Here is a 57671-nt window from a genome sequence, read left to right on the forward strand (position 1 = left end):
TGCGCCTCGTGGGTGTCGGCGGCTGTGGCCACGACGTCGTGCCACCACAGGTCCCGGCCCTCGTGCCAGTCGACGGTGTCGCCGGTGCGGCGCACCACGATGACCTTCTCCACGCTGGGACAGTGCTCGAGTGCCTCGTCCACGGCGGGCTTGAGCGGCATCGACGAGCCACGCCGGAACTGCCCATCGGTGGTGATGACCACCTTGGCCTCGGCGTCGTCGATGCGGCTGCGCAGTGCCTCTGCGGAGAAGCCGCCGAACACCACAGAGTGGGGCGCGCCGATGCGGGCGCAGGCCAGCATGGCCACGACGGCCTGCGGGATCATCGGCATGTAGATCGCCACCCGGTCGCCGGCCTCGACGCCGAGGTCGGTCAGCGCGTTCGCGGCCTGGGCCACCTGCTTGGCCAGTTGCGCGTAGGTGATCTCCTGGGCTGCACCGTTCTCCGGCTCGAAGATGATCGCGGTGCGCGAGCCGAGACCGGCGTCCACGTGCCGGTCGACGCAGTTGTACGCGACGTTGAGCCGGCCGCCCACGAACCACTTCGCGAACGGGGCGTCGGACCAGTCGAGCACCTCGTCCCACGGCTGCGTCCAGTCGAGACGCTGCGCCTGCTCGGCCCAGAAGCCGAGCCGGTCGACGGCCGCCTCGTCGTAGATGGCCGGGGTGATGGTGGACTGCGCGACGAAGTCGTCGCTGGGCGGGAAGCTGCGGGTCTCGCTGGCGAGATTCGCGAGGGTGTCGGTCATGGGTGGGGCCTTTCGTGGGTCTGCGGGATGACGGGTGATGAGGCGTCCGGGTGGCGGGGCCAACTTCACGCCACCCGGACGCCTGCTCAGGGGGAGGTCAGTGCGCGACGGTGGCCTTCTCGGCACCCGCGCCGGTCAGCGACCGGACCTCCATCTCGGCGAACTTCACCGCGTCGGACTTGGTCGGGTCGGTCACGCTGCCCAGCCAGCCGAGGAAGAAGGCCAGCGGGATGGAGATCAGCCCCGGGTTGTCCAGCGGGAACCAGTGGAAGTCCACGCCCTGAAGCATCGACGGGCTCTTCGTCGCGCCCTCCGGGATCGGCTTGCCCGACACCACCGGCGAGAAGAGGATCAGCGTGACCGAGGAGATCAAGCCGCCGTAGATGCTCCACAGGGCGCCACGCGTGGTGAAGCCCTTCCAGAACAGCGAGTAGAGGATCGTCGGCAGGTTCGCCGAAGCCGCCACTGCGAAGGCCAGGGCCACCAGGAACGCGATGTTCTGGTCCTTGGCCAGGATGCCACCGATGATCGCGAAGACCCCGATCACGACCGCCGCCCTGCGCGCCACCTTCACCTCGGCGTCGGCCGAGACCTGGCCGCGCTTGATGTAGTTGTTGTAGACATCGTGGGCGAACGACGCGCTGGCGGTGATCGTCAAGCCGGCCACCACCGCGAGGATGGTCGCGAAGGCGACCGCGGAGATGAAGCCCAGCAGCAGCGTGCCGCCGAGTTCGTAGGCCAGCAGCGGCGCCGCGGAGTTCGCCCCGCCCGGCGCGGCCTTGATGACGTCGGAGCCGACCAGAGCGGCGGCACCGAAGCCCAGCACCAGGCTGAACAGGTAGAACAGGCCGATCAGGCTGATCGCCCACACCACGGACTTGCGGGCCTCCTTGGAGGTCGGGACCGTGTAGAAGCGCATCAGCACGTGCGGCAGGCCCGCGGTGCCCAGCACCAGGGCCATCGACAGCGAGATGAAGTCGATCTTGCTCAGCGTGTTGACGCCGTACTTCGCGCCGGGCTCCAGGAGCTTCTCACCCAGCGGGCTGTTGCCGGCGGCCGCACCCATGACGTCGGAGAGGCTGAAGCCGTACTTGCTGAACACCCAGAACGTCATCAGGGCGGCACCGGCGATGAGCAGCACGGCCTTGATGATCTGCACCCAGGTGGTGCCCTTCATCCCGCCGACGAGCACGTAGACGATCATCAGCACGCCGACCACCGCGATCGTCAGGGACTGCCCGACGTTGCCCGTGACCCCCATGAGCAGGCTCACGAGGCCCCCGGCACCGGCCATCTGGGCCAGCAGGTAGAAGAAGGAGACCGCCAGCGTCGAGATGGCTGCCGCCATCCGCACCGGACGCTGCCGCATGCGGAACGCGAGCACGTCGGCCATCGTGAATTTGCCGGTGTTGCGCAGCAGTTCGGCCACCAGCAGCAGGGCCACCAGCCACGCCACGAGGAAGCCGATGGAGTAGAGGAAGCCGTCGAAGCCGGTCAGCGCGATCGCCCCGGTGATCCCGAGGAAACTCGCGGCTGACAGGTAGTCACCGGCGATGGCGGTGCCGTTCTGGCCGCCGGTGAAGGACCGGCCGCCGGTGTAGTAGTCGGCGGCGGTCTTGTTCTGGCGCGAGGCCCGGATCACGATGACCATCGTCACGGCGACGAACGCCAGGAAGATGGCCATGTTCACCACGGGGCTGCCTGCAGTTGCATTCATCGGTTGGTTCCTTCCAGGTCCTCACGGATCTCCATGGCCAGCGGGTCGAGCTTGCGGTTGGCGTGGCGCACGTACAGCCACGTGATGAGCCCGGTGGACACGAACTGCAGCAGTCCGAAGATGACGCCGCGGTTGACATTGCCCCAGACCGGTTGCGCCATCCACTGGGGCGCGAACACCGCGGTCAGCACGAAGGTGAAATACCAGACGAGGAACGCCACGGTCATCGGGAACGCGAACCCGCGGTACCGCTTGCGCAGCTCGATGAACTCCGGACTCCTCTGCGCCTTGACGTACGCCTCCGGATCGGGGACGCCCCCGACCTTCAGCGGATCCTGGTTGATGGTCATGGGTCCCTGCCTTTGCGTTCGAGTGGAGCGGGTGCTCCGGTGGTGACACGTTATGGACCCCCCGGGCCCGCCGGAACCCGTTGACGGGCCCCTTGCGGCCAGTGGTGTGATGCGGCCCACAGGTGGTCGGCGGGCATGCGACGAACGGCGCGGGGACGACGACGAACGGCACGGGGGTGGCGGTCATTGTGACGAAGGTGCGGGGCCCTGGCGGTGGTTTGTCACGACGGTGCGCGGTCCGCCGGCCCACACCCCGCACCGTCGTCGCAGAACGGGCCGGGTGGGACGCACCATCGCCACAATCGCGTGGGGTCTTGAGCCGGTGATCATGTAACGCCATGATTGGGCGGTGAACACCACCACCACGATCCTGGTCTCCGTCATCGTCCCGGTCGTCATCATCATCGGCGCCCTGTTCTTCGTCCGCAACGCCACCGGCGGCGGGAGGAAGAAGCAGGAGCAGGCGATGAACCTCGCCGCCTCCGGGAAGAAGGCGCGGGCGAAGATCCTGCGCATCGACCCCACCGGGATGGTCATCAACAACATCAACATCCAGTGCTGGCTGACGTTCCTGCTCGAACCGCTCGACGGTTCGCCCGCTTTCCAGGCCCAGAAGAAGGTCGTGGTCCCGCAGACGAACATGCCGCGGGTGGGCGACATGTGGCCGGCCTGGTACGAAGCCAACGATCCGAACACGTTCGCGGTCGGCATGCCCGATGGCGCCTCGCCGGAGCAGATCCCGCTCTTCCGCGAGTTCGGCATCCCGCACCCCCTGGATGCGTCATCGCAGGCAGCTCCCGCCCCGACGACGGCCCCGTGGACGAGCTGCAGCGCCTGGCCCAGATGAAGGCGGACGGCCTGCTCACCGACGAGGAGTTCGCCGCGGCGAAAGCCAAACTGCTCGGGGGCTGAACGGCCCTTAGCCCGTGTTCCGGCAGCACCCGCGGCTACCGTGAGCACCCCGGCGACGGGAGGAGTCCGATGGCCGCAAGAACAGGGGTTGCGGTGCTGGCCGTCGTCCTCGGCATCGCACTGGCGGGCGCGGGCACTGCGACCGCCGCCCGGTTCATCACCAGCAAGGACATCAAGAACGGCACCATCAAAGCCAAGGACCTGTCGCCAGGGCTGCGCGCACTCAAGCGAACCGGCGCCCGGGGCCCCAGGGAGCCCCGGACCCAGGGAGACCCCCGGACCCAAGGGAGACCAGGGGCGGCCAGATCTCGCCTGTTGACCTTCGCGGATTCCGCGGTGAACGGCCGCATCACCCTGTCCGGCGGCAACCAGGTCGTCACATCCACCGCCCAGCAACTCGACCAACGCCAACGGCGCCATCGGCGGACCACTGGCGACTCCCGCCGGGCCCGGGAAGTTCACGTGACCCAGCACCGTCCGGGTGAAGACGCAAGGAGGGGGTAGCTACACCTGCGCCCTGCAAGTCTCCAGTAACGGCAGCAGCTTCTTCGACCTCGACGACAGCGAATCGTCACCACCAGCGTTCTGCGCCTATCAATAGCCCAGGGCGCTTTCCTCAACAACACCCCCGTGTCCTGGAACTACCGGGTGGTCTGCAATGGCGCGGCGACCCGGAAGGTTATCGATGCCGACCTCACCGTGATCGGCGCGGTGCAGGCTCTGTGAGACTCAACTCTGATCGCGCAGGGTCCGCTTCAAACCCTCGGTGATCGCGCGCAGCACCGAAACCCGGGCGAAGTACTTGCTGTTGGCGGGGATCACGTGCCACCGCGCGCCGTCGGTGGTGGTCCGCAGCACCATCTGGTCGATGGCCTGCACGTAGTCGTCCCACTTCTCGCGGTTGCGGTAGTCCTCTTCGGTGATCTTGTGCTGCTTGTACGGAGTCTGCTCGCGCGCCTGGAACCGGGCGAGCTGCTCCTCCTGGGAGATGTGCAGCCAGAACTTGGCCACGAAGTAGCCGCGTTCCACCAGTTGCGACTCGAAGTCGTTGATCTCGTCGTAGGCGCGCTGCCATTCCGAGGGGTCGGCGAAACCCTCGACCCGCTCCACCAGCACCCGGCCGTACCAGGTGCGGTCGAAGATGGCGAACCTTCCGGCCGGCGGCAGGTGCCGCCAGAACCGCCACAGGTAGGGGTAGCGCAGTTCCTCCGGGGTCGGCGCCGCCACCGGAATGGTGCGGTAGTCGCCCGCCTCCAGTGCCTGCGTCACTCGCCGGATCACCCCGCCCTTGCCGGCGGCGTCCCAGCCTTCGAAAGCCAGCACAGTGCTGATGCCGCGGCTCCGCGCCTCGATCGACAACTTGTACAGCCGGCGTTGCTGCTTCGCCAGTTCCCGGCGGTAGGTCTGCTTGTCGAGGTCCTGCGTCAGGTCCACGCCACTGAGCACGGTCGTCTCGGCGTCGAGGTCACCGAAGACCGACTGCGCCACCGACGGCCCCGTGACCGGCTTCTGCTCCAGCCGCGCCGTCAGTGCCGCCAGGATGGTACGGGCCACGGTGAGGTCCCGGTAGCGGTCATCGGTGGACTCCACGATCGTCCACGGCGCGCCAGGTGCGCTCGTCTCGCGCAGGATGCGCTCCACCACCGGCAGGGACGGGCTCATCTTTTCCAGTGCAGCCCAGTCGCGCTGGTCGATCCACCAGCCGGTCGCCGGGTCCTTCTCCGCCGCACGGAGCTTCCTTCGCTGCTTCTTCTCCGGGGTGTGGAGGAAGAACTTGAGGACCAGCGCGCCGTCGGCCACGAGTTCGGACTGCATGACGGCAACGTGGCGCAGCCACTTGCTGAAGTCCTCCTCGGTGATCTCGTCATTGACGCGCATCGACGCGGTGCGCATCAGCCCGCCGGCGAAGATGGCGCACTGCCCCTTGGGCGGCAGCGCATGCCAGAGCCGCCACAACGTCGGCCGCTCCGCCTCCTCCTGGGTGTGCTCGGCGAACACCCGAGTACTCACGAAGCGGGTGTCCATCCACTCGTTGAGCCGGTTGACCATCTCGTTGGCCGCGAGCCGGTCGTCGCCCGCGATCCAGATGATGACGGGGAAGTCGGCGTTGCGCAGGTCGTACTGCGCATTGACCAGGCCGACCCGGATGTCGGGGACTGCGGCTTTGTACTGCTCCTTGGCGACTTTGTTGCCGACTTCGGAAACCTCGAGCATGGGCGGACCTCCTGGGTTGCCGACGAGTATTCCAACTCCGGGGGGTCGGGCGCGTGGTGAACGGAAGGTGAGCGACGAATGTACGGGTTCGGCGCTCGGGAGCCGCCGCAGCCCAAGGCGGGAGTGAAACCTCCACCCGGGAGGGATACAGACCGGTTCGATCGCTCCCCGGTTTCCGGATCACTCCCGGCTGCAGCTGGCGCGCACTCCGGGCCCACCGGCGCCCGGCGGACCGGTTGGACCACTCCCCACTGAAGGCAGCGGCCCACCAGCGCCCGACGCTACGGCCTGATCACCCAGGTCCGCCGCCACGTGTTGCGGTTCCACGTGTCCTTGTACTTCGGCTTCGGAACGGCAGTGATCCACACGGTGACCTTGACCTTGCGGTAGCCGAACACCTTCACCTTGACCGCGCCGTTCTTGGTCACCTTGGTGCGACAGTAGCTGACCTCACCGGCGGCAGAGCTTCCAACTGGACGGCACTTGGTGCGGTACTTCAGCGTGCCGTACTTGTTCGTCTTGGACGCCTTGACGCAGGTGCCGCCCTTGCAGTTCTTGACCGGGTCGACGTTGATCGGCAACTGCTTGGTCACCGTCACCGTGGCCTTCGCCACCGCGGACACGTCGGCGCCCACGACCTGACCGGCGTTCCACGGCGAACCGGTGGCAGTCACTGTGTTCGTGGTCTTCTTCGTGATCCGCGTCGTGCAGGTGTAGATCCACGTCTTGTCGGGCCAGCCCTCGCCGCTGGCCGAGGAGGTCAGCAGGCCGTCGCCGTTGTCGTCGCCACTCACGTACGTCACCGGCGAGCACTTGTCGTCGCTCATCCGGATGTTCGCCAGCGGCATCGTGCCGGCGTTGGTGACCTCGTAGCGGTAGGTGACCTTGCCGCCCTCGTCCACCTGCGTCGCCGATGGCGTCTTGGTCACCGCGATCGCGGGGTTCAAACGACCACCCACGACCAGGACCGTCACCGATGTCGAGTCCGTCACCTTCCCGCCGCTCGGCGTCGTGCCTGTGGCTTCCGCGACGTTGGTGGTGTCGTCGGTCAGCGGGCTCACGCACCGGAACGTCCACTCGTCACCCGGCTTCATGACCCCGTCACCGTCGTCGCCGGAAACGTAGGTCACGGGCGCGCACTTGTCGTCGACGACAGTGACGTCGGTGAGATCGACGGTGCCGTCGTTCATCGCGGTGTAGGTGAAGGTCACCGGGGTGCCCTTCGGGACCAGTTCCGCGCTCGGGCTCTTCTTGATGGCGATGCTGCCCTTGTAGCTCTTCACCGTCGCGTGGTCGGAGTCCTCCGCAAGCCCACCGAGGATGGGCTCGACGGCGGTGACCACCACGGTGTTCGTGACCGTGCTGATGCCGTTGAAGACGGCCTTGCACGTGTAGATCCACGTCTCGCCGGGATCCACCATGCCGTCGCCGCTGGTGTCACCGGACTGGTACTGCACCGGTGCGCACTTGTTGTCGGTGACGTCCAGGACATCCATCGGTACGGTGGCAGCGCCCGAGGTCACCTCGTAGGTGTAGGTGACCTCCGTGCCCAACGGGACCAGCAACGTGCCGTCCTTCATCACCCCGCCAGGAGCCGACGGGGTCTTGGTGATGGCGATGCCCTTCTGGATCACCTCGACGTCGGCGGTGGCGGTGGCCTGCATCGGCTCACCGGTCTGCTTGTCCCCGCTGTCCGGGCTGGCAGCGATGAACGGCGTGCCGGTGAACGTCGCAGTATTGGTGGTGTCGGCGCTGATCGGCATCGAACACAGGTAACGCCACGACTCGCCCACGTCGAGCACCGCGTCGCCGCCGACGTCCCCGGAGTGGTAACCCACCGGCGAGCACGTGTCATCGGTGATCCAGTCGTCGAGTCCGGCCGGACCCTCGAAAGGCGTCTGCCCGGTGTTCGTCGCGACGTAGGTGTACGTCACGCCAGTGCCCGGGTAGACCACGGGCTGGTCAACGGTCTTGACCAGATCGAGGGCCGGTACGAGCACCTCGACGGTAGCCGTGTCAGTGGCAGTGATCTGCCCGTCAGGCCCCTGCATCGTCGCGAGCGCCACGTTCGTCGCCGTGTTGGCCGTCATCGCGCTCACCGTGCACGTGAATGACCACGACTCGCCGGGAGCCATCGTCGGTGGGGTGCCGCCGCTGACGTACGTAACGGGACTGCACCTGTCGTCTTCGATCGTGTCGTTGAGGGCCCCGACGGTGTTCACGTTCACGTTCCCGGAGTTCGTCACGGTGTACGTGTAGATCACCGGCTTGCCCTCCAGCACCACCTGGCGGTCCGGCGTCTTCACAAGCGTGATCTGCGGGTCGTACTCGAAGAAGTCGGCGAACGTGCACACCGCCTGCTCTCCGGGCGCCAGATCCACCGTGGCCCCGAGTTCCGGGGTGTAATCCACGGCCGCCGCGGTCCCGACGCAGGTCGGGTGCTCGCCCTCCGGGCCGTCGAGGTACCAGTCGGCCGGCAGGTCTACCTCCGCGACGGTGTACTGGCCGGCGCTCAGACCGGTGGCGCTGCGGCTCTGCTGGTCGCGCAGCGTGAAGTCGGCACCGGCGGTCCACTCGAAGTCGAAGTCCTGCGACGGGTCGTCCGGGGCCTCCTTGACCACCGTGAGAGTGGCGTCCTTGACGTCGGTGAACGTGCAGGTGATCGTGTCACCGGGGTCGATGTTCACGTCGACGTGGCCCCCGGCAGCGGTGAAGTCCGTGCTCCCCACGACATCGCCACCGTTGACGCACTCGATGTCCGTGAGGTTCCAGCCGGCCGGCAGCGGTCCCGGCTCGGCGAAGCGGAACGACTCACCGTCGGCTGCCGGATGCACGGTCATCGTCTTCACCGCGATGTCACCGTCAGGTGCCAGCGTGAACGACTCGTCTGCGGGGCTCACCCCACCGTCGTCGCCACTGGCCGCGAAGGCGAACTGCGTGCCGTCGGCGGGATCGGCGGCCTTCACGATCTGGACCGTGGCGGCTGGGACCTTGACGTCGCTGTAGGTGCAGTCGACGTCCTCACCGGCACCCATCGTGAAACTCGCCTCGCCGGTGGCCAGATCGTGGGCCGGACCCGTGGTGCCGTCACAAGTGATGTCCGACAGCGACCAGCGGTCCGGCGCGGCGGTCGGCACGTCCTCGGTGACCGTGATCACGGTGCCCGCGACGATGCCCGCGTACACCTGCGGGCTCCCGCCGCCAGTCAGTGAGAACGTTCCCGGGGTGACGCCGGTGGCGGTGAAGTCGAACCCCCGCGCCGACGCCACGTCGGTGACCTTGTCGACCGACAGCGTGCCGAGCTGCTGGTTCTCGAACACGCAGACACCGACCTCACCTTCGCCGAGCGTGATGGTCACCCCGCCAGTGTCGAGGTCACCGCCCTGGAGGTCGGATGGATCGGTGTTCTTCACGCAGTCGAGTTCGGTGAGCCGCCAACCGGGCTTGCCCGCTTCACTGACGGTGTAGTCCACGGTGCCGGTGCCCGGATTGACCTCGAAGCCCTGGTAGTCGCCGCCGCCGAGTGAGAAGTCCTCGTCGAACGCCGCACCGTCGGTCGCGTTGAAGTCGAACGTCGCCGAGGAGTCGGCCGGGTCGGTGTTCTTCATCACGAACAGGTAGGCCGGGGACGGGTCCCGGGTGTTGACGTATGTGCACACCACGTCGGCGCCGTACCCGAGGTCGCCGGTGACCACGCCGGTCAGCGGGTCCGCGGTGAGGTCCTGCGACCCAGCGCCGGTGCATTCCAGCGACGTCAGTGCCCAGCCCGACTGGGACGCCTCAGTGACTGTCAGCGCGTCGCCGGGCGCGACGTCGGTGAACACCTCGGTCTGGTTGTTGCCCAACGCGAAGTCCGTGCCGCCCAGCGCACCGGACGGCGTGAAACTGAACTCCGTGTCGTCGGCGGGGTCATCCGGGTTGATGACGGTCTTCGCGACGGTCAGCCGCGGATATTGCTGGTTGACGTAGGTGCAGACTGCCGAGTCACCCGGGGTCAGCAGCACATCGACCGCACCGGTACCGGTGTCCCCGAGGACCGGGTTCTGCGGGTCGCTGGCCAGGACGCATTCGATGTCGGTGAGGGCGAAGCCGCTGTCCCCGGCCGGTGGCGCGGGCTGGCTGCCCTCGGTGACGGTGTAGGTGTCACCGGCCGCAGCGGGACGCACCGTGTAGGACGTGGCATCGCCGAGGCCGAGGTCGAAGGAATCGTTTCCGGGCTGGCCGGGATCGACCAGGCCGACGCCCTGGACTTCGAAGGGGAACAACGGGTCCCAGGTCGCAGGAACGTCGTCCTTGACCACCGTCAGGGTCGCCGGCGGAAGTTCCCCGTTGGTGTAGACGCAGTCGGCCTGCTCACCGTAGGCCAGGTCGACCGTCACCGCGCCGGTGTCGACGTTGCTGCTGACCACCGTGGTGCCGCTGCAGGAGATCGCGTCGAGCTCCCAGCCGGCCGGCACCTCGTCCTCGGTGATGCTCACCTGGCCCGGTGCGATGCCCGTGTAGGTCTGGCTCTGCCCGTCGGTCAATGTGAAGGTCGCCGGGCTCAGACCTGCGCTGAAGCCGAACTCCGCCAGGGACCCGGCGGGGCTGGTCTGCTTGGTGATCGTCAACGACGGCCGGCGTTCGTTGGTGAAGGTGCAGGTCACGTCCTCCTCGGGCAGGATCGTGACCTTCACCTGGCCCCCGGTCACGGAGGTCGGCGCCTTGTCGCACGTCAGGTCCGTCAGATCCCAGCCCGAGACCGCCGACTCGGTGATGGTGTACTCGCTGCCGCCACCGTCCGGGCCGTCGAGAGCGATGTTGCGGCTCGCCGGTGGGGTGGTCGGCGCGCTCGAGGTGTTGAGGTCGAAGGCCTGATCGCCCGCAGGCACCCCCTGACCGCTGACGGTGAACGGGAAGTCCTGGTCCACCTCGCCGGGGTTGGTGACCTTGACGATGCGCAGGTTGGCCGCCCGGTCGATGTTGATCGTCATCCGGTCACCGTCGGTGACCGGCCCGTCGTTCTGCGCCCGGTCCTGCGGATTCGACCACTTCGCGGTGACGGTGGCGACGTTCGTGACCGACGAGACCGTGCTCGGCGGGTTGAGCACCTCGGTGCACTCGTAGGTCCACGTCTGCCCCACCGGGAGGGTGGTCCCGCTGCCGCTGACTCGCGTCACCGGGTCGCATCTGTCGTCCAGCACGCCGACGGTCTGGAGCACGTCGTTGCCCGTGTTCGTCACCGTGTAGACGTAGGTGACCCGCGTGCCGGCCGGGACGTTGCCGCCGTCGGGGATGACCACATCGGTGCCGGCCTTCCTTGCGGTCTTCTCGAGGTGGATGGCCGGCGTCTTGACTTCGATGGACTCATCGGCCGCGCCGGTCACGGTGGTGCCGTTCGGGTCGATCCCGATCACCGTGACGCTGTTGGTGTGCTCCAGCGGCGTGCTCACTGTGGCGACCGGACCGATCTTCGCCTGGCAGGTGTAGGTCCACTCCTCGCCCGGTGGCAGGGCACCCGGTGCGCCGGGACCGCTGGGCGCGGAGATGCTCGCGCACTGCGGATCCACCGGCTTAGCGATCGTCAGGGGGGTGTTGCCGGTGTTGGCCACCGTGAAGGTGTACTCCTCGTTCCACCCTGCGGCGTTGCCGCGCACGGGGTCGTCCTCAGCCACCTTCGTGACCTGCAGCGCCGGCGCGTAGTCGAAGTCGTTGTACAGCATGCACGACGCCACGTCCGAAGGGTTCATGTCGAACTGGAACGAGGGGTCCTGGTTGCTCAGCGTCCCGTCCAGCGACGTGGTGGACCCGTTCTCGGCCTTGATCTCGCAGCGCCAGCGATCAGCGGTGAAGTCGGTCTGGACCGCCTCCGACACCGTCACCGTGGCTTTCTGGCTGGCGACCTTCGGTTTCCACTGGAACGCCGCCGTCCCCTGCGCGCCCGACGTCGCCCGGGTCTGTGCGCTGTTGTCCGGGCCGGTGGGGTCGACCCACGAGAAGCCGCCCTGAACGCTGGGCTGGACGGTGACGTCCCAGCCGGTGGTCGGGACGTAGTCGGCACCGCTGCTGGTCTGGGCCAGCTTCTGCACCGTGACGCTGTTGCCGCACAGCGAGGTGACCACCGAGCGCAGGAAGGCGCCGAGGGCCGCGAAGTCGGTGAATGCCACCGCGTCGACCTCGTTGATCGTCTTGCCGGCCAGCGCCGCTGCCGACTTCTCCAGCACCGGCCCGGAAATCTTCTTCAACCGGTCCTGCGAAGCGGTGCTGGTCAGCCCGTTGCCGACACCCACCACGAGCATGCGGGTACCGCGCGCCTTCAGCGCGTTCGCCTGCGTGATGGCGTTGTCCAGCGCGGTGCCGGTGGAGGAGGTGTTGACGTTGGTGCGCGTGGAGTTGACGTTGTACGCCGTGGGGTCGCCGTCAGTGATGAAAAGGGCCAGTTCCGGGGTGTCTATCCCCTTGATCCCGTCCTCCCAGTTCGTCCAGGTGAGGGCGCTGTTCTGGATGGAGCCGCCGTTGTAGATGTTGACACCGGCCGGCCGGGGCGGCGGCGGGGTGTAGTAGTTGGCCAGCGCCTGGGACAGTGCCCCACCACTGCCGGTCGTGCTCGCGTTCACGGGTACCCGACTGCTCAATTGTCCGGAGAACGTGGCGAACTGGGTGATCCGCAAGGTGGAGTTGGTGTCCTTCAGCGCCGCCGTGAGGTCGCGCCCGGCGTTGCGCACCGTGTTCACCGCTCCGGCGGACTGGATGGAACCCGACGCGTCCAGGATGAGCGTCGCGTCCAGCCCGCAGGTCTCGTCGATCGCGGGGTTCGGGGCCGGGGTCACCGCCGCGGCCTGCGCCTGCGGGGTCTGGGCGACACCCGGGGGCGCGGCCACCAGACCGGTGACGAGCAACGATCCGACTGCGACGCCCACGAATCCCCGACGCACGGCGGACCCCCTTCACTCCCGGTGCTTGCGCAGGTGATCTTGGCAGCCGCCCAGTCGCGGTGGCGCGCTGAGCCGATCAGGCACCCCAGGGCACGCCTCGGGTGGTCACGGGCTGTGATGCAGGCCGGCCGGAGCAGGCGGGCCCAGAGTCACCCCGCGAGGAACGACAACCGCACCGTCCGCCGCGGGTTGTCCCCGTTGGGGTCGACCAGGACGATGCTCTGCCAGACCCCCAGCGCCAGCCGGCCGCCCACCACCGGGACCGAGACGCTCGGCGCGACGAAGGCGGGCAGGACATGATCGCGGCCGTGCCCGACGCTGCCGTGGCGGTGGCGGTAGATGTCTGCGGTGGGCAGCAACCGCTCGAGGGCGTCGGCCAGGTCGGGCTCACTGCCGGCTCCGGTCTCGATGAGGGCGACGCCGGCCGTGGCGTGCGGCACGAAGACGTTGAGCAGCCCGTCGCCCTGACCGGAGACGAAAGCCTGGGCCTCGCCGGTGAGGTCGGTGACCAGCCGGTCGCGGCTGTGGACGGCCAACTCGACGGTGTGCATCAGCCGACGGTCACCTCGGTGACCCGCCCGTCCACAACGGTGGCGTTCAGCCGGTCGGGCCGGTAGTCCATGGTCACCGGCCTGCTCTCTCCGTCCACGGAAACGACCCGGAACGCATACCCCTCGTCCTGCGCTGCCGTCCGGGCACGGGCGAGCTTCATCCCCACCAGGGTGGCGCCGTAAACCGCCGGCGAGTCCGGCTGCGCGAATCGGACAACCGCTTCTCGCCCGGTCCGCAGCGTCAGTTGCACCTCGTCGCTGTCGTAGTACTCGGCCCGCTCCAGCGCTGTGAAGTACTGCTGCTCCGCCTCCATCTGCGCCGCCGATCCGCCCATCTCGGTGCTGGTGATCGGCCCGATGTCGATACCGCCGTCCTCGGTCGCGGTGAATGGCGCGGAGTAGGTGTTGACGGCGGCCTTGCCGGTCACCTGTCCGTCCGCAAAGGTGATTGTCACGTCCTTACCGAGAGCGGCCGGACCCACGAGCAACCACTCCGACCCGGGCGCCAAGGCCTGCGGCACCGGGGCCGACGGCGTCACGCTCGGCTCGGGTGTCGGCGAACCGCCGTTGCACGCGGTCAGCATCAGAACTGCCCCGAGGACGATCATCCCGCGCACGGTCCTCACCTCTCCGTCACTTGAGCTTCCCGGTCGGCCTTCGCCGCCAGCGCGCCGATCTCCTCGGCGAAGTCCCCCCACAACTCACGCGGTAGGTCGTGACCCATGCCCGAGTACCCGACGAACTTGGCGTTCGGCAGGTGCCTGGCGATCGCCAACCCGCCACTGGGCGCCACGAGCGGGTCGTGCAGGCCGTGGATCACCAGCGTGGGCAGGCGCAGGCGGCGCAATTTGGCCGTGCGGTCGGGCTGGCCGGCGATCGCCGCCAGTTGTCGCACATACCCGTGCCCGTCGAGACCCCGGTCGTAGGATCGCCCGCCAAGTTCCATCAGGTACTCCTCGTCGAAGGCGTACCCCTTGGACCCGATGATGCGGAAGGTCTCCACCGCAGCCTGCTGCGCGGTGGTCCGGTCGTTGACCACCCGGCGCTTGGTCAACCGGCTGAACACCGCGGGTTTCGGGTTGCCCACCCGTCGCGAGCCCGTGGAGGTCATGATCAACGTCAGGCTGCGGACCCGCCGCGGCTGCGCGACCGCCACCGTCTGGGCGATGAACCCGCCCATGGACGCACCGACCACATGCGCGGAGTTCATGCCAAGTTCGTCCATCAACGCCAGGGCATCGCCAGCCATGTCGTCGATGGTGTACGGGGGCTTGCGCCGCCGCAGCGTCACGTCGATGAACGACGGCGCCGGCAGGTCCGACATGTGTGTGGACAGGCCGGTGTCCCGGTTGTCGTAACGCACGACCCAGTAACCTCTGGCGGCGAGGTCCTCGCACAACTCGTCGGGCCAGGCGATCATCTGCGTGCCCAGGCCCATGATCAGCAGCATCGGCGTGCCCGCAGGGTCGCCGAACGTCTCGTAAGCCAACTCGATACCGTTGGCCCGCACCTTCTTCGCGTTCATCCCCTTCAGGCTACGCCGAACCCATGTCACCGAACGCCCACTGGTACGCCTCGAGGAACCGTGTCCCCCACGCCCGCTCGTCGTGGCGGGCCCCCGCGATGACCCGTGCGAGCACGTGGCGGTGCCCGGCCTCCTGCACGGTCAGGCGCAGTTCATCGAGGTGGTCGAGCAGCACCTGGCTACCGCAGAAGTCCAGCCGCTCCCGATCACCCATGTCGAGGTAGATGTGCTGGGTGGGCCGGGCACCGGCGGCCACGACGGCATCGCGCAACTCGTACCCGCGCATGGGGGCGTCGAGTGCCACCGGTGAGAACGCGAGCACCTTCGAGACCTGTCGCTGATACTGCGAACCCACGTACAGCGCCATGTACCCACCCATCGAGGAGCCCGCCACAGCCACGTCGCGGCGGTCCCTGCTGGCCCGGTAGGTCCGTTCCACGAGGTCCTTGACCGGACCCATCAGGAAGGCCGCGGTCTCGTCGCCGTAGCCGCCGATGCGCTTGAGCAGCCTGGCATCGGGACGCGTGCGGTACTCCCAGTCGCTGATCGTGTACATGGCGAACCGCTAGTACTTGTTCTGCGGGGCGTCGATCCCGACGACGATGGCCGGCTCACCTGCCTGCGCCGTCTGCAGCCACTGCATCGTCTCGTCGATGCGCCACTCCTTGTCGTACGTCGACGTGGTGCGGTCGAAGAGGTTGTGCCCGTCGAACATGTAGACGACGCGGTAGTGGCGTCGCGTCCATTCGTAGTCGGCGGGCAGGTAGATGCGCACCGTGACCCGGCGGTCGCGCAGCAGCAGCGAGGTGACGTCGATGCGCCCAGCGATGGTGGATCGATGCCGTCGGGCCATGGTGCGCAGGCTACCGGCCCGCGCTACAGCGCTGGGCGCTGCGGATCCAGCACCGTCGCAGGGTCGAAGAAGCGCTTGAGCATCCGCTGCTGGCTCAACATGGACAGCCCGTCCACATGCACCCGCGCCTGGACGGCGTACCCGTCGTCAACCTGCGTGTACGCGGTCGGCCCGATCGTGCAGAAGATGCGGAAGCCGGCCTTGCGCAGGTACGCCAGTGACGCTCCTGCCGCCGGGGAACCGTACGGGTAGACGAGCACCCGGGCGTTCCGGCCGATCAGGGGCTGCACGTACCGCTCCCAGCGGTCGGTGTCGTTGACCACCTGCTGGTAGGCCACCCTGCCGAGGTCGGGGTGGGCATAGGTGTGCGAACCGAACGCCCAGCCGGTTGCCTTCAGTTGTTGCACGACCGGCGCGACCCGGCGCTGCTCGCGAAGCGCGCGCTTGCCGTCACCGGACGTCCGGTAGCCGAGGATGCCTTCGAACCCGGTGAGCGCGATGGTGCCTTTCGCCCCGTCGACCGAGAAGTCCGGGTGGCGGGCGACGAACCGGTCGAGGATCGGGACGATCTCGGAGGCGCGCGACACCACCGTCGTCCCGTCCGGTCGAGTGCGCTGCGCGGCGATCACGCCGGCGTCGTCGAGCACCAACTTGGAGTTCAGGTGGTTGTCGACCATGTACTGCGGGTAGTTCAAGTCGTCGATGGTGATGACCAGCGGCTTCTTGCCCTCCGGCAGCATCAGCGGTGCCCGCCGGAACACCTTGCCGCGGGGCGTCTGCACGGTGCGGAAGAGCGACTCGAGGTCGACGAGCACCCAGTCGTTGGCATACAGCTGCGGCACGATCTTGCGGAACTCGCGAGCGGTGACCATCCACTTGTTGAACTCTGCCGGCTGGGTCCCGCGGTGCAGGGTGTACTTCGGCTCGGGCAGCAGCGGATGGAAGAAGATGTGTTCCACGGGTCCGCGGTAGCGCACGAGGGGCGTGTCGTCGGCCACGGCCGGACCAGCGGCGAGCACTGTGGCCAGAGCCAGAACCGGGACCACCCGCGAAGCCTTCACAGATTCACGGTAGGCGTGTGCCGTCGCGGAGCCGGCGATTCCGCACGCCGTGTCGCTGGACTGTCGCTGGCTTCAGCCGACGCGCGCCGCCGCCATCGCGGCCAGTTGCTGCGCCTGCTCGACCGTCGCGCCCTCGAGCCCGATCTGCACCGAGATGAACCGGTCACCCACCAGCATCCCGATCACCGGTGACTGCGTCTCCTCGTTGATGACGACATACGCCTTGTCGGCGCCCGCGACGTCCGTCGGCTCGGCCTCCCCGCCGAAGTACGCCGTGGCCAGTTCGACGTTGGTGTCGTAGGACTCCTGCCCGTCGATCTGCGACACCGCCACGGCGACCAGCGCGATCGGCAGTTCCACGCCGCTGCTGTCGTCGGTCATGGTGTAGGTGCAGGTCACGATCTGGCGGGCGTCGTCGGTTTCCTGTTCGCCCTCGCCGAAGTCGCTGTCGAGCACCTGGTTGATCTCCTGTGCGGTGAGCAGGCCGCACGCGTCGTCGGCGGCCACGGGCGTCACCGAGGTCGGGGCGGCGGACGTCGCAGCCATCGACTCCGCGGGGGGCTCGGGATTGGTCGGCGACCCGCCACACCCCGCCAGGGCCAGCCCGCAGGTGAGCGCACCGGCTGCCATCAGCATCCTCATGGGCACGCAACCTAGCAGCACGGCCCGAGACCCGGCGCGCTAACGGCTACCCTGAAGGAGCGCGCGTCGCCCGATGCTTCAAGCGCCGGCGATAACGACTGGAGACCGCGACTGTGAACGACATCCCCACCGCCCGATTCGAAGACCTCGGCTTGAGCGAGGCGATCCTGGCCGCGCTGCGCGAGGTCGGCTACGAGACCGCCACCCCCATCCAGACCGCGACGATCCCGCCGCTGCTGGCGGGCCGGGACGTGGTCGGACTGGCACAGACGGGCACCGGCAAGACCGCTGCCTTCGCGCTGCCGATCCTCGACCGGCTCGACCTGGACCAGAAGCCGCCGCAGGCACTGGTGCTGGCGCCCACCAGGGAACTGGCGTTGCAGGTCTGTGAGGCCTTCGAACGCTACGCGGCCGGCAGCCCCGGCATCCGGGTGCTGCCCGTGTACGGCGGGCAGGGCTACGGCGTGCAACTCAACGCCCTGCGCCGCGGCGTGCACGTCGTCGTCGGCACCCCGGGGCGCATCATGGACCACCTCGAGCGGGGCACGCTGGACCTGTCCCACCTGCGTTTCCTGGTCCTCGACGAGGCCGACGAGATGCTCAATATGGGGTTCGCGGAGGACGTGGAGACGATCCTCGCGAAGACACCGGCGGAGAAGAACGTGGCGCTGTTCTCCGCGACCCTGCCCAAACAGATCCGGCGACTGGCCACGAAGTACCTGCGCGATCCGCTCGAGATCACCGTGGCGAACACGAAGACGACCGCGCCGAACATCACCCAGCGCTACCTGGTCGTGTCCTACCCGCAGAAGGTTGACGCCCTCACCCGCATCCTCGAGGTCGAGGACTTCGAAGCGATACTCGTGTTCGTCCGTACGAAGAACGAGACCGAGACCCTGGCCGAGAAGTTGCGGGCACGCGGGTTCTCAGCGATGGCGATCAACGGCGACGTCCCGCAGGCTCAACGCGAACGCACGGTCAACGAGTTGAAGTCCGGTGGCTTGGACATCCTCGTGGCCACCGACGTGGCCGCCCGCGGACTGGACGTCGAACGGATCAGCCACGTCGTCAATTTCGACATCCCCACCGACACCGAGTCCTACGTGCACCGCATCGGCCGCACCGGGCGGGCGGGCCGCAGCGGCGACGCGATCTCGTTCGTGACCCCGCGCGAGCGACGGCTGCTCAACTCCATCGAGAGAGCCACCCGGCAGTCGCTGACTGCGATGCAACTGCCCACGGTGGAGGACATCAACACGTCGCGACTCGCGCGTTTCGACGACGCGATCACGCAGGCGCTGGAGTCCGAGGACTTGGGGTTCTTCCGCGAGGTGGTCGCCCACTATGTACGCCACAACGACGTGCCCGAGGCCGATGTGGCGGCCGCCCTGGCGCTGGTGCTGCAGGGCGACGAACCGCTGTTGCTGGCGGACGAACCGGATGCCGTGCGGGCACCGGCCGACCGGCGGGGCCCGACAGCAGAACGTGCCACCTACCGCATCAGCGTGGGCCGGCGGCAGAAGGCGCAGCCGGGTCAGATCGTCGGTGCGCTGGCCAACGAAGGGGGCCTGCGCCGGTCGGACTTCGGTCACATCGACATCCGCGCAGACCACAGCCTGGTCGAACTGCCCGCGAACCTGCCCGCGGAGACGTGGAAACGCCTGCGCAAGACGCGCATCAGCGGCCAGCTCATCGAGCTGCAACTCGACACCGGCCACAAGCCGAAGGGGCCGAAGAAGCGCTCCCGCTGAGCCGGTGACGGGGCCTGCGTCAGTCCAGGCGCACCCCGCCGCGTTGGAGGATGGTCACCGCGTTGGAGAACGCACGCGTGGGACCTCCCACGTCGTGCACGATCTCCAACCTCGCGACCGGCGCGTCAGGCCAGCGGGGTCTTGATGATGACCAGGCGCTCCTCGGTGAGTTCGCGGATGGCCCAGGCCGGTCCCTCGCGGGTGTTGCCGGAGTCGCGCAGGCCGCCGTACGGCATGTGGTCGGTCCGGTAGGTGGGCACCTCATTGATGAGCACGCCGCCGTAGTCAAGAGTGAACGCGGCCTGCATGGCGGTGTCGATGTCCGCGGTGAAGATGGCCGCCTGCAGACCGTAGCGGGAGTCGTTGGCCTCGGCGATCGCCGCGTTCACGTCGGTGAAGCCACGCACGACGACCACCGGGCCAAAGATCTCGTTGGCGCACACGTCGTCGGTGGGATCGGCGTCGACCAGCACGGTCGGGCGGACGTGACCCTCGGGCGTCCGGTCGCCGCCCACCGCCAGTGTCGCGCCGCCTGCCATGGCGGCATCGATCCAGTTCCCGACCCGCTCGGCCTCCGAACGCTGGATGAGCGCCGAGACATCCGTGGCCTCGTCCAGGGGGTCGCCCACGACCAGCGTCTTCACCTGCTCGACCAACTCGGCCACGAAATCGTCCTTGATCGCGTCGTCGACCAAGATGCGCTGGGTGGAGATGCAGGACTGCCCGGCGTGCGAGAAGCCGGCCACCTTCACCGCGGCCGCCGCTGCCTTCCAGTCCCCATCCGCGCAGACGATCAGCGGGGAGTTGTTGCCCAGTTCCAGGCCGACGCGCTTGCTCGGGGCCGCCGCGCGGATCCCCCAGCCCACCTCCGGGGAACCCGTGAACGAGATGTGGGCGACGTCGGGGTTGTTCACCAGCGCATCGCCGATCACCGAACCCGGGCCGGGCACCACGCTGAGCATCTCCATCGGCAGCCCGGCGTCGAAGAGCGCCCGGGCGAGGTGCAGCGCTGATAGCGGGGTCTGGCTCGCGGGCTTGTTCACCACTGGGCAGCCGGCGGCGATGGCCGGGCCGACCTTGTGCGCAACGAGGTTCAGCGGGAAGTTGAACGGTGAGATGGCCCCCACGACCCCGATGGGCACGCGCAGGACGAAGCCGAGGTGACCGACCCCGGCAGCGGCTGCGTCCATCGGGATCATCTCGCCGGTGAAGGTGCGGGCCTGGGCCGCGGAGAACTGCAGCGTGGACACCGCCCGCTGCACCTCGACGCGGGCCTGCTTGATCGGCTTGGCGGCCTCCCGGGCGAGATCAACGGCGATCGACTCTGCCCGCTCGGCCAGCAGCACCGCCGCCCGGTCGAGGATCGCCGCGCGTTCGTGCGTGGGTAGCGGCCCGTCCTCCAGCGCCCGGTTGGCCACGGCGACGGCTCGGTCGACGTCTGCGGCGCTGAACGCGGGGACTTCGGCGATCACCGCGTCGTCGAAGGGGGAACGGATCTCACGGGTGGTGTCGCCACGGGTCCACTCACCGGCGACGGGGAACTCCAGGGTCATGACCCGACTGTAATCCGGCGGAGTCGGCCCGAGCCCGAAATCGCGGCAGAGGTCAGCCCGTCCTTGACTCCCCTCGCCCAGGTACGGCGCGCAGGGACGGCATCGCCACCAGTCCCAGCAGCACCACGACCGGCACCGCCGCCGCGGCACACAGCGCACCGTAGGAGAACTCCACGACGATCAACCCGGCGACTGCCCCGCCCACGGCTCCCGCCACGTTCATGACGAGGTCGGACAAACCCTGCACGGACGGGCGTTCCGTCGGTTCAGCGTCGTCGGTGAGCAAGGTGGATCCCGCGATCAGGGTGCAGGACCAGCCGAGGCCGAGCAGGAACAGGCCGATCCCGAGGGTCACCACGTCGTCTGCCGGCGCCAGGCCACTGACCACCGTGGAGACCAGCAGGATCACGCATCCGACCACGATCACCTGGATCCGGCCGAACCGGTCGACGGCCCAGCCCACCAGCGGGGACAAGGCGAACATGCCAAGCACGTGCACGCTGATGACCAGTCCGATCAGCTGCAACGACACGTCGACGTGGGCCATGTGGACCGGGGTCATCACCATGACCATGATCATCACGACGTGGCCGATGGCGACCGCGACGATCCCCAGGACCGCCCGGCGGTGCCGGCGCAGGTGCGCGATGCCGTCGCGCAGGCGGGACTTCTCGAGGTCGCCGTCGCGTTCGGCGGCGATCGAGTGGGCCAGCAGGTAGGGGTCGGGCCGCAGTCGCCAGAAGAGCACGGCTGATGCGGCGGCCAGCACCGCGGCGGCGACGATGAACGGTCCGGTGAGTTGTGGCAAGCCGACCCGCATCGCCAGCGATCCCGAGAACTGCAGGAGGTTCGGGCCGAGGACCGCGCCGATCGTGCCGGCCCAGACGACGATCGACAGTGCGCGGCCGCGGTGGTCCTCGTCGGCCAGATCCGTCGCGGCGTACCGGCCCTGATACCCCGCGGCGGTGGACACCCCCAGCAGCAGGCACCCGAGCAGCACCACGGGCAGAACCCGGGCGGCACCTCCGATGACCGCCACCACCGCACCGAGCGCGCCGATCGCGTACCCGGTGGACAACGAGACGCGGCGGCCGTGGGACAGGGCCAATTGCGCCAGCGGCAGCGCCAGCAGCGCCGCCCCCACCACGCCGGCGGTCTGGGCCAGGCCGGCGGCGCCCTCCCCGCCCAGGGACGCGGCGATGAGTGCCGCGGCGGGCAGAGAGCCTGCCACGGCGATGCCGCTGAGCATCTGCGTGACCGACAGGGTGCCGAGGGTCCTGCGTTGGACCGCCCGCACTGTCACCGGGCTGAGGCTCGTCGCGGATGTCAGCGCACTGCCCGCAGACGCTCGCGCCATTCCGACGCACGCGCCTGATCGCCGGCACGCTCGCAGATGTCGATGATCAGGGCGACGGAGGCTGGATCCCCCGCCTGCGCCCCCATCAGCACCTCGCGGTAGGCGCCCGCCAGGTCACCGGCCATCAGATGGATGGTCGCCATGTTGGTGCTGCAGGCACTGCCCGAGTCGCAGGACATGACTCCACGGTACCCGCGCCGTCGTACTGTCGGGGCATGGCAGACAACGCTGGGCGACGCGTCTTGGTGACCGGCGGCGCCTCCGGGCTCGGCGCGGCCCTGGCCGCGGCCTTCCTCGAGCGCGGCGACCGGGTACTCGTGTGCGACCTGGTGCCGACAGCCGCTGCGCATCGGCGGCTGGACGTGACCTCCGATGCGGACTGGGCGGATGTGGCGCAGTTGGTGGACCGGACTTGGGGCGGGCTCGACGTCCTGGTCAACAACGCCGGCATCGCCACGGGCGGGCGCATCGACGTCGCGGGCATGGACGAGTGGCATCGCGCAGTGGAGGTCAACCTGCTGGGGGCGGTGCGCGGGTGCCGAACCTTCGTGCCGGTGTTCAAGGCCCAGGGGGGCGGGACGATCGTCAACATCGCGTCGCTGGCGGGGTTGGTCCACCCGCCGGCGATGGCCAGTTACACCGCGACGAAGGCCGGGGTCGTCGCGCTCAGCGAGACCCTGCGGCACGAGTTGCATCCGTGGGGAATCACCGTGGCAGTCGTGTGTCCCGGCTTCTTCCGGACGAATCTCGCAGCCTCGGTGGACAGTGCCGATCCGCTCACTGCGGCATTGACCACCGGCCTGATCGACCGCTCCGCGCTGACCGCCGACGACATCGCGGCCGAGGTGCTCAGGGGCCTCGACACCGGGGAACACGTGATCCTGCCCGATGCGGAAGGCCGGGCGGCGGTAGCAGCGAAGACCCACGCCCGTGACCAGTACGACCAGCAACAGTTCGCTTTCGCCGAGAGCATCAGGACGCGGTCGGAGGGTCCGGCTCGGTCGTGAGTCAGCCGGCGGGACGCTGGTGTTCCCGCGGGACGGCCTCCACGAACACGTCGTCGATCTCGCCGGTGCTCGTGGTCGTCAGGACCTCGCGCTCCCCCAGCTTCACCACGACAACGCCGCCGAGCACGAGCAGAGCCCCGAGCAACTGCACAACCCGCGGCTGCTGATCCAGCAGGACCCAGGCGAATGCCAGCCCCGCGGCCACCTCGGACAGCGCGACGAAGGACGCGAGCCGGGAGCCGAGGTGCCGCGCCGCGGCGATGCCGGCCACATACGCCAGCGCCGCGGTGACCAGGCCGAGCAGGAGCACCGGCACCCACCAGGGCACCGTCCCCACCGCGAAGACCACCGGCGCGGTCGACATCGTCACGGGCAGCACCCCGACGGCGGCGGTCACCCAGAACACCACCGTCGCGAACACCAATCCGCCCGCGGCCAGGGTGATCGGAGGGATCCCGCTGTCGTCGTCGGCGGAGATGACGAAGTAGGTGGCGGCCCCGACCATGGCTCCGAGCGCGAACAGCACGCCCACGGCATCGACATGGGCGCCGCTGAGGACATCGAGCAACAGGACCAGACCGGCCGCGGCGATCGCCGCGCCGACGAACGTGAGCGGGCCCGGTCGCTGGCCGCGAGCGGCCCACATGAACAGGACCACCGCCACCGGCGCGGTGTACTCGATGAGCAGCGCCACACCGACATCGAGTCGCGAGACCGCCAGGAAGTACAGCAGCTGCGCGCCCGCCACGGCGAGCAAACCGTAGACCGCGATGGTGCCGGCGTTCGTGACCAACAGCCGGGTGCGTCCGCGCACGGCCAGCAGCCCGGGCACCACCAGAACCACAGCGGCGATCGTCACCCGCATCGCCACAGCGGCCGCCGGCGACCAGCCCGCGTCCATCAACGCCCGCGCGAGCGACCCGGAAAGCCCGAAGGAAACGGCCGAGGTCAGTGCCAGCAGGATCCCTGAGCGGGTGCTGCGTCCGTCAGGAGCGTAAGTGCTCATGACTCCTGACATTACGCCCACTTCGGGTAAGGTGTCAATATGCCTTTCGCTCCTGACACGGAAGAAGCGCTGGGCGCTGCCGTGTGGCTTGCGAACTCAGCCGAACCGCCCGACACCCTGACCTCGCTGGAGGCTCTGGTCGCCCACTTCGACGAGTGGGGCTACACCGGTTCCCGCCCGGACACCGCGGAGTTGGCAGCGGTCCGGGAGATCCGCCCGCGCCTGCGCGAACTACTCACCGCGGACCGGGACACCGCAGTAGGGCTGATCAACACGATCCTCGCCGAACAGCGTGCCGTGCCCCAACTGCTGCGCCACGACCATCTCGACTGGCACATCCACGCCATCTCCGAGGACCGTCCGCTGCACGAGCGGATCCTCGTGGAGACGGCGATGGCCATGGTCGACGTCGTCCGTGCCGACGAGATGACCCGACTGCACACGTGCGCGGCGCAGGATTGCGACGGGATCGTCCTGGACCTCTCCCGCAACCGGTCCCGGCGCTTCTGCAGTACGACGTGCGGGAACCGGGAGGCGCAGGCCGCCTACCGCGCCCGGCAGTCTCAGATCACCCGCACTTGAGCGTGCAACACACGTTCTCCCACGGTGCCGCCCACTGCGCTAGCGGACCGCCCACAGTCGCGTGGTGCGGAAAGCCGAGTACCCGTCGATGGACGGCGCCCGCAAGGTCACGCGGACGAACAACTTCTTCGCCGTGCCGGTCGTGCGGATGATCACCTGCCGGACCGGGTCGTCAGGCGTGCGTACCGGCGCGACGAGCCCTTCGCGGTGCGCTTCGTCCCCCATCGCACGGAGACCTTCGCCGTCTGTCCTGCGTTGGTGGCCACCGGTCGCTCTTTGATCACGAGTCCAGCCTGTCACGGCCGCGCGGGCCGGGGGCGCGGCAGTCGGGGCGTCAACGGTGAGTGAGCCGTCGAGGTACCAGCCGAGACCGCGGCTGGGGTCGAGGAAATCCCCGGCGAGGGCGCAGAGGTTGCCATGCAATGCCGGTGCATCCGACGTCCCAGCGACCGCGAACGTCTTCGCAGCCGGGTCGTAGGCGCGGCCCAGGCCCCCGCCGATCAGATCGCTGCCGGCAGAGGACATCGTGGTCGCGCCCTTGATGGTGCAGGACCCGAGGATTCCGCCGTTGACGGTCGCCTCGTACGGCACGGACAGGGGCCCGCGCCGTCGACGAACAAGCCACGTGGATGGAGGACCTGACTGCCCTTCGCGAGGCGATCCGTGGGGCGAACACTGAGGAGGACCCCGCTCTTGCGGAACTCCCCTTCGCCGCGCTGCTGTCACCGATGGTCGCCCACACGTGGAACCGGCTGGGACGTGATCCGGCGTGGGGGCCGTCGGCGCAGACCGCCCTGCGGCGGGATCTCGGGCGTCGGCTCGCGGAGGTCGGTGCCGCAGCGCTGTTCGCCGACTTCTCCGCCACGCGCCCGCAGGGTGTGGCCCTGCAGTCCCACCTCGGGGTGGGGCGCGGGGGTGACAGGGCATTCGCGCCTGGTGCCGGGCCCGGTCCACCGACGGGCTCGACGCGGTCCTGCAGCACTATCCGGTTCTCGGACGGTTACTCGCTGTCACCACCCGCTCCTGGCAGCAGAGCACCGCGGACCTGCTGGAGCGCGTCCAGAAGCTACCGGCCCGAGATCGCCGCCGTCTTCGGGATCCCCTGTTGACGCCCGATCTCCGACATTCGGCCAGGGCTCAGCGACCCCCACCGCGGCGGCCACAGCGTGGCCGTTCTCGACTTCGCCTCCGGTGACCCGCTGGTGTACAAACCCAAGGACCTGCGTCTCGAGCAGCACTTCCAGCGGTTGGTCGCCGGCGTCAACCGGCACTTCCCGGACCACCCGCTGCATGAGGTGCAGGTCCTTACCGGCGACGGTCCGTACGGCTTCACCTCGTTCGTCGCCCATCGCCCCTGCCCGCGCGAACAACTCCCGGGCTTCTACGTCGCGGCCGGCCGACTGCTGGCATTGCTGTACCTGCTCGGCGCCACGGACGCCCACCCCGAGAATGTGATCGCCGCCGGATCCAGCCCCGCCCTGATCGACTCCGAGACCCTGTTCCACACCGACACGTCAGGCGAGCCCACCGGCATGTTGAGCGATTCGGTGTTGCGGACCGGCCTCTTGCCCGGCTGGCTGCTCATCGGACCACAACAGGAGGCCTACGACCCGAGCGCGCTGGGCGTGAGCGTGCCCGAGGACGCCGCGGCAGCCCCGGGCTGGGCACATGTCAACACCGACGACATGATCTGGACGCGGGTGCCTCGCCAGACCTCCGTGCCACCGTCGCTTCCCGTCGACGACCCGGCCGACAACCCGCTGCCGGATCACGTGGAGCACCTGGTCGCGGGCTACCGGGACATCCACCTCGCCTGTGCCGAGCCGACCTTCCGCGACATGCTGCTGGATTCGGTGACCGGCTGCCGGGGACTGCCGCAACGACTGGTCCTGCGATCGACGCGGATCTACGGTGTGATCGGGCAGCGCGCCCTGTCCGCGCGGGCGCTGACCAGCGCGAACGCGCGGGCGTTCGAACTGGAACGACTGTCCCGGGTCGCCCTCGTGGGCGGCGAGCGCGACCCCGCGTGGGCGGTGTTCCAGGCAGAACTGCACGACATGGAGAACCTCGACGTGCCGTACTTCGAACACGAACTGGGCTGCGACGTCGTGGTAGGCGCGCTCGGTCCCATCAGCGGTCTCGTGACCGGTGACGCCACCCGGGTTGCGGCCGAACGCATCCTTGCGCTGGACGCCGGGGAACTGTCCTGGCAGGAACACCTCATCCGGGGGTCGGTGCGGGCGCGCTTTCTGGACGCCGACCAGGACACCGCACCACCGGCGACCAGGCAGGCTGCGCCCCTGGCACCCACCGTGCCCGCACTGCTCGCGACGATCGAACGGGCTGCCGTGCGGCGACAGGCCGGGGCGCCGCCCACCTGGCTGACTCTGTCCCTGCTGCCGGACGGCAAGCACCTCCAACTCGGGACGGTGGGCGACGGCTGGTACGACGGCCGCGCCGGCATCGCAGCGGTGCAAGGGTGGGCGGCCACCTGCGGTGATGACCCGGCGCTGACGCGACAGGCGGCGCAGACGGGGGAACCGGTGCTCGAGCGGCTGCGCCACGCCGACCCTCACACGCGGTCGCGCTACCTGCGCGCCCTCGGTCCCGGAGCCACCGGGGTGGGCGGACTGTTGCGCTGGCTGGCACCCGGCGACCGTGAACACCTACTGGCGGACGTCCCGGCAAGCCTCATAAAGCGTGACCGGACCTACGACGTCATCGGCGGGGTGGCCGGTCTCATCGGGCCACTGGCCGCTGCGGGGTTCCCGCGACCGGACTGCGGCGGCGGCCGCCGAGCACCTGGCGCCGGGCAACTGCCGAACGGTGGGTGGCCCTCACGGATGGGATCGCGGCCACTGACGGGCTTGGCCCACGGAGCGGCGGGGTGCGGTCTGGCTCTGCTGCAAGCGGGAGCCGTCCTGGGGCGCACCGACCTAGTGGACGCGGGGGCGGCGGCGTTCGACTACGAGGCCCGGCTGTACGACGAGCAGTTGGGGAACTGGCCGGACTTCCGCGATCAGCGGGTAGGGACGGTGCCGATGGTCGCGTGGTGCCACGGGGCCGCCGGCATCGGTCTGAGCCGGGTGCGGGCTCTGCAGATCCTTCCGGAGCACCCCGATGCCACGACGTGGCAGGAGCACCTGCGCGCCGCGATGACCACGACCGCCACGGCACCGCCCACAGCCACCGACCATCTCTGCTGCGGGTTGACCGGGCGGGCGGCGGTGCTGCGGATCGCAGGCAGGGCCATGGCCGAGCCGCAGTGGTTGGCTGCCGCCGACGATCTGACCACGGTTGTCGCGGACCGGTGCGCCGCCACCGGCCGGTTCCGGCTACCGATGGACATCCCGGCCGAAGGCACCTGCACCGGGCTGATGACCGGAGTCGCGGGGATCGCCGCCCACCTCCTGTCGCTGTCCGTGCACGACGACCTGAGCGCCCTCCTGCTCTGACCTCGCTCAAGGCGGTCCACAGGATGGCCGACCCAGAAGGTGTGCACACCTGGCGCCGTGAGACTGCGCCCACCGTTCCGGTCGGGGGGGTGACGCCATGACCGACACCCGCTCCCAGCCCCCCGGCAGCCCGATCTACCGCTCCACCGCGGTCCGCTCGGTGGAATCCAGCGAACGTCTCGATGAACTCCTGCCGGTCACCTCATCACGGGTGTGGCTGCTGGCCGTGGCGGCCGTGGTCCTGGTGGTGGGGCTGGTGACGTATGCGGCCATCACCCCGCGCAACGTCACTGTCTCCGGTGAGGGCCGGGTGGTCGGCAAGCAGGGTGTCACCCTGGTGACATCCACGGCGGCCGGTCAGTTCGGGCGCGTCAGCGTCGCCGAGACGGCGGTCAAGGCTGGTCAGGTCGTGGCGGAGGTGATCTCGGGGCCGATCCATCAAGCAGCGGCGCCCAGCGCAGGGGATCCGCTGGGTATCTGCCGCGCGGCGACCCGGTGAAGGTGGGTTCCTGGATCGCCGAGATCTCAATCGTCGACGACGGCCGCACCGCGCTGATGGTCGACCCCGCGGAGGCGGGCAAAGTCCAGGCGGGATGCCGTCAGGTGTCGGTCTGGCGGCCGGGCGCGGGGTGGTCGGGGACCCAGCGACTGTGGCGCGGCCGGGTTCCAGGAGGGGCCTCAGGGTGCTGAACCTCCCAGGGCCGCGGGTTGTCATCGCCGGGCCTCCAGCAGCCCGCACCCGGGGCGGGATCGACGGCACCGTGCTGGTCAGCGAGACCTGCTGAGCACAGCTGCTGGGCATGTCGTGAGCACACCGCGTCCGGCACCGACCCCCGCCCGCCGCCGGGCGCGAACCCCCGCGCCTGCAGATGGAGGCCCCGAGTGGGCGCCGCCTCCTAGGCATCGTGCTGGCGCACACAGTGGGTGGGCCTCGCGGAACTCCGGGACGCCTGCGGGATCTCCAGGACGGCAGCAACGCCGGGCGGTCAACGCCGCGATCCCTACGGGCTGCAGGTGTCGGCGCGCCGCTGCGAGCCGGAGGTTGAAGCCCACCCATGCCGGCCATCATCTTCTGGCGTTTCCAGCACTTCCTCGTGGTGGAGGGGTGGTCGCCGGACGGCTGGTACCTCAACGATCCGGCTGGGCAGACGACCTGTGCGCCGGAGGGTTCGACGGTCGTTCACAGGCATCGCCTGCTCATGACCCCCGGCCCGGCTTCCAGCCCGGCGGCCGCCCGCGCCATCGCCCGCCTCCCGCTACCTCGTCGGCTCGCGGACGGGTGCTGATGGCTTGCTCGGGCTGCTGTTGATCTCCGCAGATCCTCCCGGGCCTGGCCAGACTCTTCGTGGACTGGCTCAACGGCGGACCCGAAGTGCGGATGAGCACGCTGCTCGCCGCCAGCTGTTCGCCGCCGTCCGCGGGCAGCGCTGATCCGGTGGGGGCCATCGGGATGCGGCTGGCCACGAAACTCGCGGTCGTGCTCCAGTCGCGCATGGTGGCACGACTGCTGTCGCTACCAGCCGGCTTCCACGCAATGCGGGGATCCAGCACCCTCGCCCTGCGCGCGGTGCAACCGGGGAATGTCGCAGCCACGGTGTCGGCGGTGTTCTCCACGCTGGCGGTTGGGGTGGTGAGTAGTGCCACCGCGATCCTGCTGCTGCTGATCAGTTACCCGCCCGCCGGTTTGGTGGCGCTGGCCGCCGTGGTGTGCCTGATCGCGGCGCTGCTGCTGGCCTCGCGGCGGCGACGTGTGCTGGCAAGGCGGATGGTGCAGCAGCAGACGGATGTCGCGGCGGTTTCGGTCGGCACGCTCTCCCAGATCGAGGTCGTCAAGGCCGCCGGGCGCGAGGACCGCCACTCCCGCTGGTCGCGGCCCACAACCGCTACCTCGCCGCCGCGCAGGAACTCGGCGACGCAGCGTGTTCCCCAACCTGCTGCCTCTGTTCGTCATCACCGTGGGAAACGCGGCGGTCACCATCGTCGGCCTGATCGGGGTGACCCAGGGGCGTCTGACGACCGGCGGGTTCGTCGCGGTCATCACCCTGCTCGGGCTGGCGCTGGCCCCGGCGGCCACGATCGTCGGCCAGCTGCAGCAGGCCGAGACGCTCACGGGACAACTCGACCAGATCGACGACATCCTCAACACCGAGATCCCGGCCGAGCCGGTGGTGGGCTCCGAGCGCCCAGCGGTCCTGGCCGGCAGTGTGGAGATGACGGGCGTGACGTTCGGCTACGACCGCAGCAGGCCACCACTGCTCCTGGACTTCGCGCTGCACATGACCCCCGGCGCGCGGGTGGCACTGGTGGGGCCAGCGGATGCGGCAAGTCCACCGTGGCCCGCTTGCTCGCCGGCCTCTACGACCCGTGGGACGGCGAGATCCGCTTCGACGGCCATCCTCGGCAGTGGTGGCCGCCGGCGGTGCTGCACCGCAACGTCGCACTGGTCGACCAGGACCCAGTGATCTTCGAAGGCTCGTTCCGGGACAACATCACGCTGTGGGATCCCACCGTCGGCGAGGCTGACATCATCCGCGCGGCGATGGACGCGGGCCTGCACGACGACATCGCCCGGCGTCCGGGGTCCTACGACGCCGTTCTGCGCGAGGGCGGAGAGGACCTCTCCGGCGGTCAGCGGCAGCGACTGGAGATCGCCCGCGCCCTGGTGCGGGATCCGGCGGTCATCATCCTCGACGAGGCCACCTCCGCTCTCGATGCGGCGACCGAGGCGCACATCGATGCCGCCCTGCGTCGCCGGGGTGCGTCCTGCTTGATCGTCGCTCACCGCCTGTCCACAGTGCGCGACGCCGACGAGATCCTCGTCCTGGCAGACGGCCATGTCGTGGAACGCGGAACGCACACGCAACTGATCGTCCAGGACGGGCCCTACATGCGGCTGGTGACGGCATGAGCCTCGACACCGGCAGGACCATCGACGCCCGGGACGCGATGCACCTGGGGTCGTCGGACTGCCTGCGGGTCGTGGACGGGACGGTGCTGGTCTTCGTCGTGCCACGGGCCGGCGGCCGGCGCATCCCGGTCGTGCAAGTGACTGCCGGCCACACCCTCGTGGGTGCCGATCTCCCTGACGGCCACCTCGTTGCGACGGCGCTTCCCGGCACCCGCATCGAGCCGGTCGCAGCACCAACGGCGGATCGTGTCGCGCAGATGCAGGTGCTGGCCACTAGCGCCCTGGCAGCCGCCCGCTCCCGCGAGGCCGCCGCGGCGGAGCTGATCGCCGTGCAGGAACAGCACCAGCAACGGGTGATCGACGACGCCCTGCTCGGCTTGGCCGCCACGGTTCCCGGCGACCGCACGACGGTGGCGCGGTGGGACCTGTCCCGCGAGGCCACCGTCATCGCCTTCCTGGCCCAGCAGGTGGGACTGCATCCGGACCCGCTCGGGCTGCGGCGGGCCTCGACCGACGCCCAGGTCAGCGGCCGTGATCAGATCACGGCATTGGCAGAAGCGGCCCGGGCGTCCATCCGCCGGGTGGAACTGCCGGCGGGCTGGTGGCGCCGCGAGGGACCACCGCTGATGGTGTGGCCCGGCGAGCACGATGTGACCGCCGCCGTGTGGCGGCGGGGCCACTACCACCTGTGGCCACCGGATGCCGGACTGCGGGGCCGGTCGATGCGACAGTCGCCGGGGACCTCGGCGACGGGCCACGATCCTGAGCCGCTGCTCGATTCCCCCCGCCCCGCGCGACTGCGGGACCTGATCCGGCTGGGTGTGCGGGGCAGCCGGCACAGCATGCTGCTCGTCGGCGCGCTCACCGTGGTGGTCGGCCTGCTCGCGGCCGTGATCCCGGTCGTCACCGGGGCGCTGACCCAGACGGTGGCGAGCCAAACGCGTTCGACGCTGCTGGTCGTGGGCTGCGCGCTGGTGGCACTCGCGCTCGGGGACCTGCTGGTGCGCGCCGTCCGGTCGTTCGCGTTGCTGCGGATCCGCGGCCGCGCAGTCGCCATCACCGCGTCCGCGGTCTGGGACCGGATGCTGCGGCTGCCCATGTCGTGGCACAACAAGGGGACTGTGACCTCGCGCATGACCGATGCCAACGCGGTGGACGTCGCGTCGATGTCCGTCCCCGACACCGCGATCACCGCGCTGCTCGACGTGGCCGCGGTGGGCGGGGCGCTCATCGGGGTGTTCGCCGTCAGCCCGCCGCTGGCGTTCGGGCTCGTCGGGTTCCTCGCGGTCGGGCCTGGTGGAGTTCGGCTTGATCAAGCGCCCGCCCGCCTCACCCGGGAGGTGGTCGACGCGGCGGCGACAGCCAGTCGGTCGTGCTCCAGATGGTGCGCGGGGTCAACCAGTTGCGTGTGTCCGGGGCGCTCGGCCGGGCCTTCGCGCGCTGGGCGACGGTGCAGGCCACCGCAACCAGCAAGGAGGTCCAGCGCCGGCGACTGTCGGTCGTCCAGCAGATGACCGGCGCGTTGTGGCCGACCTTGGGACTCGCGGTGCTGTTCCTGATCACGGCCGCGGCCGGCGGCAGCATCGGGCAGTTGGTCACTGCGCAGACCGCCCTGACGGTGGCCACATCCGCCCTGGCCGCCGGGATCAGCGCGGTCGGGGCACTGCTGTCGGCGCGGGCGGTATTGCAGCGTGCCGACGACGTCATGACGTCCGCGCCGGAGTCCGGGACCGGGCAGGAGATCGCGGAGTTGGCGGGGGCCGTCGATCTGCGCGACGTGGTCTTCCGCTACCGCGACGACATGCCGGCGGTGCTGGACGGCGTGAGTCTGTCGATACCGGCCGGTTCCCATGTTGCGATCGTCGGCCCGTCCGGATGCGGCAAGAGCACCCTGCTGCGGATCGTGCTCGGCCTCGAGGAGCCGGAATCGGGGATCGTCTCGTTCGACGGCCGTGACCTCTCCGGCCTGGACCGGGCGTCCGTGCGCAGGCAGATCGGGACGGTGATGCAATCGTCGCAGCTGCTGCCCGGCACGATCCGGGACAACGTCGATCTCGGCCGGGGCCTGTCCGCGGACGAGATCCGGCATGCGCTGGAGGTGGCGGCAGTGGCCGACGACGTGGCGGCGATGCCGATGGGGCTGTCGACGGCTGTTGTCGAAGGGGCCAGCACGATCTCCGGCGGTCAGCGCCAGCGCATCCTGCTGGCGCGCGCACTCGCGGGCCGGCCCCGGATGGTCATCCTCGATGAGGCGACGTCCGCACTGGACAACATCAACCAGGCGGCGATCGTGGCCAACCTGGAGCGGCTGGCCGTCACCCGCATCGTGGTGGCGCACCGGCTGTCCACGATCGAGTCGGCGGACCGGATCATCGTGCTCGACCAGGGCCGGGTCGTGGAGCAGGGGACCTTCGAACACCTCATGGCCGCCGGCTGCCACCTCCGGGATCTGGTGGGCGCCAGCAGCTCTAGCGGCGGCCGCGGTGCGAAATCAGCGCACCACCCATAGCCGCGTTGTCCGGAAGGCCGAGTACTCGTCGGTCGCCGGCGCCCGCAGAGTCAGTCGGACGAAGAGCTTCTTCGCGGTGCCGGTCGTGCGGATGATCACCTGCCGGACCTCGCGGTCAACTTCGCCTTGGCCGACGAACCTTTCGCGTTGCGCTTCGTCCCACCGCACCGGGCCTTGGCCGTCTGCCCGCGTTGGTCGCCACCGGCCCGGTGAGCAGGACCGTGCGGCCCTTGCGCTTGATCCGACCCGGCCACTTCACCTTCGCGGTCTGGGAGCGTACCGCGGGGGTCGGCGTGGCTGTGGCCAGTGAACCGTCGAGGTACCAGCCGACGCCACGACCGAGGTCGAGGAACTGGTCGGCGTAGGAGCACAACGTGCCTTGCAGAGCCGGTGCGGCCGACGTCCCCGCGACTGCGAAGGCCTTCGTCGCCGGGTCGTACGCACGGCCCTGACCACCTCCGATGGCATCACTGCCGGCCGACGACATCGTGGCCGCGCCCTTGATGGTGCAGGATCCGAGGATCCCGGCGGCCACCGTCGCCTCGTACGGCACCGACAGGGTCACGGCGCCGTCGGAACCAAGGGTGCCGGTGATCGTGGGCCGGGCGACCTGCACGATCACGGGGACCCCGGCCAGCGAGATGGCCGGCCAGGTCTGCCCCGAGGCGGGCAGCGTCAGCACGCCGCCGCTCAGCGAACCGCTCATCGTGACCGCACCACCGGACGTGACATGCGCGTAGTAGACCGTCCCGTCCTTCGCGGGCAACGCCACGTAACTGCAACCGGGCACCACCGCCTGGGTCACCGGCGTGGCCTGGGCACAGGCGGGCAGGGTCACGGTGACCGGCCCGTCGGTGGGGGTGTCTGCCGTCGCCGGCGCGGTGATCGCCGTCGCGCACAACGCAGCGACGGCCAGGGGACAGCTGTTCTCATCCACTAGCCTCGCAGGTCGTTACCGCTTGTACTTCAGGGTCCCGGCGACTGTGAGTCGCGTGGTCGTCGCCGTCCACGAACGTCTGCTTGCAGTCGAACTTGAAACTCTTCTTCTTGTTGTTCCACTTGCCGTACAGAGGGGAGTAGCTCGACGGGGGCCGCTTGAGACCGTCCGGCAGGCACACGTTGCGCGTGTCGTTCAGGGACGTGCTGCCCAGCTGGTCGATGGGGTCGGTGAAGGTTCCGCCACACGAACCGGATCCGAAGTCCTGGTACGTGCTGGTGGAGGTCCCCTGTCCAGGAAGTGACGCGCGCACCGAAATCCCCTTCGTGCGCTTGTCGATCACCAGCACGTCCTTGTTGCCGTTGTACTTGCCTAAGACCGACGGGCTGAGGTCGGTCTTGCCCGAGCCCGAGGCGTTGGCCACCGTGGTCGACTCACAGCTGACCTGCCCGAACGTGTGGTCCCGCGAGATCCGGTTGCTCGTGTAGGTGTAGGAGTACGGTGCCTTGCCTCGCTTGAACACGTAGGTCCGCGTGAACTTCGGGTCCCGGACGGCCTTGACCGTCAGCGTGTGGTTCTCCTCGGTGGTGTCGTTGTGGGTGACGCGCGACAGGTCCGATGGGTCTCCCTCGTCCTGCACCGTGGTGACGATTGTCACGTCGTTTGCCCTCGACGGTCTGCTTGCCGCCCTTCATGGGCTAGCGCCCGGCAGGAGCGGCGAGGTCAGGGACAGCAGGCTGGCGCCGGCCAGGGCGGCGAGGGTCAGGGCAGGACGCGGGATCGACATGCCGGGAGTATAGGCCCGGTTGATCGGCGCGGAAAGGGGCCGAACGCGCTTGTCCACAGAATCGCGACGGGTACTTGTTGGCCGATCATCGGCGCCGCAGGCTGCTGCTATGAGCTTCGACGACCTCCCGGCCGACTGGCCGGACATGTCCCTGACCGACCCCGCACACATCGCCGACGTGCTGGATCTGTTCGTCAGCATGCAGGCGCGCTTCGACGGCGCGCTGTTCATCCTCGTGTGCGACGAGCAGCACCGTCCCGTGCAGCCGATCCAGATCGACGGCGTCCGCGGCGGGCCACCTGACGACGCGCACTCCCTGATGAGTGGGATGGCCCGCACCGTCGCCGAAGTTCAGCCACAGGGCAGCGTGCTCTGCGCGATCGCCCGCAGGGGCTCGCCGATGACACGTCGCAGCGACCTGGCGTGGCGGGACCACATCACGGCGGCGTTCGGCGAGCACATGCCGGTGATCGGTGTCCATGTCGTCACCCCGGAGGGTTCCCGGCTCATCCACGCCGCGGCCGCGTGAGCGGGTTTCCAGCCCCCCTGGTGGTCGGAGCCGAGGATCGGTGCCGGGGGCCTGCGTCACGGCGTCCCGAAGCCGGCGTCGGTCAGGACCTTCTGTCCCTGTGGGCTGAGCACGTGGGCCTGGAACGCCTCCGCCAGGGTCGCGTTCGTGCTGGCCTCCAGCACGCCGATCGGGTAGATGTTCACGGCGTTGTCCGAAGCGGGGATCTCGACTCCCTCGACCGCGGCCCCGGCCGCCTGGACGTCGGTCACGTACACGACACCGGCGTCAGCCTCCCCCGACGACACCTTGCCGAGGACGTCGGCGACCGAGTTCTCCTCACTGACCGGCGCCAGGTCCACACCGGTGTTCTCCTCGACCGTCACGGTGGCCGCGCCGCAGGGCACCTGCGGGGCGCAGACGACGACCGTGGTGCCCGGGTCCGCCAACGACGCGAACGAGGTGACACCGGCGGGGTTCCCCGGTGGGACCGCGATCTCCATCGAGTTGGTGGCGAAGACCTCCGACTCCCCCGCGATCAGCCCGTCGGAGACCGCCTCGTCCATCGTGGCGGGGTCCGCGGAGGCGAACACGTCCGCCGGTGCCCCTTGCAGCAGTTGCGCCACCAGGTCGGAGGATCCACCGAAGGTGAACGCGACCGTGGCTCCCGGGTGGCTCGCCTCGAACTGCTCGCCCAGCCGGGTGAACGTCTTCTGCAGCGACGCCGCGGCGAACACCGTCACCTGCGCCCCTGCGGGCGGGGGTTCGCCGGGGCCTGCATCGCCGGTGCATCCGGCCAGGAGTGCGAGCGCGGCGGACCATACATTCGCAGGTTTGCACGCAATTGCGGCCTTGGCACCGCAGGTGCGTCATACGTGCCATGGCCGGTGCGGCCGGGCTCACGCGTCCTGCGGACTCCTCCCCAGCGCGGCGAGGGCCGCGAGCACCGCAAGGTCGGCGACCACAAGCACCAGCCCCCAGCCCGGGTAGCCGGAGCGCGCTCGGGGCCAGGGCCGCACCGATGAAGACCAGGACCTCCACGCCGGTGCGCACGGCCGGGTGCAGCGCGACCCGCGCCTTCGGGGAGAGGAAGACCCCCCACACCGCGGCGACCAGCAAGGCCACCGCGATCCCGGCGAGCACGCCCACCGCGCCACCGCCGGCCATCGCGTACCCCCACGCGAAGTACCCGCCAGCATCGTCAGCTCCAGGGCGAACCGGATCGCAAGCACCGCGGGCAGCGTCATCAGCCCTCCCACCGCGCGGTCGGGCCGAGTTCCAGCGCGTACGCGGCGCTGACAGGCACGCGCGCGGGCAGGGTGATGACCGGCATGCCGTCACCAGCACGCACCGGCAGGCCTCATCCACCCCGAGCATCCGCACGGTCGGCGCCGCCACGGTCACCCCGCGCAGCCCGACCTCCCGCACCCCCGGCGGGTCGATCAGCAGCGCGTACACGCAATCGTCGCGGGTGGTGAACCGCACCTGGGTGCCCTCGGTCGTGGTCGTCGCGGCGACCTCCCACGGCCGGGTGCCGTAGATGGCCGGACCGTTCACGGCCAGCCAGGCCCCCAGGCCTCGCAGCGGCACCTGCTGTTCCTCGGGGATGTGGCCGTCGGGTTGCGGGCCGATACCGATCAGGAGGTTGCCGTTCTTGGAGACCACGTCGCACACCATCCGGATCACCTCCGTGGCCGTGATGATGTCCTCGGGCCGCTCGTTGCGGTTGGCGCCGAAGGAGTGCCCGACCCCTCGGGTCGCCTCCCACTTCTTCGTCTGGATGTCGCCGAACGACGCGTACTCCGGCGTGCGGAAGTCGTAGTGCGTGGAGGCGGGGAACGTCAGGCTCTTCGCGTCCTCGGGGAGCATCTTCCACCCCGCCTGGATCAGCGATCCCACCCCGCGCACCAAGGCGTCGGCGAGCGGGTTCCGCGCCATCTCGGGCTGGAGCCAGCGGTCGTTGACCACGCCGTCCGGCACCGTGTTGTAGTACTCGGCGAACAGCGCTGCCAGATCGCCCTTGGGCGGCCAGCAGATGTCGTTCCAGAGCACGGATGGTGCGTACCGCTCGATCAGCTCGCGCACATGGCCGGTCGCGTACTGCGCGTAGTCCTCCCCAGGTGGCACCGCCAGCGCTGAGTCGGCGGGATTCGCCAGTAAGGCGTCGTTGAACGGCCAGTCGTAGCCCCCGGAGTAGTACAGGCCCATCCGCATACCACGCTCGCGCACGGCAGCCGTCACATCTCCCACGAGGTCGCGGCGGGCGTGGTAGTGCCCCTTGCGGGGATGCGCGAGGTCGGAAGGCCAGAGGGTGAAGCCATCGTGGTGCTTGGTCGTCAGCACCACGTACTGGGCACCCGCGGCCTGGCACACCTCCGCCAGCGCGTCAAGGTCGGCGCCCGCGGAGCGCCCATCGAAGTCGCCGATGAAGTCGTCGTAGCCGAACTGGGGGCCGAAGGTGTCGCGGTGGTGCCGCCACGTCGGGCTGCCCTCGATCCGCATGCTGTTGGAGTACCACTCCGCGTACGGGTTGTTGCGCAGCATGGCTTCTGGGCCCTGGGTGCGCAGCATCTCCTGGATGTCCGGGACCTGCGGCGCCCACCCGGGCACTGAATACAGCCCCCAGTGCAGGAACACACCGACCTTCGCGTCGTGGTACCACGCGGGGACCTGGTGCTCTGAGACCGACTCCCATGTGGGCTGGTAGGGCGAGGTCGGCGGCAGCGAAGGGGAGGTTCGGCCTGCGCGCAGCGAGCGGCGCCGCCATCCGCCTGCGGCCCCCGGATCGCATCAGGTCTCTGGGTGACCGCCGAATCGTGGCCCGCGTCCAGCACGGGGCCTGCTTCGGGCCTTGCTTAAGTGGTGTATGCCATACTCCAGATATGGCTGCTGGTACCCGCGACCGCATGCTGGACAGCACGGTGACCCTCATGCAGCAGCGTGGGGCGAATGCGGTCACCGTGGACGCGGTCCTCGCGCACAGTGGAGCGCCGCGCGGCTCGGTGTACCACCACTTCCCCGGCGGGCGCGACGAGATGATCCTCGCAGCGGTGACCCGCGCGGGCGACAACATCTCCGCGATGCTGTCACGGTCCGTGGCCGACGGCGACGCCGCGGATGCCATCACCGCCTTCATCGGCTTCTGGAAGACGACGATGCGCGAGTCGGACTACACGTCGGGGTGCCCGGTCATGGCGCTGGCCGTAGACAGGCGCAGTGACATCCCGGCTGCCGGTGAGACCGTCCGCATCATCTTCACCCGCTGGCTCAAGGCGCTGGAACGCAAACTGGTCGCCGAAGGCCGAACCCGTGCGCAGGCCCGGCGCCTGGCGACCGTCACCGTCGCGGCGATTGAGGGAGCACTGATCCTCTCCCGCACCACAAACAGCGTCCGGCCCCTCGAGGACGTGGCGACCGAGCTCCAGCACCTACTCCGGCCCGAGGAGACAGAATGACCACCGAAGCACCCTGGCATCCCACCGCCTGCATCCTGTGCGAGTGCAACTGCGGCATCGAGGTCCAACTCGAGGGACGATCCTTCGTCAAGATCCGGGGCGACAAGCAGCACCCGGCGTCAGCCGGCTACACCTGCAACAAAGCCCTGCGGCTCGACCATTATCAAAACGCCGACCGGCTCACCACACCCCTGCGCCGGCGCCCTGACGGCACCGTCGAACCGATCGACTGGGACATCGCGATCGCCGAGATCTCCGCCCGGCTGACCGCCATCCAGCAGCAGTACGGCGGGGAGACGATCTTCTACTACGGCCGCGGCGGGCAGGGCAACCACCTGGGCGGTGCCTACTCCACGGCCACCATGGCCGCCTACGGCGGCCGTTACCGCTCCAGCGCACTGGCGCAGGAGAAGACCGGCGAGTTCTGGGTCAACGCCCGCATGCTCGGGGCTCCGCACCGGGCCGACTTCGAACACTGCGAGGTGGCCCTGTTCATCGGCAAGAACCCGTACCAGTCCCACGGCTTCCCACGCGCCCGGACGGTCCTCAAGCAGATCGCGAAGGATCCGGCCCGCACCCTCATCGTCATCGACCCCGTGCGCACGGACACGGCCGATCTCGCGGACTTCCATCTGCAGGTGCGACCGGGCACCGATCTCTGGTTGCTCAGCGCCCTGGCTGCGGTGCTGGTCCAGGAAGAACTGGTGCACACCGACTGGATCGATGAGCACCTCGAAGGGTACGGCGCGGTCGAACCGGTCCTGCGCCGGATCCCGGTCGCTGAGTGCGGCCGGATCGCCGACGTTTCCGAGGACCTGGTCCGGCAGGTTGCCCGGCGGATCGCTCAGGCGGAGTCGGTGGCCGTGTACGAGGACCTCGGCATCCAGATGAACCGCAACTCCACCGTCGTGAGCTACGTCGAGAAACTCGTGTGGTTGCTGACCGGCAACTTCGGCAAGCCAGGCACGGCGTACGTTCCGTCGAACCTCTCCGCCATCGGCCGCGACCGCGGCAGCCCCGCGGGGGAGGGTCCGCGCAGTCCGGTCGTCGGCGCTCCCGTTATCAGCGGCCTGGTGCCCTGCAATGTCATCGCCGATGAGATCCTCACCGACCACGCAGCCCGCTACCGTGCCATGATCATCGAGAGTTCCAACCCGGCGCATTCACTGGCCGGGTCGGCCCGGATGGTCGAGGCCATCGACGCCCTGGACCTCTGCGTGGTCATCGACGTCGCGATGACGGAAACGGCCCGGCACGCCGACTACGTACTGCCGGCGCCGACGCAGTTCGAGAAATTCGAGTGCACGTTCTTCACGTTCGACTTCCCGCGCAACATCTTCCACCTGCGTCACCCCGTTCTGCCGGCACCGTCCGGGCTACTCACCGAGCCGGAGATCCACGCCCGGCTCGTCGAGGCCGCCGGCGCGTTGAGCGAGGACGACTACGCACCGCTCCGATCGGCCGCAGCGCAGGGCAGGGAGGCGTTCGCACAAGCATTCCTGCCACTGATGGCCGATCCGGTGATGCGGCGACTGGCACCGGTGCTGTTGTACCGAACGCTGGGTCCGACTCTTCCGGATGGCGCGGCCTCGGCGGCCGTGCTGTGGGCCGCGGCGCACCAGATGGCGATGGCCAATGCCGACGGCGTGCGCACCGCCGGCTACGGCGAGGGCCTGGCGGCCGGGGAGCGCCTCTTCGACGCCATCCTGTCCGGTGCCCACGGCATCGTCACGACCGACGACGACTACAGCGCCTCCTGGCAGCGATTGCCGCGCCAACGCATCAACGTCGACCTTCCGGAATTGCTCGATGTCGTGGCCGGGCTGGCAGAACAACCGGCGCCCCCGCCGGACCCCGACTTCCCGTACGTGCTCTCCGCCGGCGAGCGCCGGGCGTTCACCGCGAACACGATCATGCGCGACCCGGCGTGGCGCAAGCGCGACGTCTCCGGCGATCTGCGCATGAGCACCGCCGACGCGCAGGCCCTGGGGATCAGCAGCGGCGCCTCGGTACGTGTGACGACACGAGCCGGAACGACCGAGGTCCGCGTGCAGGTCACCGATGCGATGCGGGCCGGTCACATCTCCCTGCCCAACGGGTTCGGGCTGACCTCCCGTGGCACCCGTACCGGGGTCGCGCCCAACGACCTGACCCGCGCGCAGGACCGCGACGAGTGGGTCGGGACGCCGTGGCACAAGCATGTGCCGGCCCGGGTGGAGGTGGTGGCGGCCGCCGCGGGCGTGACCGGGCGATGAATCCCCCGCAGGGACCACGACTGATTCAGCCCCAGCGCGGCTGAACCGCTCAGGCTCAGCGTTTCGACACCCGCTCGCAGTCCCTGGCCACGCGATCCCGGCGGTCGGCCACCACCCGGTCATCACCGGCCCCGCACTTCACCACATCCCGCACGCCGTCGCGGCTGCGGATCGTGTCGTCCCCCGCACCTGCGATCAGCCGGTCCTTACCTTTGCCGCCGGTCAGGCAGTCGGCGCCACCCAGTCCGCGTAGGACGTCCCTGCCACCCAGGCCACTGATCCGGTCCCCCTTGGCGGTCCCGCGCAGGCGATCGGCCTTCTTCGTGCCCTTGATGGCGTTGGCGCACGCCTTGACCACCGGGGTGGCGGCTGGGACCTCCGCACTCACGACGCTGGCGTTGTCAGCCGTGTTGGGGTCCGGCAGGTCGGAGGACACCGTCGCACTGGAGGCGAGTACCCCCTGCTGCCAGTGCTCCAGAGTAACCTGCAGCGATCGAGGCAGTCGGGCGCTGGCGGACAAGCCCGCCCTTCGTGGGGCCAACTGCCCGGGACGCCGGTTACGCGCGCTTCATCAGGTAGTCCGTGACGGTTGGCCAGTCGGGGAACTCCTTGGAACCGAACGCGATGACCTCGCCCTCGAACCCGTCCGTCCCGTTCTTCTGCGGACGGTCGTCGACGAGGAAGTCGCCGCGGTTCAGGTTCTTGTGGTGGGACAGTATGAGTCGCTTGTAGGCCGGGGTGCCTTCTTCAATCCCCAGATGGAGTTGGACCCACTCGACCTTGTGCTGCCACGCCGAGGGGTTGAGCCAGGGGGCAGTGGACAAGATGTAGATGTCGAAGTGCTTGGACAGCTCCCGGAAGGCGTCCAGCGCCCCGGCCATGGGTGGCATGAGAGCGAACACACCAGGCATCTCGTCCTCCCGGTCCTTGTACAAGGCCAGGACGTCCGGGGCGATGTTCTCGAGGTGGGCCGTGAAGTCCACCAGGGTGTTGTCCATGTCGATGTAGAGCGTCTTCACGCGATCTCCCCTCTTGCACGACCATCGTCTCAGGGGGGTGCGACAAACACGTCAGAGCGCGTCGGCCAGGGCCGTGCGCCCCGTCAGAACGTCCTCACGCAGGATGCGCAGCGTTCGCTCCGGTTCCTCGAGGGCGGGGCTGTGAGCGGACTGCGGGAACGTGTAGAAGCCGACCCGCGGACCCCGAAAATCACCTGCGTAGGCCCTGGCCAGGTCATACGAGACGGTGTGGTCGTACTTCCCGTGCAGGTAGTAGGCAGGCAGTGGGAGGCCCGGAACCAGCCGGGTCAGATCGGTGCTCAGCATCGCGTCCCACAGGCCTGACCGGCGGGAGAACACCTTGCCCCGCCAGAGGTTGACCTTCTCGCGGGGGGTGCCCACCCCTAGACCGTGCATCGCCTTGTCCCGAAGCGCCTCGTACGCCGCCGGCAGCGGGACACCTTCCCCGACCGGAGCCGCCTCCAGCCGCCGGACCATGCGCTGGTCACCTCGCGCTTGGTAGGCAGCAAGCAGGTACCGGTAACTCTCCTGCTCCGAGCGCAGTTGGTGGGTGATCTGGCCCATCCCGGTATAGGTGCGGAACAACTCCGGTGACGCCGCTGCCGCCTGCAGCCCGATGAAACTGCCCCACGAATGCCCCATCAGGTGCACCCGGTCCACCGAGAAGCGACGGCGCAGGTACTGCGTCACCTCCAGGGTGTCCGCGATGAACCGCTCGACCGTCATCGACTCCCTACGCACCGCACTGCTGTAGGACAGACCCGCCCCCCGCTGCTCCCACCACACGACCGTGAACAGGTCCTCCATTCCTGTGGGGTAGCGCCGGGTGAGCCAGAACTCGGGCATGCCCGGACCGCCATGCACAAAGAGCAGTACCGGACGGCCGGGCGAACTGCCGCTGATGAACATGCCCTGCGGCACCCCACCGATGGCCACCCGGACCTTCTCGGCGCGGCCGGCGGACCGCGGAGCAGAGAACATCACGGCCGATCGTAACCGTGGTGGCGACGTGCACGCCCGCGCCTCAGGACTGTTCCGCGGGGTAGCCTCGCGGCCAGGAGGTGGCGAGGCGTGAACCGGCGCACGATGTCAGCGGTGGACCATGCCTGGTACCGCATGGACACCCCCGAGAACCTGATGATGGTGCACGCCATCATGTGGACCGATGATCCCCTCGACTGGGACGCGGTGCGCAGCGAGGTGGGTGACCGCATGCTCGAGCGGTTCCCCAAGTTCCGGCAGCACCCGGTACCCCCGTCGATCCCCTTCGGCCGCGCAGGCTGGGAGGACGACCCGGACTTCGACATCGAGCGACACCTCATCCGGCACCGACTCCCGGACCCCGGAGACGAGGCGATCTTCGCCGCGTACATCTCCAGCCAGATCCCCTTGGCCCTGGACCCGGCCCATCCCATGTGGCAGGTGCACTTCATCGACGGCTACGGCACCGGGTCGGCACTGCTCTTCCGCATGCACCACAGCATCTCCGACGGCATCACTTTGACCCGGGTCTTGCTGTCCCTGACCACCACGGGCACCCAGCACGCCGGCTTCGCGGAGCCACAGCCGGCCCGCGGAGCACTGGAGCAAGTGACCGGGCTGACGCTGGGCATCGCCGACCAGGGGCTGCGGACGGTGCGCAAACCGACCCGGTTGATCGGCGCGGCGAACGCCACCCTGCGCGGTACCCGGCGCTTGGTGCACCTTGCGATGATCCCGCGGAAACCACGCAGCGCCCTCGCCGGCGAGGTCGGCGCGGCCAAGCAGGTCAGATGGACCGAACAGTGGCCGCTGCCGGACATCAAACGGATCAGCCGCGGTGCCGGCGTGACCGTCAACGACGTGCTCCTGTCCGTACTGGCCGATGCTCTGGGCCGCTACCTGCGGGAGGAGGGCACGCCCCTGGACAGCGTGCGGGTCATGGTCCCGGTGAACCTCCGGCCACTTGACGAGCCCTTGACCACCGACTTGGGCAACGTGTTCGGGGAGTACGTCGTCACGCTGCCGACCGGCGAGATGACACCGGCCGATCGCCTCCAGCGGATGCACTCGATCATCGAGGAGTTGAAGGGCTCCCCGGAGGCGTTCGTCGCCTACCTCACCCTGATCGCGATCGGGTGGATGCCGGACCCGGTCGAGGATCTGTCGACACGGCTGTTCTCCGGCAAGGTGGTGGCGACGGTGAGCAACGTGCCCGGGCCGAAGGAGCAGGTCCACCTGGCCGGAACGCCGGTGTCCGGGATCATCGGCTGGGTGCCTGGCGCTGCGGATGTCGGCCTGGGCGTGTCCATGTTCTCCTACACCGACCGGGTGCTCATGGGGCTCATCGCCGACGCCCGGTTGATCCCCGACCTCGACCGCCTGGCTGCCCACCTGGTGGCCGGTTTGGACGATCTCAGGGCCGCGACGGTCTGACCGCCGGGCTGTTCTCCTAGCCCTGCATCAGTTCCTGCAGGTAGAGCCCGCGGTGCACGTCGAGTTCGTGCGACCTGCCGGACCGGACCACATGCGCGAACTCCTCCGCGATGGTCACCATGATCTCGGCCCTTTCGCCGTCGTCACGGGGGGGTGCGGACAGGATGCCCCCGGGCCCGAAGACGTCGAGGTCCCACAGGTCCCCCGGCACCACCGACGAGATGCACGCCTGCCCGATCGCGCCACCTTCGTGGACCGTGGTCACTGACACCACGTTCAGCGGGTCGCCGGTGAAGGAGATCGAGTCGATGCGCCCACCCACGGCGTCCATCAGGTCCAGGACATGCGGACCGACGTCGAGCACGGCCCCCTCCCGCAGGCGCCACGGGGTCGCGAAGGGACTGCCGGGAAGGAATGCCCCCGAGACGAACGACGTGCGCAGGCCGGTCACGGCGAAGTCGCGCACTTCGGCGAGGAAATGCCGGATGCGCGAGGAGTATCGCTTGCTGAGCATCAACTGGGTCGGCACTCCGGCGGCGTCGATCGAGCCCACCATCGCGCGGGCATCGGCCAGCGTGAGTGCGATCGGCTTCTCGAGCAGCAGCGGCTTGCCGGCCGCCGCTGCGACGGGCGCCAACTGTGCCTGCACATCCGGAGGGACCGCGAAAGCGACGGCGTCACAGTGCCGCAGGAAGTCGTCGAAGTCGTCGGTGCCGTGCGCGCCGTATTGCTGCGACAGCTGCGTCGCCGCATCGCGCCGTCGGCCGTACACAGCCGAGAGGGTGGTGTAGGGACCGGCGGCCATCAACGGTGCGTGGAGGATGCCCGCCCAGGGCCCAGCCCCGGCCACGCCCACGCGAATCGGATCCATGCCAGGGATTGTGCCGCACGTGACCGCGGCCTCACGCGGCCAGAGGGCTCCCGGGGATGTTCCGGGCGACGGTGAACACCGCGAACGCGATCCCCCAGGCCACGGCCCAGCGCGACCCCGGCCGCCGGAACACGGCGTAGATCAGGAACAGGATGCCGGGGATGAGCAAGGCGTTGTGCCCGATCGACTCGGCGACGTTGCCGTGCGTGAGGTCGTGCAGGCCCCGCAGGGACCCGCAACCGGGACAGTCCACTCCGAGCAGGGCGCGAGTCGGGCACACGGCCCAGGAGCCGGACTGGTGCGGGTCCCGAACGGACAACGCCACCGCGAGGGCCACGACGAGGCCCAGCGGCACGAGACCCGGTCCCAACCGATCGACGATGCCGGCTGGACGCACAGCTGTGTGTCCAGCCGACACTCGGGTCGATTCCGGCGCGGGCATTGCGGAGGCCTTCGGCTCAGTAGCTGCTGGACTCCGCGAGCACGCCCAAGAACACCACGAAGACGAGGTACCCCACGATCGCGATCACACCGACCGCGGCGGCCCAGATGCTCCACTTCTTGGCATTGTCAGCCGCCCGCTGCGCCTCGGCGTATTGACCGGTCGCGTACAGAGAGTCGACCTTGCTCGCGTTGACAATGGCGACGATGCCGAAGGGCAGACAGCAGAACAGGGTAGTGAGGATCGCCCACACCAGGTTGTTGTCAGGCTTCGGCTGCATCCCCATCGGCTGGCCGCCCATCGAGCCGGGCGGAGGGGGAGGCGGTGGGGGAGGTGCGTTGTAGGACATTGTTGCGACCTCTCATGCGTCGGGGACTGCTGCTGCTTGGGCCAACCCTAGCAACGTGCGGGCACAAAACCCCTGATGAGCGGATGCCGGGGTGCTGCGGCCACTTTCCCTATGCTCACGGCATGAGCCGCTCGGCGAGGACCCGCGATGCCGACTGACCCGCGCTCGCTGCGCGGCGACGCCCCCCTGCTCGATGCGTGGCTGCGATTCCAGGAGTCCGCGCCCACTCCGTTCACCATCCCCGGGCACAAGCAACGCCACGATCTGGTGGGCGATGTCGTGGCCGGCGATGTGCCACTGTACGGCGGTTTGGACACGATGAAGCTCTCCGCGGGAGTGCTCGCCGACGCCGAGAGCCGGGCCGCCCGACTGTGGGGTGCGGACGTCTGCCGCTTCTCCACCGGCGGCGCGACACATGCCAACCAGGCACTGGCGCTGGCCGTCGGCGGTGAGAGCGGCACAGTCATCGTGAGCCGTACGTTGCACCGCTCACTGCTCATCGGACTCGTGCTAGCTGGACTGACGCCGGTGTGGGTCCGCCCCGAGGTGGACGCTGCGACGGGCCTGCCGCTCGGGGTCGCTCCGGAGACCGTGCGGGCGACCATCGCGGCCCACCCCGACGCCCGGGCTGTCTTCGTCGGCGACCCTTCCTACGTCGGCACCGTCGGGGATGTGCAGGGCCTCGCGGATGCGGCCCACGCACACGACCTCCCCCTGATCGTCGATGCCGCGTGGGCCGCGCACTTCGGCTTCCACCCCGATCTGCCCGCGCACCCCCTGCAATTGGGCGCCGATGCGATGGTCACCAGTGCGCACAAGACTCTGCCCGCCTGGAGCCAGGCCGCACTGGTGCTGGCACGGACCGAACGCATCGACCCTGCCCGGTTGGATGCCGGTGTGGAGGCGAGCGCGACGACGAGTCCTGCTGGCGCGATCCTGGCCAGCATCGACGCCTCCCGCGCCCTCCTCGAGCGCGACGGCCGGGCGCTGCTCGCCGACGCCATCGCGGCAACCCGCGCCGCGCGGGAACGGCTTCGCGAGGTCGAAGGTCTGACGGTGCTCGACGGCCCAGGTATCGATCCGGTCAAGCTGACCCTCGTACTGGCTGGAACGGGTGCCGACGGCAACGCGGTGGAGCACGACCTCATCGCGGCCGGTCTACCGGTGGAGTCCGCGGATCGCGACGTACTCATCGCAGTCGTATCGCTGGCCGATACGCCGCAGACCCTGGGCTTGCTCGCCGACACCATCGCCGCGTCGGTCGAGCGGCATCGCAGCGCCCCGCGCGCGACCGTCGGACCGGCGGCGTACTCCGTCGAACCGACGGTCGCCGTACCTGTTCGCGAGGCCTTCTTCGCAGCGGCCGAAGCGGTTGGCAGCGACGAGGCGCTGGGGCGGGTCAGCGCCGAACTCATCGCGCCCTACCCACCCGGGATCCCCGTACTCGCCCCCGGGGAGGAGGTCACGCCGGCGGCCATGGGGGCCCTGCGCGGCGCGCAGGCGGCCGGGGTACGGATCGCGTACGCGGCAGATCCCACGCTGTCGACCATCCGCGTGGTGCGGCGCTAACGGGCGCCGGTCAGTCGCCGCCGACCATGCTGTCGAGGCACACCGCGATGGCGAGGAGGAGCGCCTGGTCGCGGCCCGGAAGGATCTCGATGCCGTAGGTGTCCCGCACCCTGATCCACCTCTTGCTCACCGTGGCGACGAGTTGCCTGCCGTCCTTGATCTCATACTCGTGGTCGAGGATGTTCCCGGTGATCTCCAGTTCTGTCCCGTCGGCCAGTTCGGCCTCCATACGGTGACGGATCGGGGAGATCAGCTTCTCCTTGACCGTCGCCGCCGTCGCCCCGTCCGGCGTCTCGATGACCATCGTGTCCTTGATGTGGAGTTTGCGCTCCTGGATCTTGTACAGCTCGCCACCGTCCCGCGGCTCGATCACCAGCGTGCGCCGGATGCGCAAGGCCTTGCCGTTGACCTTGAAGATGCGCTCCCCGTGCTCGTCGAGGATCCAACTGTCGTCGCCTATCGACCACAGCTTCTCCTTGAGCTGGAAGCGCGCGCCGTCGTGGGAGTCCTTGCGTCCAAACATGCCCAACAGTGTGGCAGGCTTCGCGGTGTTCTGGTGCGGGATGGCCGGGCCGTCAGGCCCGGACACCTGCCGGTGGTCCGCGGCTGGTGTGGATCTCGGGGATCCCGACCGGGGTCATCGTGACGGTGAACCGGCCGTGGTGCAGATCGTGATGACAACGCGAGCACAGAAGGACCAAATTTGACACATCCGTCAAACCACCATGACGCCAATGCAGGATGTGATGGGCCTCGCAGAACCGTGGGCTGCGCCCGCACCGCACACACCCCCGGTCACGGGCGATCAACGCCGCCCACTGCGCACTGCTGGCACGCCGCCTCGTGCGACCCAACATCAACGGCACGAACCCGCCAGGGGTCTTCGTACCGAAGATCACCGCACACACCATCGTGCACGTCAGCACATCGAACGTATCGGCGGTGATCGGGGCACCATCGGCCAACACCGCCCGCTCGGCCGCCGGCAGGTCCGCCACATCGATCAGCACCGACAACCCCGACGTGCCCAACGGCGTCCGGTTCGCCGCCGCCGCGGCCGCCACCGCGCCCAACGCGTCCGCCCGGCGCTGCGGCAACGACTCCCCGGCATCCACCCCCGCATCCCGGGCGGCACTGAACTGCCCCAGCACCTCCGCCAACCGGGCCCCCTCCACATCATCCAACAACCCCGACAACCGCCACATCCCCGACGCCCGGGCACTGAGCCGCACCCCCCGGCGCGCCCGCTGCTCCGCATGCGACAACTGCCCGTGCTCACCACCCTGGGCATCGGCCACCACCTGCAACACATGCCGGGTCTCCCGCGGATCCGTGGCCGCCGCCAACACCACCGCCGCGGCCACCACCTGCCCCCGCTGCTTCAACCCCTGCGTGGTCTGCAACACCACCGACACATGCTGGGCGGACACCCGCCCCGCATCGAACGCCTCCGACAACTCCGGGAAACCCCGCAACTCCCGCCCGGTCGCCACCACCGCCGACCCCGCCTGCACCGTCGACCCCGTCGCCGCCGCCACCAGCGTGCCCGTCGTCCCCGCCCCCAACACCCGGGAATCACCCCGCTCATCACTGACCGCGGCCACCCGCGTCAAATACGCCTGCACCCGGTTGTTGATCAACGCGACCTTCGCCATCACCCCCGCCCGCTCCTCAGCACACAACACCTCCGGATCCGGCAGATCACCCACGGCAGCATCCACCACATCCAACGCCACCGGATACACCGTCGGGAGCTTGGCGCGAATCCGGGCCCGCCGAGCCGCACCATGCGACACCTCAAAGAACCCCATCACACCCCCTCCCCTCCGTGTACGCGTCCCACGCTACGCACACGGTGTGACACATACGGCGGCGCAAACACCCACACTGGGGACAACCCCACACAGCCCGCCGCACGGTTGACAGGCGCCTGCACGGATGATCGGCTCAAGGCATGGCGCGCGCTGTTTACTACGACCAGTTCGGTGGACCGGAGGTCCTGCGGATCGGAGAGGTCGAACCCCTACCTATGGGGCCGGACACCGTGAGGATCGCTGTTGTCGGCGCCGGCATCAATCCTGTCGACTACAAGGTCATGCGGGGGTACCTCGCGGAGGCCTTCGAGTGCCGGTTCCCAATCGTCCCCGGCTGGGATCTTGCCGGGACGGTGCTGGAGACCGGCCCCTCGGTGCCGGAGATGAGGCCCGGGGACAGTGTGTTCGCCTACGCGCGGATGGACTGGATCCAGCACGGCACACTCGCCGATGAAGTGACCCTGCCCATCCGCCACGTCGTCGCAGCCCCCAGCACAATCGACCTGGTTCACGCTGCGGCGGTGCCGCTGGTGGGGCTGACGGCGCTGCAACTGGTACGACGCCTCGACGTCCGGCCCGGGCAGACTGTCCTGGTCCACAACGCCTCAGGTGGCGTGGGACAGTTCGCGGTGCAACTCGCGCGCCTGGCCGGCGCCCGGGTCATCGGCACAGCCTCGCCGGCCAACCACGATCATCTGCGCGACCTCGGGGTGGAGCCGGTGGCGTACGGCCCGGGCATGGCCGACGAGGTGCGGGCCCTGGCGCCCGATGGCATCGACGTGGTGGCCGACCTCATCGGCGGGGTGCTGGATGCCTGCGATGCGCTACTGGCACCCGGTGGTCTGGTGGGCTCCATCGCAGATGCCCGCGGAGCGCTGGCCCGCAACGGGGTCTACGTGTTCGTCAGGCCCTCCCGGAACGGCCTGACTGAACTTGCGCAGCTGATCGACAGCGGCGACCTGAAGGTGGACATTGCCGCAACGTATCCCTTCGAAGATGCAGCCGACGCCTACCGCCTTCTCGAAGGCGGGCACGTCCGCGGCAAGGTCGTCGTTATCCCCTGACGACTGGGCCACGTATTGACCCGAACCACCAAGGGCGGCGGGACCGCAGACATGAGTCAGGGCGTCTGGCTCGTCCCACGGAAGTGAAGCTTCAGCTGCTCGCCCGGTGGCATGGTGGTATTGATCCTGCGGGAGGTCGCGACCGGTGCCAGTCCAGCGGAGCGCCCGCCGGCTGGCGGCAAGGGAGGGCGATGAACCCACGGTCAGCACCCACCGGGTGGCCCCGGAGGGTGCCGCTGGGAGACCTGTCGCTGTACGTCGACGTAGTCGGGCAGGGCGACCCGCTTGTGCTCATGCACGGCGGCCCGAGTGCCGACCTGTGGACCTTGGGGGCGTTCCGTCCCTGTGCCGATCAGGCCACCCTCGTCTTCTACGACCACCGGTGCAACGGCCGCTCCACTGGCGTACCGGTCTCGACGATGACGTGGGGCAACCTGACCGCGGACGCCGAGGCGCTCCGGGAGCACCTCGGCTTCGAGAAGTGGTCGGTGCTCGGACACTCGTTCGGGGGCCAGGTCGCCCTCGAGTACACCCTTCGCCACCCCGATCGCGTCTCCCGCCTGGTACTGCTCGACACCGGGGCCGACGCTCTATGGGCCCGGGAGAAGGCGCCGGAACTCCTGGCCCGCCGGGGGTACAGCCCGGCCCGGGTGGAACTGGTGCGGCGGTGGTTCCACGGGGACTTCGCTCCCCGGGAGTACTTCCCGATCTTCGCCCGGATCAGCGGCGCCTACATGGCCGGCAGCGGGTGGCGTGCCGCCGCTCGACTGATGGCCGAAGGCGGATGGCGCTCCCGGATGCGCCCGGAGGCGCTCATCTACGCCGGCCGACACCTCATGGACGGCTGGTCGGTCGTCAACCGCCTGTCGGAGATCACCGCGCCGACGCTGGTGATCGCCGGACGCGAGGACTTCATCTTCCCGCCCACGTGTCAGGAGCAGCTGGCCCAAGGCATCCCCGGAGCACAACTGGTCCTCGTCGACAAAGCGGGCCACAACCCCCAGGACGAACAACCGGCCGTCGTGCTGCCCGCGTTGCGCGCCTTCCTGTCCCAGCCACTGCCGGCAGGGTGAGCCCGCTCAGGCAACATCCGGAATGCATCGCCCGTTGATTCCTCACGTTCTTCGTCATCGCGTGACCGGCACCGGGCACAGCCTGAGAACCCGACCTGTTCACGCTATCCGCGTTGCGCCCTACTCGCGGAACCACCCGCCGAACCGTCGCTCCTGGTGGGGCTGGGCGTTCTGCTCGTAGCCCTGCTCTCGCGAGTGTCAGGCATGCTGCGGGTGAGGCACATGAGCGTGGCGGATGTGGTTCGGGAGCGGGCCCAGTAGGGGCAGCCCCTTCAGTTCACCGCGGCCAGCAGATGCCGTCCGTGGGCTCATCCACGCGCACCAGGGGTAGTCCCGCCGCCCGCCATGCCTGCGCACCCCCGATCACATCGGTCGCGCGTGTGAATCCCATGTCCAGTAGCGTCGCGGCCGCCAGGCTTGAGGAGAAGCCCTGATTGCAGATGACCACGACCCAGGCGTGGCGGTCCACCGCCGGCTCGATCCTGCTCGGGCTCAGCGGGTCGAGCCGCCACTCGAACACTGTGCGGTCGATGACGAGCGCGTCCGGAATCTCCCCGTCCCTGCGGCGTTGCGATTCTGCCCGGACGTCCACGAGCAGAGCGCCGAGACGCACAGCGCTGTCTGCTTCGCGCGGTGTAAGCCGCATGAAGCGGGAACGGGCGTGAGCCAGCAGTTGCGCGATCGATCTGTGCCCGGGTTCGGCTGGAACCTGTTGCGGGATCAGTTGGCTCACGGTCTTGTTGGACACCGCAGCCACCGTCCTACATGGGCTCGGCGCGGATCACGTCGAGGTTCCGGAAGGTGGCTCCCCTCACACAGCGCCGCCATCCGGGCGGCGAACCGGCCGGTTTCCGGCAGGTCCGAGTTCGCCATCGCCACCTCGTAGGAGGGGAACTCGACGATCTGCACGAAGGTGCCAGGCTGCTCACGGTCCTGTGCCTGCGTGGATCGGGTGGCGCTGCGCTTGCCGTCGGTCAGTGCAAGCCATTCGTCCATGAGCGCGCCGAGTTCGTCGATCCGGCTCGTCCGGTACTCAATGATCTGAATGAAAGTCATGGTGTTCTCCTGGGTCCGCCTGTGAATGGTTGTGGGAGCGGCCGCGAGCACGACGGCTCACGCAGGCGTGGCTCCCGTTGATGTGGTGCGGGGCACTCCGCCTCGGGGTGTCCCGGTCCGTGGTGCGCACTTCTGCCATCGGCCGCTCCTACAGCCTCGGCCCCCACTGCCTCTCAGCCGGACCAGTTGGTTCCGACGAGTGACATGGTCATTGTCGCGCCGGTGTCAACCCCCTTCACGGCCTCACACCACCCACCGGCTGCTCAATGCGCAGGCCCAGGAGCTCACAGAGCGATCGTGCGGCCGGTTCCCAAGTCGGCCCACAGGCTCGCCTGTCCAAGGATGATATTACAGTCATCAGACCATAGGATATGGTGTTGTCAAGAGGCAAGGGTCGTCGGGGAGGACCGCATGGCGCGCTACGGCAGCGAGCACAAGGAAGCCACCCGTCGGCGTATCGTCGAGGCGGCTGGTCACCGGCTCAAGCGAGACGGCATCGACGGATCCGGCATCGCCACTCTGATGGCCGATGCCGGACTCACAAACGGCGCCTTCTACGCGCATTTCGACTCCAAGGACGACCTGGTCGCGACGGTCGTCGGGGACCAGGTTGGCCGACAGGCGTCGGAGTTCAGCGAACTGCCGGGCGGCCGCGCCGGGCTCGAGGTCTTTGTCGGCGAGTACCTGTCGCCTGCGCACCGGGACCATCCCGCCGCCGGCTGCCCGTCAGCGGCCCTTCTCGACGAAGTGGGCCGCTGTACCGACGCGACCAAGAAGGCGTACACGGCTGGCACCAAGGCGATCTTGGATGAGATCTGCATCCGCTTGAGGCCCGACGACCCCGAGTCTGCCAAGGGAACGGCGCTCGCGCTGTTCACGATGCTCGTGGGCTCGGTGCAACTCGCTCGGGCCGTAGATGACGGGAAACTGTCCGACGCCGTCCTCGAGCAGGGTGTTCGTAATGCCCAGGCCCTGATCCGCGGCGGGGCGAACCAGCAGTAGCCGAAGCGCTCCCCAGGATACGAGGGGGGTTGCCAATGTCAGTCGTCTCGATTACCGTACGAACATAATATAATTCCTAGGAGCCCGAACAATGACCGCCACCACCTCGTACCAGGACGCCGCCACCACGACAGTGGATGTCGGCGGCACGCGTTTCGCCTACCGGGACCTAGGTCGTCGGACCGGGACGCCGGTCATCTTCCTCAACCACCTCGCGGCGGTACTGGACAACTGGGATCCGCGAGTCGTCGACGGCATCGCCTCGCAGCGTCGGGTGATCACCTTCGACAACCGGGGCGTCGGTGCATCGGAGGGCAGGACACCGAGCTCGATCGCCGCGATGGCGAACGACGCCGTCGCTTTCATCCGGGCGCTTGGGTTGGACCACGTCGATCTGCTCGGATTCTCGATGGGCGGCTTCGTGGCTCAGGTCATCGCAGAACAGCACCCCGACCTCGTCCGCAAGGTCATCCTCGCCGGCACCGGCCCCGCGGGAGGCGAAGGCATCGACAAAGTCACGCTCCTCACCTACCTGGACGTGGCCAGGGGTGCTGTGACGTTCCGCGACGCGAAGTACTACTTGTTCTTCACAGGTACTGAGAACGGCCGGTCAGAGGCGCGAGCGTTCCTGAAGAGGCTGAAGGAGCGCACGGAGAACCGCGACAAGGCAATCTCCGTCGCCTCGTTCCGGGCCCACCTCAAGGCCATCCACGGCTGGGGCGACCGACAGCCGACCGATCTCTCGCGTATTCGGCAAGAGGTATTCGTCGCGAACGGCGACCACGACCGGATGGTGCCCACGCAGAACTCGGCGGACCTTGCGCGACGGCTGCCGAACGCCAAGCTCACGATCTACCCCGACGCCGGCCACGGCGGCATCTTCCAACACCACGCATCATTCGTCCCGGAAGCGCTGGACTTCCTCGCTGCCTCATAGTCACCTCTCAGAAGAAGGACCCCTCATGAAAGCATTCGTCGTCGAGACGTACGGCAAGGACGGTCTGCGCGCCGCCGACGTGCCGGAGCCGACCGTCGCAAGGGGCGACGTGCTGGTCCGGGTGAGCGCCGCGAGCATCAACCCGCTGGACAAGATGACCCGCGACGGCGAGTTCAAGCGCCTGATCAAGCGCAAGCCGCCGTTCGTGCTGGGCCACGACATGGCGGGCGTCGTCACGGAGGTCGGCGCCGACGTACGTGACTTCAAGGTCGGTGACGAGGTCTACGCCCGTCCTCGCGACCTCCGGGCCGGAACGTTCGCCGAACTGATCGCGATAGATGCGGACGACGTCGCCCTCAAGCCGAAGTCGCTCACGCTCGAAGAAGCAGCCGCCGTCCCGCTCGTCGCGCTGGCCGCCTGGCAGATCCTGGTGGATCGGGCGCACGTGCAACCGGGTCAGCAGGTGCTTGTCCACGCCGGCGCCGGCGGCCTCGGCTCGACTGTCATCCAACTGGCCAAGCACCTCGGCGCCACCGTGGCGACCACCACCAACGGTTCCACCGCGGACCTGGTTCGGGATCTTGGTGCCGACGTCGTCATCGACTACACCACCCAGGACTTCTCCGAGGTCGTGTCGGGATATGACCTCGTCGTCGACTCCCTCGGCGGCCAGAACCTGGAGAAGTCCCTGACTGTGCTGAAGCCCGACGGCCTCGCCATCGGCGTTGCGGGCCCTCCCGATTCCGGGTTCGCACGGCAACTCGGCGCGCCGGCGATCCTGAGCGTCGTGATGAACCTGCTCAGCCGCACGGTCCGCAACCAGGCGAAGGCACTCGGCGTGCGCTACGAGTTCCTGTTCATGCAGGCCAGCGGCTCACAGTTGCGTGAACTCGGCGCCCTGTACGACGCTGGCGTGCTGCGGCCGGTCATCGACAGGACTTTCCCGTTCGACAACACAGCAGAGGCCCTGGCCTACGTCGAGGAGGGCCGCACCAAGGCCGGCAAGGTCGTGGTGACGATGGAACCCGTTCCCGACCTCGGATCGTCCGCGGATTGAGGTTCTCGTCTCCGACGCAGCAGTTGGTTGCGCCGAACGAGCACGCCGTGATCCTCCTGACAGCATTCGGAAGCGCTCTGCGCTCGGAGGCCGAACCCCACGACCTGGATCTGGGCGTGCTGTTCGATTACGCGGGAGAGCACGATGTCCTCGGTTTGCGGGACGGCCTCGTGGCGCCAAACTCGATACGAGGGGATTGATCTGGTGGTGCTCAACGGTGCCGGGCCAGTGATCCGCGAACGCGCGCTCGTCGGTGCAGAGGTCCTGTATGAAGCGCGAAAACCCGTGCACACCCAGGCCGCAATCGCGGCAACCATGGAGCGCATGGATACCGACTGGCTGCGCCGCCTCGCCCTGGAGGAACTCGCGTGATGACCCTGGACCGGGACACCATCGTTGTGCGACTGGGGCTCATGAACGATCTACTGAGCGACCTCGAGACGATCGGGGGTGTCGATGCTGCGACTGCGTTCCGACCGGATGGCACGCCATCGCCCGGTCTGGAGCGGGAGGACCTCCGCACGCGTGCTTGGACATGGCCCTTGTCCTTCAAATTCGCGTACTGGACTTCTTGGCGGGCATGTGGGCCCCCCTTCGGTCTCCCACTCCAGATACCTGTCTCCCGGCTAGCGATACCCCCGCGTCGCCCGCTCCAGCGCGTCCACCTCGCCGCTGAACAACTCGAACCCAAGTGCCCGGGCGTTATTGCGCGCCTGCTCGGCGTCCTTGGCACCGGGGATGGGTAGCACCGACTTCTGTTGCATCAGCCAGCGCAGCGCCACGGCCGTCGGCGGCTGATCATGTGCCGCACCGATCTCGCGTAGCAGTTCGACCACCGACGCAACACCCTCGCGTGCCGAGCGCCGGAAGAAGGGCATGAACCGGCGGAGGCCGCGCGGCCGCACGGTGAGGTACCTGCCGGTCAGCGCCCCCGACGCAAGCGGCTGGTAGGCAATCAGCGTCACGCCGAGTTCACGGCAGGCGTCCAGCACGCCGTCGGACTCGGGGTTGCGATGCAGCAGCGAGTACTGCACCTGATTCGAGGCCAGGGGGACACCATGGTCGGCCAGCACCCGGTGCGTGAGCCGCAGTTGCGCCTCGGAGTAGTTGCTCACCCCGACCGCCCGCACCTTGCCCACGTGCACGGCCTGCGCCATCCCCACCATCAGGTCCGCGATGTCGATCCGGCGGCTCGGGAAGTGGTGTTGGTACAGGTCGATCGTCGGACGCCGCAGCCGGTCCAGACTAGCCGCCAACGCGTTCGGCAGGTCGTCTGCGCTCCCGCGCATCCCGGGCGGGAACTTCGTAGCGATCAGCGCCGGCGTGCCCTCGGCCAGCTCGCCGAGCCGCTGCTCCGAGGCACCGTTGCTGTACATGGCCGCGGTGTCGAACAGCCTCACGCCGGCGTCGAGGCTGGCCCGGAATGCATTCGCCTCCTGCTCAGC

Annotated in this window: 55 protein-coding genes and 1 pseudogene (1 of these 56 running past the window's edge); 24 read left to right on the forward strand and 32 right to left on the reverse strand. The window is 69.0% G+C overall.

The genetic code is table 11. The features are described 5' to 3' along the window. From IPG68_01595 to IPG68_01605, 3 genes are all read right to left on the reverse strand, one after another. A partial coding sequence (locus IPG68_01595; protein MBK6762039.1) for an AMP-binding protein occupies positions 1–749 on the reverse strand: 749 nt, incomplete at its 3' end. A gap of 97 nt (positions 750–846) precedes the next feature. After that, positions 847–2466: a cation acetate symporter gene (locus IPG68_01600; GenBank protein MBK6762040.1), complete on the reverse strand. Its 1620-nt coding sequence runs from the start codon at positions 2464–2466 to the stop codon at positions 847–849. Continuing rightward, positions 2463–2816 (reverse strand): DUF485 domain-containing protein, encoded by a 354-nt coding sequence (locus IPG68_01605; protein ID MBK6762041.1) that lies wholly within the window; start codon positions 2814–2816, stop codon positions 2463–2465. Before IPG68_01605 ends, IPG68_01600 begins: the two co-directional genes overlap by 4 nt. Before the next feature lie 349 nt (positions 2817–3165). Between IPG68_01605 and IPG68_01610 the strand changes: the two genes are divergently transcribed. From IPG68_01610 to IPG68_01620, 3 genes are all read left to right on the forward strand, one after another. After that, positions 3166–3663, forward strand: a complete 498-nt coding sequence (locus IPG68_01610; GenBank protein ID MBK6762042.1) for a hypothetical protein — start codon at positions 3166–3168, stop codon at positions 3661–3663. Next, positions 3660–3728, forward strand: coding sequence for an SHOCT domain-containing protein (locus tag IPG68_01615; GenBank protein MBK6762043.1), 69 nt, complete (start codon positions 3660–3662; stop codon positions 3726–3728). Before IPG68_01610 ends, IPG68_01615 begins: the two co-directional genes overlap by 4 nt. A gap of 69 nt (positions 3729–3797) precedes the next feature. Further along, entirely contained in the window at positions 3798–4232 is a 435-nt protein-coding gene (locus IPG68_01620; GenBank protein ID MBK6762044.1) for a hypothetical protein, read from the forward strand. Positions 4233–4457: 225 nt separating this feature from the next. On the opposite strand, the gene pap is transcribed toward IPG68_01620, so the two are convergent. The 9 genes from pap to IPG68_01665 all read right to left on the reverse strand — a co-directional run bounded on the left by pap (position 4458) and on the right by IPG68_01665 (position 17488). Continuing rightward, the gene (gene pap, locus IPG68_01625; GenBank protein ID MBK6762045.1) at positions 4458–5942 is read right to left on the reverse strand and encodes a polyphosphate:AMP phosphotransferase; all 1485 of its coding nucleotides are present in this window, start codon (positions 5940–5942) and stop codon (positions 4458–4460) included. Between the two features lie 281 nt (positions 5943–6223). Next, positions 6224–12856 carry a VWA domain-containing protein gene (locus IPG68_01630; protein ID MBK6762046.1) on the reverse strand — a complete coding sequence of 2211 codons (6633 nt, stop codon included), beginning with the start codon at positions 12854–12856 and terminating at the stop codon, positions 6224–6226. 149 nt (positions 12857–13005) lie between these two features. Then, positions 13006–13407 (reverse strand): YjbQ family protein, encoded by a 402-nt coding sequence (locus IPG68_01635; protein MBK6762047.1) that lies wholly within the window; start codon positions 13405–13407, stop codon positions 13006–13008. Beyond that, positions 13407–14024, reverse strand: coding sequence for an META domain-containing protein (locus IPG68_01640; GenBank protein ID MBK6762048.1), 618 nt, complete (start codon positions 14022–14024; stop codon positions 13407–13409). Before IPG68_01640 ends, IPG68_01635 begins: the two co-directional genes overlap by 1 nt. 5 nt (positions 14025–14029) lie before the next feature. Beyond that, positions 14030–14932, reverse strand: coding sequence for an alpha/beta fold hydrolase (locus IPG68_01645; protein MBK6762049.1), 903 nt, complete (start codon positions 14930–14932; stop codon positions 14030–14032). Positions 14933–14942: 10 nt separating this feature from the next. Beyond that, positions 14943–15488 carry a hypothetical protein gene (locus IPG68_01650; protein ID MBK6762050.1) on the reverse strand — a complete coding sequence of 182 codons (546 nt, stop codon included), beginning with the start codon at positions 15486–15488 and terminating at the stop codon, positions 14943–14945. 9 nt (positions 15489–15497) lie between these two features. Continuing rightward, a complete protein-coding gene (locus tag IPG68_01655; GenBank protein MBK6762051.1) occupies positions 15498–15785 on the reverse strand; it encodes a hypothetical protein in 288 nt (95 codons plus the stop codon). Positions 15786–15808: 23 nt separating this feature from the next. Then, positions 15809–16846: a polysaccharide deacetylase family protein gene (locus tag IPG68_01660; protein MBK6762052.1), complete on the reverse strand. Its 1038-nt coding sequence runs from the start codon at positions 16844–16846 to the stop codon at positions 15809–15811. 72 nt (positions 16847–16918) lie between these two features. After that, entirely contained in the window at positions 16919–17488 is a 570-nt protein-coding gene (locus tag IPG68_01665) for a DUF3558 family protein (protein MBK6762053.1), read from the reverse strand. Between the two features lie 98 nt (positions 17489–17586). On the opposite strand from IPG68_01665, the gene IPG68_01670 reads away from it, so the two are divergent. Further along, entirely contained in the window at positions 17587–19239 is a 1653-nt protein-coding gene (locus tag IPG68_01670; GenBank protein ID MBK6762054.1) for a DEAD/DEAH box helicase, read from the forward strand. Between the two features lie 125 nt (positions 19240–19364). Here IPG68_01670 and IPG68_01675 read toward each other — a convergent pair whose 3' ends face one another. The 3 genes from IPG68_01675 to IPG68_01685 are packed head-to-tail and all read right to left on the reverse strand — an operon-like array spanning position 19365 to position 22328. Continuing rightward, positions 19365–20792 carry an aldehyde dehydrogenase family protein gene (locus tag IPG68_01675; protein MBK6762055.1) on the reverse strand — a complete coding sequence of 476 codons (1428 nt, stop codon included), beginning with the start codon at positions 20790–20792 and terminating at the stop codon, positions 19365–19367. A 52-nt stretch (positions 20793–20844) separates the two neighbouring features. Beyond that, positions 20845–22095: an MFS transporter gene (locus IPG68_01680; GenBank protein MBK6762056.1), complete on the reverse strand. Its 1251-nt coding sequence runs from the start codon at positions 22093–22095 to the stop codon at positions 20845–20847. A 23-nt stretch (positions 22096–22118) separates the two neighbouring features. Next, positions 22119–22328 carry a hypothetical protein gene (locus tag IPG68_01685; protein ID MBK6762057.1) on the reverse strand — a complete coding sequence of 70 codons (210 nt, stop codon included), beginning with the start codon at positions 22326–22328 and terminating at the stop codon, positions 22119–22121. 36 nt (positions 22329–22364) lie between these two features. Between IPG68_01685 and IPG68_01690 the strand changes: the two genes are divergently transcribed. Continuing rightward, positions 22365–23156: an SDR family NAD(P)-dependent oxidoreductase gene (locus tag IPG68_01690; protein ID MBK6762058.1), complete on the forward strand. Its 792-nt coding sequence runs from the start codon at positions 22365–22367 to the stop codon at positions 23154–23156. Position 23157: 1 nt separating this feature from the next. Here IPG68_01690 and IPG68_01695 read toward each other — a convergent pair whose 3' ends face one another. Next, complete coding sequence (locus IPG68_01695; GenBank protein ID MBK6762059.1) at positions 23158–24162, reverse strand: EamA family transporter; 1005 nt, start codon at positions 24160–24162, stop codon at positions 23158–23160. 39 nt (positions 24163–24201) lie between these two features. Here IPG68_01695 and IPG68_01700 point away from each other — a divergent pair, with 39 nt between their 5' ends. Then, the gene (locus IPG68_01700; GenBank protein MBK6762060.1) at positions 24202–24744 is read left to right on the forward strand and encodes a CGNR zinc finger domain-containing protein; all 543 of its coding nucleotides are present in this window, start codon (positions 24202–24204) and stop codon (positions 24742–24744) included. 39 nt (positions 24745–24783) lie between these two features. Here IPG68_01700 and IPG68_01705 read toward each other — a convergent pair whose 3' ends face one another. Continuing rightward, on the reverse strand, positions 24784–25335 hold the full coding sequence (locus IPG68_01705) for a hypothetical protein (GenBank protein ID MBK6762061.1): 552 nt from the start codon (positions 25333–25335) through the stop codon (positions 24784–24786). A 38-nt stretch (positions 25336–25373) separates the two neighbouring features. Here IPG68_01705 and IPG68_01710 point away from each other — a divergent pair, with 38 nt between their 5' ends. The 7 genes from IPG68_01710 (at position 25374) to IPG68_01740 (ending at position 33616) form a co-directional block, all read left to right on the forward strand. After that, on the forward strand, positions 25374–25853 hold the full coding sequence (locus IPG68_01710; GenBank protein MBK6762062.1) for a hypothetical protein: 480 nt from the start codon (positions 25374–25376) through the stop codon (positions 25851–25853). Between the two features lie 6 nt (positions 25854–25859). Further along, the gene (locus tag IPG68_01715; protein MBK6762063.1) at positions 25860–28199 is read left to right on the forward strand and encodes a type 2 lantipeptide synthetase LanM family protein; all 2340 of its coding nucleotides are present in this window, start codon (positions 25860–25862) and stop codon (positions 28197–28199) included. 97 nt (positions 28200–28296) lie between these two features. Next, entirely contained in the window at positions 28297–28698 is a 402-nt protein-coding gene (locus IPG68_01720; GenBank protein MBK6762064.1) for a hypothetical protein, read from the forward strand. A gap of 556 nt (positions 28699–29254) precedes the next feature. Further along, entirely contained in the window at positions 29255–29485 is a 231-nt protein-coding gene (locus IPG68_01725) for a hypothetical protein (protein MBK6762065.1), read from the forward strand. A gap of 1046 nt (positions 29486–30531) precedes the next feature. Further along, positions 30532–31107 carry an ATP-binding cassette domain-containing protein gene (locus tag IPG68_01730; GenBank protein MBK6762066.1) on the forward strand — a complete coding sequence of 192 codons (576 nt, stop codon included), beginning with the start codon at positions 30532–30534 and terminating at the stop codon, positions 31105–31107. After that, entirely contained in the window at positions 31104–32621 is a 1518-nt protein-coding gene (locus IPG68_01735) for a hypothetical protein (protein MBK6762067.1), read from the forward strand. Before IPG68_01730 ends, IPG68_01735 begins: the two co-directional genes overlap by 4 nt. Next, a complete protein-coding gene (locus IPG68_01740; protein MBK6762068.1) occupies positions 32558–33616 on the forward strand; it encodes an ATP-binding cassette domain-containing protein in 1059 nt (352 codons plus the stop codon). The genes IPG68_01735 and IPG68_01740 overlap by 64 nt, the downstream gene beginning before the upstream one ends. A 115-nt stretch (positions 33617–33731) precedes the next feature. Here the strand turns inward: IPG68_01740 and IPG68_01745 are convergent, their stop codons facing one another. After that, positions 33732–34553, reverse strand: a complete 822-nt coding sequence (locus IPG68_01745; GenBank protein MBK6762069.1) for a hypothetical protein — start codon at positions 34551–34553, stop codon at positions 33732–33734. Beyond that, on the reverse strand, positions 34546–35211 hold the full coding sequence (locus IPG68_01750; protein MBK6762070.1) for a hypothetical protein: 666 nt from the start codon (positions 35209–35211) through the stop codon (positions 34546–34548). The genes IPG68_01745 and IPG68_01750 overlap by 8 nt, the downstream gene beginning before the upstream one ends. 238 nt (positions 35212–35449) lie before the next feature. On the opposite strand from IPG68_01750, the gene IPG68_01755 reads away from it, so the two are divergent. Then, complete coding sequence (locus IPG68_01755) at positions 35450–35869, forward strand: hypothetical protein (protein ID MBK6762071.1); 420 nt, start codon at positions 35450–35452, stop codon at positions 35867–35869. 56 nt (positions 35870–35925) lie between these two features. On the opposite strand, the gene modA is transcribed toward IPG68_01755, so the two are convergent. Continuing rightward, positions 35926–36693: a molybdate ABC transporter substrate-binding protein gene (gene modA, locus IPG68_01760; protein ID MBK6762072.1), complete on the reverse strand. Its 768-nt coding sequence runs from the start codon at positions 36691–36693 to the stop codon at positions 35926–35928. Positions 36694–37094: 401 nt separating this feature from the next. Beyond that, a pseudogene (locus IPG68_01765) lies at positions 37095–38572 on the reverse strand (alpha-L-fucosidase). Between the two features lie 182 nt (positions 38573–38754). Here IPG68_01765 and IPG68_01770 point away from each other — a divergent pair. After that, positions 38755–39303 (forward strand): TetR/AcrR family transcriptional regulator, encoded by a 549-nt coding sequence (locus IPG68_01770; protein ID MBK6762073.1) that lies wholly within the window; start codon positions 38755–38757, stop codon positions 39301–39303. Continuing rightward, positions 39300–41558: a molybdopterin-dependent oxidoreductase gene (locus IPG68_01775; GenBank protein ID MBK6762074.1), complete on the forward strand. Its 2259-nt coding sequence runs from the start codon at positions 39300–39302 to the stop codon at positions 41556–41558. The genes IPG68_01770 and IPG68_01775 overlap by 4 nt, the downstream gene beginning before the upstream one ends. Before the next feature lie 55 nt (positions 41559–41613). Here IPG68_01775 and IPG68_01780 read toward each other — a convergent pair whose 3' ends face one another. The 3 genes from IPG68_01780 to IPG68_01790 all read right to left on the reverse strand — a co-directional run bounded on the left by IPG68_01780 (position 41614) and on the right by IPG68_01790 (position 43558). Then, positions 41614–41994 carry a hypothetical protein gene (locus IPG68_01780; protein ID MBK6762075.1) on the reverse strand — a complete coding sequence of 127 codons (381 nt, stop codon included), beginning with the start codon at positions 41992–41994 and terminating at the stop codon, positions 41614–41616. Positions 41995–42115: 121 nt separating this feature from the next. After that, positions 42116–42556: a hypothetical protein gene (locus IPG68_01785; GenBank protein MBK6762076.1), complete on the reverse strand. Its 441-nt coding sequence runs from the start codon at positions 42554–42556 to the stop codon at positions 42116–42118. A 72-nt stretch (positions 42557–42628) separates the two neighbouring features. Beyond that, positions 42629–43558 (reverse strand): alpha/beta hydrolase, encoded by a 930-nt coding sequence (locus IPG68_01790; protein ID MBK6762077.1) that lies wholly within the window; start codon positions 43556–43558, stop codon positions 42629–42631. A gap of 90 nt (positions 43559–43648) precedes the next feature. Between IPG68_01790 and IPG68_01795 the strand changes: the two genes are divergently transcribed. Further along, positions 43649–44992: a wax ester/triacylglycerol synthase family O-acyltransferase gene (locus IPG68_01795; GenBank protein ID MBK6762078.1), complete on the forward strand. Its 1344-nt coding sequence runs from the start codon at positions 43649–43651 to the stop codon at positions 44990–44992. Between the two features lie 16 nt (positions 44993–45008). On the opposite strand, the gene IPG68_01800 is transcribed toward IPG68_01795, so the two are convergent. From IPG68_01800 to IPG68_01810, 3 genes are all read right to left on the reverse strand, one after another. Then, positions 45009–45863 carry a Gfo/Idh/MocA family oxidoreductase gene (locus IPG68_01800; GenBank protein MBK6762079.1) on the reverse strand — a complete coding sequence of 285 codons (855 nt, stop codon included), beginning with the start codon at positions 45861–45863 and terminating at the stop codon, positions 45009–45011. A gap of 31 nt (positions 45864–45894) precedes the next feature. After that, a complete protein-coding gene (locus IPG68_01805) occupies positions 45895–46233 on the reverse strand; it encodes a DUF2752 domain-containing protein (GenBank protein MBK6762080.1) in 339 nt (112 codons plus the stop codon). A gap of 88 nt (positions 46234–46321) precedes the next feature. After that, a complete protein-coding gene (locus IPG68_01810) occupies positions 46322–46654 on the reverse strand; it encodes a CD225/dispanin family protein (protein MBK6762081.1) in 333 nt (110 codons plus the stop codon). Between the two features lie 147 nt (positions 46655–46801). Between IPG68_01810 and IPG68_01815 the strand changes: the two genes are divergently transcribed. Beyond that, positions 46802–48223, forward strand: coding sequence for a decarboxylase (locus tag IPG68_01815; protein ID MBK6762082.1), 1422 nt, complete (start codon positions 46802–46804; stop codon positions 48221–48223). Positions 48224–48233: 10 nt separating this feature from the next. Here the strand turns inward: IPG68_01815 and IPG68_01820 are convergent, their stop codons facing one another. Beyond that, entirely contained in the window at positions 48234–48746 is a 513-nt protein-coding gene (locus IPG68_01820) for an LURP-one-related family protein (GenBank protein MBK6762083.1), read from the reverse strand. A 52-nt stretch (positions 48747–48798) separates the two neighbouring features. Further along, the gene (locus IPG68_01825; GenBank protein ID MBK6762084.1) at positions 48799–49959 is read right to left on the reverse strand and encodes a DUF222 domain-containing protein; all 1161 of its coding nucleotides are present in this window, start codon (positions 49957–49959) and stop codon (positions 48799–48801) included. A gap of 218 nt (positions 49960–50177) precedes the next feature. Here IPG68_01825 and IPG68_01830 point away from each other — a divergent pair, with 218 nt between their 5' ends. Next, positions 50178–51101, forward strand: a complete 924-nt coding sequence (locus IPG68_01830) for an NADP-dependent oxidoreductase (protein MBK6762085.1) — start codon at positions 50178–50180, stop codon at positions 51099–51101. A gap of 191 nt (positions 51102–51292) precedes the next feature. Further along, complete coding sequence (locus IPG68_01835; protein MBK6762086.1) at positions 51293–52174, forward strand: alpha/beta hydrolase; 882 nt, start codon at positions 51293–51295, stop codon at positions 52172–52174. A gap of 277 nt (positions 52175–52451) precedes the next feature. On the opposite strand, the gene IPG68_01840 is transcribed toward IPG68_01835, so the two are convergent. After that, entirely contained in the window at positions 52452–52820 is a 369-nt protein-coding gene (locus IPG68_01840) for a rhodanese-like domain-containing protein (GenBank protein ID MBK6762087.1), read from the reverse strand. A gap of 83 nt (positions 52821–52903) precedes the next feature. Further along, a complete protein-coding gene (locus IPG68_01845; protein MBK6762088.1) occupies positions 52904–53230 on the reverse strand; it encodes a hypothetical protein in 327 nt (108 codons plus the stop codon). A 411-nt stretch (positions 53231–53641) separates the two neighbouring features. Here IPG68_01845 and IPG68_01850 point away from each other — a divergent pair, with 411 nt between their 5' ends. The 4 genes from IPG68_01850 to IPG68_01865 all read left to right on the forward strand — a co-directional run bounded on the left by IPG68_01850 (position 53642) and on the right by IPG68_01865 (position 56598). Next, the gene (locus IPG68_01850) at positions 53642–54232 is read left to right on the forward strand and encodes a TetR/AcrR family transcriptional regulator (GenBank protein ID MBK6762089.1); all 591 of its coding nucleotides are present in this window, start codon (positions 53642–53644) and stop codon (positions 54230–54232) included. Between the two features lie 91 nt (positions 54233–54323). Beyond that, entirely contained in the window at positions 54324–55169 is an 846-nt protein-coding gene (locus tag IPG68_01855; protein MBK6762090.1) for an alpha/beta hydrolase, read from the forward strand. Positions 55170–55194: 25 nt separating this feature from the next. Then, positions 55195–56226, forward strand: coding sequence for an NADP-dependent oxidoreductase (locus tag IPG68_01860; GenBank protein ID MBK6762091.1), 1032 nt, complete (start codon positions 55195–55197; stop codon positions 56224–56226). Between the two features lie 204 nt (positions 56227–56430). Beyond that, positions 56431–56598, forward strand: a complete 168-nt coding sequence (locus IPG68_01865) for a hypothetical protein (GenBank protein ID MBK6762092.1) — start codon at positions 56431–56433, stop codon at positions 56596–56598. A gap of 254 nt (positions 56599–56852) precedes the next feature. Here IPG68_01865 and IPG68_01870 read toward each other — a convergent pair whose 3' ends face one another. Further along, positions 56853–57671, reverse strand: the 3' portion of a protein-coding gene (locus tag IPG68_01870; protein MBK6762093.1) for an aldo/keto reductase. The gene runs 654 nt beyond the window's last position; only the last 819 of its 1473 coding nucleotides appear in the window; its start codon lies beyond the right edge, outside the window; its stop codon occupies positions 56853–56855.

It is taken from the genome of Micrococcales bacterium, assembly GCA_016703125.1.
Classification (GTDB): domain Bacteria; phylum Actinomycetota; class Actinomycetes; order S36-B12; family UBA10799; genus JADKAV01.

Excerpts from the sequence above, each read along its gene's own strand:
- IPG68_01600 (MBK6762040.1), bottom strand. The coding sequence starts at position 2,466 with ATGAATGCAACTGCAGGCAGCCCCGTGGTGAACATGGCCATCTTCCTG.
- IPG68_01605 (MBK6762041.1), bottom strand. The coding sequence starts at position 2,816 with ATGACCATCAACCAGGATCCGCTGAAGGTCGGGGGCGTCCCCGATCCG.
- IPG68_01620 (MBK6762044.1), top strand. The coding sequence starts at position 3,798 with ATGGCCGCAAGAACAGGGGTTGCGGTGCTGGCCGTCGTCCTCGGCATC.
- pap (MBK6762045.1), bottom strand. The coding sequence starts at position 5,942 with ATGCTCGAGGTTTCCGAAGTCGGCAACAAAGTCGCCAAGGAGCAGTAC.
- IPG68_01635 (MBK6762047.1), bottom strand. The coding sequence starts at position 13,407 with ATGCACACCGTCGAGTTGGCCGTCCACAGCCGCGACCGGCTGGTCACC.
- IPG68_01645 (MBK6762049.1), bottom strand. The coding sequence starts at position 14,932 with ATGAACGCGAAGAAGGTGCGGGCCAACGGTATCGAGTTGGCTTACGAG.
- IPG68_01650 (MBK6762050.1), bottom strand. The coding sequence starts at position 15,488 with ATGTACACGATCAGCGACTGGGAGTACCGCACGCGTCCCGATGCCAGG.
- IPG68_01655 (MBK6762051.1), bottom strand. The coding sequence starts at position 15,785 with ATGGCCCGACGGCATCGATCCACCATCGCTGGGCGCATCGACGTCACC.
- IPG68_01665 (MBK6762053.1), bottom strand. The coding sequence starts at position 17,488 with ATGAGGATGCTGATGGCAGCCGGTGCGCTCACCTGCGGGCTGGCCCTG.
- IPG68_01675 (MBK6762055.1), bottom strand. The coding sequence starts at position 20,792 with ATGACCCTGGAGTTCCCCGTCGCCGGTGAGTGGACCCGTGGCGACACC.
- IPG68_01685 (MBK6762057.1), bottom strand. The coding sequence starts at position 22,328 with ATGTCCTGCGACTCGGGCAGTGCCTGCAGCACCAACATGGCGACCATC.
- IPG68_01690 (MBK6762058.1), top strand. The coding sequence starts at position 22,365 with ATGGCAGACAACGCTGGGCGACGCGTCTTGGTGACCGGCGGCGCCTCC.
- IPG68_01695 (MBK6762059.1), bottom strand. The coding sequence starts at position 24,162 with ATGAGCACTTACGCTCCTGACGGACGCAGCACCCGCTCAGGGATCCTG.
- IPG68_01700 (MBK6762060.1), top strand. The coding sequence starts at position 24,202 with ATGCCTTTCGCTCCTGACACGGAAGAAGCGCTGGGCGCTGCCGTGTGG.
- IPG68_01710 (MBK6762062.1), top strand. The coding sequence starts at position 25,374 with ATGGAGGACCTGACTGCCCTTCGCGAGGCGATCCGTGGGGCGAACACT.
- IPG68_01720 (MBK6762064.1), top strand. The coding sequence starts at position 28,297 with ATGACCGACACCCGCTCCCAGCCCCCCGGCAGCCCGATCTACCGCTCC.
- IPG68_01725 (MBK6762065.1), top strand. The coding sequence starts at position 29,255 with ATGCCGGCCATCATCTTCTGGCGTTTCCAGCACTTCCTCGTGGTGGAG.
- IPG68_01735 (MBK6762067.1), top strand. The coding sequence starts at position 31,104 with ATGAGCCTCGACACCGGCAGGACCATCGACGCCCGGGACGCGATGCAC.
- IPG68_01755 (MBK6762071.1), top strand. The coding sequence starts at position 35,450 with ATGAGCTTCGACGACCTCCCGGCCGACTGGCCGGACATGTCCCTGACC.
- IPG68_01770 (MBK6762073.1), top strand. The coding sequence starts at position 38,755 with ATGCTGGACAGCACGGTGACCCTCATGCAGCAGCGTGGGGCGAATGCG.
- IPG68_01775 (MBK6762074.1), top strand. The coding sequence starts at position 39,300 with ATGACCACCGAAGCACCCTGGCATCCCACCGCCTGCATCCTGTGCGAG.
- IPG68_01785 (MBK6762076.1), bottom strand. The coding sequence starts at position 42,556 with ATGGACAACACCCTGGTGGACTTCACGGCCCACCTCGAGAACATCGCC.
- IPG68_01790 (MBK6762077.1), bottom strand. The coding sequence starts at position 43,558 with ATGTTCTCTGCTCCGCGGTCCGCCGGCCGCGCCGAGAAGGTCCGGGTG.
- IPG68_01800 (MBK6762079.1), bottom strand. The coding sequence starts at position 45,863 with ATGGATCCGATTCGCGTGGGCGTGGCCGGGGCTGGGCCCTGGGCGGGC.
- IPG68_01810 (MBK6762081.1), bottom strand. The coding sequence starts at position 46,654 with ATGTCCTACAACGCACCTCCCCCACCGCCTCCCCCTCCGCCCGGCTCG.
- IPG68_01815 (MBK6762082.1), top strand. The coding sequence starts at position 46,802 with ATGCCGACTGACCCGCGCTCGCTGCGCGGCGACGCCCCCCTGCTCGAT.
- IPG68_01820 (MBK6762083.1), bottom strand. The coding sequence starts at position 48,746 with ATGTTTGGACGCAAGGACTCCCACGACGGCGCGCGCTTCCAGCTCAAG.
- IPG68_01830 (MBK6762085.1), top strand. The coding sequence starts at position 50,178 with ATGGCGCGCGCTGTTTACTACGACCAGTTCGGTGGACCGGAGGTCCTG.
- IPG68_01835 (MBK6762086.1), top strand. The coding sequence starts at position 51,293 with ATGAACCCACGGTCAGCACCCACCGGGTGGCCCCGGAGGGTGCCGCTG.
- IPG68_01840 (MBK6762087.1), bottom strand. The coding sequence starts at position 52,820 with ATGCGGCTTACACCGCGCGAAGCAGACAGCGCTGTGCGTCTCGGCGCT.
- IPG68_01845 (MBK6762088.1), bottom strand. The coding sequence starts at position 53,230 with ATGACTTTCATTCAGATCATTGAGTACCGGACGAGCCGGATCGACGAA.
- IPG68_01850 (MBK6762089.1), top strand. The coding sequence starts at position 53,642 with ATGGCGCGCTACGGCAGCGAGCACAAGGAAGCCACCCGTCGGCGTATC.
- IPG68_01855 (MBK6762090.1), top strand. The coding sequence starts at position 54,324 with ATGACCGCCACCACCTCGTACCAGGACGCCGCCACCACGACAGTGGAT.
- IPG68_01860 (MBK6762091.1), top strand. The coding sequence starts at position 55,195 with ATGAAAGCATTCGTCGTCGAGACGTACGGCAAGGACGGTCTGCGCGCC.